Here is a 55,743-nt window from a genome sequence, read left to right as displayed (position 1 = left end):
AGTCCCGCAGCGCGCGCAGGTCGGCGGTCACCGTCTCGTGGCGCGGATTGAGCTCCAGCAGAACCTGATTCGCGGCGGTGGTGGCCTCACCGATCCGCTCGCCCTGACCTCGGACACCCTGGGCGAGCGCGGACAACGTGCTGTTGAGCTTGGCCGGGTCGATCTGCTCGAGCACGTCGACGACGTTCTGGAATACCGTGTTGGCCTCGACGGTGACATTGCGCGACTCGATCACCTGACCGGCCGAGAGCCGTTGCGAGCTGGGGTCGCTCGGATAGATCAGGTCGACGAACTTGGCGCCGAACACGGTGGTGGCCCGGATCTGCGCCTCGACGTTCGCCGGGATGTACTCCAGCTTGTCCTGGTCGATCTCCAGCTTCAACGCCACCGGCTGGCTGCCGCCCTGGATCTCGGCGACCCGGCCGACCTGCACGCCGCGCAACTTGACCTTGGCGTTGGTCTCCATCACCAGACCCGCCCGATCGGAGGTCAGCGTGACCGTCTCGGTCGACCTGAAGCTGCCGCGGAACAAGGCATACGTCAGCCAGATGGAGGCCGCGATGATGACCACGAGGATCAATGTCCACCACGCGGGATGCAGGCCTTCGTCGTGTTCGTCCACGCTCAGCCCGCCAGGTTGAAGTTGCCGGATTGACCGTAGACCGCCAGCGAGAGCATCACGAGCACGAACGCGGAGACGATCAGCGAGGTGCGCACCGCACGCCCGACGGCTTCACCCACGCCGGCCGGCCCGCCTCGTGCGGTGTAGCCGTAGTAGGTGTGCACGAGCATGATCACCACTGAGAGCGCGATGGTTTGGCCGAACGACCACAGCAGGTCGGTGGGGTTGAGGAACGTCCTGAAGTAGTGGTCGTAGACCCCCGTCGACTGACCGTAGAGCACGGTGGTGCCGAACCGCGCCGCCCAGAACGCGGCGATCACGCCGACGCAGTACAGCGGGATCACCACGAGGAATCCGGCGACCACTCGGGTGGAGGCGAGATAGGCGATGCTACGGATGCCCATCACCTCGAGCGCATCGATCTCCTCGTTGATCCGCATGGCGCCGAGTTGGGCGGTCGCGCCGGCGCCGATGGTTGCGGACAACGCCACCGCGGTGGTGGCCGGCGCGATGAGACGCACGTTGAAGAACGCCGACGCGAAACCGGTCAGCGCCTCGACACCGATCTCCGAAAAGTCGGTGTAGCCCTGCACCGCCACCAGCGCGCCCGTCGTCACGGTCAGGAAGCCGATGATCGCCACCGTGCCGCCGATGATGATGAGTGCGCCCGCCCCGAGGCCCATTTGAGCGATGATCCGGATCAACTCGACCTGGTAATGCATGATCGTGTAGCGGATGGAGCTCAAGGTGCGGCCGAAGAACTTGGTCTGCATCCCGATTCGGTTCCAGGGGTCGGCCACGCTGCGGAACCGGCTTTTCAGCCAGGGGAACTGGGAATGCGGCCTCGATACAGTCACAACGTCACCTTCACCGCGACGGCCGTGGCGACGATGTTTATCGCGAACAGCGCCATGAACGTGAAGACGACCGTCTCGTTGACCGCGTTGCCGACTCCCGCCGGGCCGCCGCCGACGGAAATGCCTTTGTAGCAAGCGATCATGCCGGCAGACAGCCCGAACAGCGCGGCCTTGAGCAACGCGATGACGACATCGGCCGTCCCGATGATCAGGGTTAGACCGGAAGCGAATGCACCGGGCGAGACGTTCTGGATGTAGACGGTGAAGAAGTACGCGCCGGCCAGCCCGACGAGGATCACCGTCGCGGACAGCGCAAGCGAAACCAAGGTTGCGGCCAGTACACGCGGAACAACAAGGGCTTGAATCGGATTCACGCCCATCACCCGCAGCGCGTCGAGTTCTTCGCGGATGGTGCGCGCGCCGAGGTCGGCGCACATGGCGGTGGCGCCGGCGCCCGCAACGACGAGCACAGTCACGATCGGACCGATCTGGCGCACGGTCCCGAGCGCGGCACCGGTGCCGGAGAAGTCCGCGGCACCGAACTCGACCAACAGGATGTTGAACGTGAAGGTCAGCAAGACCGTGTAGGGAATCGTCAGCATCAGTGTGGGAAGGATCGACACCCGAGCGACAAACCACGCCTGGGAGATGAACTCTCGCCAGGCGAAGGGCGGCCTGAACATCCACACGAACGTGTCGAGCGCCATCGAGAAGAACCCGCCGAAGGCGCGGACCGGCTTGGCAATTGCGTTGACTGCGACCATCAGTGGGCTCTCACCCGCGTGCTGTGCGCCGCCATCTGCACTGCCATAGCCCGCCGACCTTCCCTGACACCAACAACGCGCGCCCGTGATGGCTGTGGCGCAAGGTTACACAGGGCCGGACGCCCGGGAACCGTATATCAGGATTTTGCGGCCCGGCAACAACGGACGCCGGAGACGTGAGGTTCCCCACTCAGGAAGCGACTGGCTAACTTCCGCGCACGGCCTCTTCCAGTTCTGAAATGACGATCTTGCGCATACCGAGCATCGCCTTGGTTGCGGCGGTGGCCCGGACGGGATTCGGATCGTCGAGCAACTCGTAGAGCCGGTCGGGCACGATCTGCCAACTCAACCCGAAGCGGTCCTTCAGCCAACCGCACTGCGACTCTTGTCCGCCGTCGACGAGCCGGTTCCAGTAGTAGTCGACCTCCTGCTGGTCGGCACAGCGAACGAGGAACGAGACGGCTTCGGTGAAGGCGAACTGCGGCCCGCCGTTGATCCCGACGAAGCGGTTGCCGTCCAGCACGAAGGTGGCCGACACCACTTCTCCGGGCGCACCCGGTCCGGCTTCGGTGTAGCGGTTGAGCTTCTCCACCGATGAGTTCGGGAAGATCGAGGTGTAGAACGCAGCGGCTTCTTCGAGGTTGTCGTCGAACCAGAGAGAGGGAGTGATCGAAGGCATGCGGTGAAGACCGCCGCGGCGACCGAAATTCATCGCCTGCCGGCGACCGGCTCCTTGGTGCCCAGGGCGCGTAGCGCGAAGTCCAGGACGGCGGCCTTGGCTCGGCGCAAACCGTCGTGGTCGTCGTGGGTTTGGGTGATCATCACCCGACTGATGATCGCGTTGATCGCCACCGCATCTTGCTCGGGGTCGGCGAGCGGGAACGAGCCGTCGTCGCGGCCGCGCCGCAGGATCTCCACCAGTGATCGCTCGCGATCGGCGTGGGCCTTCTCCCGTGTCTCGCGGTAGCCCTTCGCGGCACGGATCTCGTCGGAGTCGATCACGGTGAAGTGCATCCGGGTCTCGTCGTCGTGGATCAGCGTGAACATGCCCTCGATCCACGCCTTGAGTTGTTCCTCGGGTGTGCCCGACCTGTCTTCGGCGACGCCGTCGAGCCGGCGGGACAATGCGTCGGTCTCCCGCCGCAGCATCGCGAGGAACAACTCGTCTTTCGATTCGAAGTGACGGTAGAAGGCCCGCGTCGAAACCCCCGCACGCTGCAAGATCGCGGCGACGGGAACCGGGCCGGCGTGCGGCTGCGACAGGCAGGCGTAGGCAGCCTCGATGATGCACTCACGGTCGTGGTCGGCAAGCTCGGGCTGCACGGAGCAAAGTATATTGACGCCCTCATCAATGATGCCGGGGAACTGCTGATTTTGTCGGCTGGGTAACGTGAGCCACCGGGGTGAGCCGGAGAGGACGTCCGTGAACGCGACTGATAGCGAACCGCAGACCGTGAAGTTCCGCGGAAGCGACGACATCACCCTGGTGGCCGACGAGTGGAACCGCGGTGTGGAGTCGGAGCGTTCCTCGGTGCTGCTCCTGCACGGCGGCGGGCAGAACCGGCATTCGTGGAAGCAGACCGGACAGATCCTGGCCGATCGTGGACTGCACGTGGTGGCGCTGGACAGCCGGGGACACGGCGACAGCGACCGGGCGCCGGATGCGAACTACACGGTCGACGCCCTGTGCTCGGACACGCTGCAGGTAGTGGAGCAGATCGGCCGACCGGTCGCCCTGATCGGCGCGAGCATGGGCGGAATGACCGGCATGCTGGTGGCCGCCGCGGCCGGCCCGGAAAAAGTGACCAAGCTGGTGCTCGTGGACGTGGTGCCGCGGTACGAGAAGGACGGCAGCGCCCGCATCCGCGAGTTCATGTCCAGCGGCGTGGACGGTTTCGAGTCTCTCGACGAGGCGGCTGAAGCGGTTGCTGCGTATCTGCCGCACCGGAAGCGGCCGCGCAACCCCGAGGGGTTGAAGAAGAACCTGCGATTCCGCGATGGGCGGTGGTTCTGGCACTGGGATCCGGCGTTTCTCACCGCACCGGCGGACAATCGGTTCGTCCGCGAGGAAAAGCTGGAGCAGGCGGTGATGGGCTTGACGATCCCGGTTCTGCTGATCCGCGGGAAGCTTTCCGATGTGGTCAGCAGCGACGGCGTGAGGGACTTCCTCGAGAAGGTGCCGCATGCGGAGTTCGCCGAACTCTCTGCCGCCGGCCATACCGCCGCCGGTGACGACAACGACGCGTTCTCCGAAGTCGTTGTGCAGTTCGTCAGCCGCTGACCGGGAGTCCGGTGAGCTGCGTCTGCTCGCCGAGAAACTAAGCCAGCAGCGGAACCGTCTCGTGACGGGTGTCGGTGAGGACCTCGAACATCGTGCGGCGGGTGGCCGTCAGTTCGGCACGCTCGAAAGCCTTGCCCGCCAGCTGTATCCGACAGGTGGCGATCGCCGAGTTGTAGCAGTACTTCGTCGTGCCGTCGGTGTCGGTGTAGGTCAGGCCGATGACATCGGCCGGCTCGGTGACGATCTCACCTTCGATCATCTGGTCGTCGACCCGACCGCCGAAGGCCCACGCGAACGGCCGGTAGTGCCCGTGCGTGTGCAGGCTGCCGCGAATAGTGCGCACCGCGAATTCGCTTCCGGCGTGGCGGAACACGAACAGCGTGACGCCGGGTAACAACACCGGGCCGAGTGCAGCTCTTGCGGTGACGATTTCGAGGGTCGTCTCCGGCGCGTCGTCGAACCCGCAGACCTGCCCGTACGCGTACGCCGGTGTATGCCGGCTGCCCCAGTTGTGGTTCACGCTGCCGGACCAGCCGTCGACCACGAGACGGACGTCGTCGAGTTCGAGCAGCCCGTCGAACCGGGCCAAGGGATGGCGCACCGTGGTCTTCGCGGTCGGCAACCGGGCCGCGTAGGCGCGTTCGGTGAGCAGCTTGACCGGATCCTCGTCGCCCGGCGTGATGCGCAGGTCCCACCGTGCCGAGCGCCCGCCGGACGAGCCGGTGATCAAGCTCGGGCCGCCGGTGACGACGCCCTGCGCCGAGCGGTCATCGAGGACCGTGGCGGCGATGCGGGCAGACCAGTCGTCGTAGCCGAACTCGGCCGAGGCGATCGGATACGGCTCCTTGAGCGCCCGGTTGCCGGCACCGGCCGGATCGAAGATCATCACCCACACGTCCGCGACCGGTTCACCTGCGCTCGGTAGCAGCAGGGTTTCCCGTAGCCACAGCGCCTGCGGCAGGTCGGGGTGGTTGGCGCGGATGTAGCGACTCTCGTAATACGGGGGCTCCGCAAGCGTCACCGCTTCAGCATCCAATACTTGAGCGGTGATGGGAGCGCAGATCGCGGCTTACATACTCGGGTTCGTGGCGGCGGCGGAGGCCGTCGCGCTGGCTGTGCTGTGGATCCGCTACACCCGCCAACGCGAGGAGCTCGACGACGCTCGCCGTCGCGTCGACACCAAGAACATGCTGCTCACCGGGGGCCGCGAGGCGGTCAAGCAGGTTTGGCAGACCGCCAATATCCTGCGCAAGGACGGCTTCGGCGCCGCGGTGCGCTCCTCGATCGAGGACCTTGCGGACTGGGCGGAGGTCGAACGGCCGGATCTGGCCCGGCTGGCGCCGAGCGGCAAGATGGTGATCCTGTTCTCCGACATCGAGGAGTCGACCGCGCTCAACGAACGCATCGGTGACCGCGCCTGGGTCAGGTTGCTGGGCCGCCACGACAAGATGGTGCGACGTCATGTGAACAAGCACTCGGGTCATGTCGTGAAGAGCCAGGGCGACGGGTTCATGGTCGCGTTCGCCCAGCCGGAGCAGGCGGTGCGCTGCAGCATGGACGTGCAGAAGTCACTTCGCAGGCAGCCCAACGGCATTCGGGTCCGGATGGGAATCCACATGGGTAAGTCGGTGCGTCGTGGCGACGACCTGTTCGGCCGGAACGTCGCGATGGCGGCCCGTGTGGCGAGTGAAGCCGGCGGCGGCGAGGTGTTGGTCAGCGAGGTGGTGCGCGACGCCCTCGCCGAGGTCGAGGACATCTCGTTCGACGACGGCCGCGACGCCGAACTCAAGGGCTTCAGCGGCTCGCACCGGCTCTACGCCGTCGCGGCCTAGCGTTCGGCGTTGCCGGCCTCGGCGGCCCGCTGGTGTAGCCTCGCCCGGATGTCTTCGGGCGTGTAGGAATTGCGGCGCCGCTGATCACGAGCCACCAGCACTCCGCCTGCCACCACACCGGCGACGCTCGCCAGCCCGACCCACTTCCATATGCCGCGCATAGCGGTCAGTCTGCCTAAGCTGCGGGGGTGAAACCAACCGCGGTGTCGCTCGAGCAGGCCCTCGACGCGACGCGGACCGGGGATCTCTGGCTTTTCCGGGGGCGGTCCGGGCCGGACCGGGCCATCCAGTCGCTGACCAACAGCCCGGTCAACCACGTCGGGATGACGCTCGCGATCGAGGATCTGCCGCCGTTGATCTGGCATGCCGAGTTGGGCGACAAGCTGACCGACATGTGGACGGGCCGCAACCAGCGCGGGGTGCAGCTCAACGACGCCCGCCAGGTCGTGGAGCGCTGGATCAGCAATTACCACCAGCGGTGCTGGCTGCGGCAACTGACACCGATCGCCAGCCGCGAGCAGGAGGACCGCGCGCTGAAGGTGGTCGCGCGGATGGACGGCACACCGTTTCCGAGCACGGCGCGGTTGACCGGCCGGTGGTTTCGCGGCCGGTTGGCCGTCGCGGATTTCACCCGCGGAATCCCCTTCCTGCACAGCAGGGTTCGCGATGCGACGCAACGCCGAAAGCAACAGAAGCTCCAAGTTGGGCTCGAGACCGCGTACTGCGCCGAGACCGTCGCCATCACTTACGAGGAGATGGGGTTGCTGAGTACGGAGAAGCACTACAACTGGTTCGACCCCGGTTCGTTCTGGAGCGGCGACACGCTGCCGCTGGCCCCCGGCTGTCAGCTCAGCGCCGAGATCGCGGTCGACCTGGACTGATCGACGTCAATACCGCTAGAGGCGCGCGAAGCAGGGGTTGGCGTCCTCTTTCGGGATGGAGGCGTCGTCGCTGGAAAACCTTCCGGTGACGCCGGAGTGGGTCACCTCGACACTGTCGGCGTGGATCCCGAGCGGATAGTTGTCGTTGAGTTTCTTGGTCAACTCGTTGAGCGCCGTCTGCACCGCATCCTTGGGCAGCGGACCGGTGACGTCGAGCACCTCCAGGTTCAGGTCGCCGTCGCCGACGACGGGCTTGGCGGTGACGCTGTTGTCACCGGCCTCCAGAATCACCGTGCCCGCCGCGGCGTCGGTGCGCACGCCGGTGATCATGCTGCCGACTCCCGGCAGGTTGGCGGCGACGGTGTCCTTGATGCCCGACGACTTCCAGGTCAACGTCGCGTCGAGCCTTCCGATGGTGCCCTTGGAGTCTGCGGTGTCCTGTAGGCGGACGTCGGCGAGCACGACCTCGGCGGTCATGCCGTCGGCGCTCTGCACGCGGTTCCCTTCGGTGGTGACCGAGATGTTGGTGTAGTGCCCGGTGATGTGCTGCCACAGAAACGGCGGGTTCACGCCGAACGAGATCGCGACGCCGTCCTCGGTGACGCATTCGGCGACGTCGGTCAGGATGGTGTCGGCGCGGTGCCGGGCGTACAGCTCGCCAACGGTGAGCCCGCCCACCAGAAGGGCGATCACGATGACGACGATCAGGATGATCGACGTCTTGTTGAAGCCCCTTGCCCGACTCGGCTTTTCGTCCGTTCCGGGCGTCGGCCCGAATTCCGGTGGCGGAGGCGGCGGAGGAGGCTCTCGGAAGATTTGCTCGGTCGGCCGCACATCGGCCGGTGAGGGGGGCTTCGGGTATCGCTGAGCCGGCCGAAGGTTCGGCGGTGGCGATGGTGCGTCGAACCGCTCGGTCGGCGGCTCGGGCGGCTGGTTCGGTGGCGGTTGCCTCGGTGGAGCCGGCCGTCTCGGTGGCGGTGGCGGTCTCTGGCCCGGGTTGGGCGGTGGCGCACCCCGACCTCGCCAGTCAGGCGGCCCTGGGCGTCGTGGCGGCTGCGTCACTTGCGCGATTCTGCCCTATGCCCGTCGGGGGCCCGGTCACTCGGCGCGAAAGACGGTCTGGTGGCGGGCGAGGTAGGCGGCCAGATTGTCCAGCGAGGAGTTCATGCCGGCCTCGTGGTCGGTCGCCGATATCCCCGGCGGCACGTCGTCGGCGCGCAGCTCGACCCGGGTACCGCCGTCGACCCTCCTCACCGTCCAGGTCATCGTCATGGTCCCGCCGAAAGACGGGTCGTCGGAAGCGAAGTCGACTGCTTGCACGACGCGGTGATCGGGCTCGATCGCGAGGAAGCGCCCCTCGACGACATCCGAATCGGCGTCGGTCTTGCCGCCGCCGGTGGGCGGATCGATGTAGGTCAGGATCATCCGATAAGAGCCACCCGGACGGGCCTCGAAGTGATCGAACCGGCCGGTCATCCCGGACGGCGGCAGCCATTCGGCGAGCGCGTCGGGGTCGACAAGCGCTTCGAAGACCCGGCTCAGCGGGGCTTTGACCACCCGGGACGCGGTATCGGTACGGGCCATGGCACCTTATTTTCGGCGCTTCGACGCTCGATTGGTGCGGTTGACCTTGACCGCCTCGTTGATCAACCTCTTGAATGCGTCCGGGTCCAATTCGTCGTCTTCGCGTAGGTCGATGGAGCGCCCGACGGGTGCCTGCAGACTCGCATTGAACAGCTTGTCCGGGTCGCTGATGGACGAACCCTTGGCGAAATTCACCTTCACCTTGCCCTTGTACATCTCGAGCGTGCAGATGAGGCCGTCAAGCGAGAACGTCGGAACGCCATCAGGGTTCGATGGTTTACGCCACTTGATCTCCTCGACGACGTCGGGTTCGGCTTGCTTGATCAGCGACCGGATCTCGTCGATCCGACCGATGCGCCAGTCCTCAGTCATGTCTCGAAGTTACTCAAACCATCGGTGGCGTATAGGTCGAGTCAGGCAACGTCACGTCATCGATATACGTCGCGACGATGCGCGATGTGGATGACTCGCACGACGATTCGGTCTTCGAAAATCTGGTAGATCACCCGGAATTCGCCCCGCCGCGCGGAGTATCGACCTTCCAACTGCCCCCGAAGCGGCTTTCCAACGCGGTGCGGACTTTCGGCGAGCGGCCCCCGGATGAATTCCCAACATGCGAGTGCCGCCGCCTCGGGAAGGAGGTGAGTCAACGCGTTCTTCGCGGCTCTCGTCAGCTCAATGCGGTAGGTCACCGCGGCAGCCGCCCGGCGGCGCGCATCTCCTCTGTCACCTCATCAAGCGAGTAGGTCTCACCGTTGTCTGCTTCCGCCTCGGCGTCGCGCAACTCGCGAACCAGCTCCTGGTCGCTGAGAATCGCCAGGGTTTCCATGATCGAGTCGTAATCGTCCGCACTGAGGATCACTGCTGCACGACGGCCTTGCCGAGTTACCTCGATTCGCTCATGAGTGCGCACCGCCTCATCCACAAGCTTGGAAAGGTTCGCCCGAACCTCCGCCAGCGGCAACGTAGACATGTACAGAATTCTAGCGCGAAGGATGACACGAGCACGTCGCCGTCGCCGGGCAGCACTCAAGTCATCGCGGCGCCTTCAGCCCGACGCGGTTGCCGTCCGGGTCGAGCACGATCGCGAAGCGCTGCCCCCAGGGCATGTCCGTGGGCGGCTTCACGATCGTCACCCCATCGGCAGCGAGCGCCTCGACCATCGCGTCTAGGCTTTTCGCAGACTGCAGCTCGAGGTCGATTTGCGGTCCGTCAGCTGATGGCTGAGGCGCGCTCTCGTCCCACCATGACGCGAACCCGGTCGAGTGCAGCACGACCGTGATGCCGGCGTCCGTCGAGACCTACGCCTCGGCCGGCCCTTCGCCATGCCGATTGCGGGTGGCCACGTTCACGACCCTCCTATGCACCCGCGGAACGCGTGATGATGGTTCTGCGCCGCCGCTCCGGTGACGCCCCACTCCTCACACACCCCATCGCCACTCTCCGAATGTTTAGACGTTGAAGCGGAACTCGACCGAATTCCGCGGCCGATCAACGTCGTGTGGCGCACGCAATGTACAGCTGACAGCTTGACGATGGATATATATGCGTCGCGAAGCTCTCAGTCCGACATTGCGAAACAGTCAAACGTTGAACCTGAACTCGACCACGTCGCCGTCGGCCATGACGTAGTCCTTACCCTCCATCCGCACCTTGCCCGCCGCCTTCGCCGCAGCCATCGACCCGGCCTCGACCAGGTCGTCGTAGGAGACGATCTCGGCCTTGATGAAGCCCTTCTCGAAGTCGGTGTGGATCACCCCGGCCGCCTTCGGCGCGGTGTCGCCCTGGTGAATCGTCCACGCACGCGACTCTTTCGGTCCCGCGGTCAAGAATGTCTGCAACTTCAGCGTGTGAAAACCCGCCCGCGCCAACGCATCCAGCCCACGCTCGGTCTGGCCGATCGACTCGAGCAGCTCGGCGGCCGACTCGTCGTCGAGCTCCTGCAGCTCGGCCTCGATCTTCGCGTCCAGGAACACCGCATCGGCGGGCGCCACCATCTCGCGCAACTCCGCCTTTCGTGCGTCGTCGGTCAACACCGCCTCGTCGGCGTTGAACACATACAGAAATGGCTTGGTCGTCAGCAGATTCAGTTCACGCAACGGCGCGGTGTCCACACCCGCGGCGAACAACGTCGTCCCACCGTTGAGGATCTCCTGCGCGGCTGCGGCCGCCTCGTGTGCCGGCCTGCGGTCCTTGTGCGTCCTGGCTTCCTTCTCCAGCCGCGGCAACGCCTTCTCCAGCGTCTGCAGGTCGGCGAGGATCAGTTCGGTCTCGATGACCTCGATGTCGGACTTCGGGTCGATGCGGCCGTCGACGTGTGCCACGTCGTCGTCGCTGAACACCCGCACCACTTGGCAGATCGCGTCACTTTCGCGGATGTTGGCCAGAAATTTGTTGCCCAGCCCGGCGCCTTCGGATGCGCCCTTGACGATCCCGGCGATATCAACGAAGGTGACCGGCGCATGAACGATCTTTTCCGACCCGAAAATTCTGGCCAGTTCGGCCAACCGCGGATCGGGCAGCGGCACGACGCCCTCGTTCGGCTCGATCGTGGCGAACGGGTAGTTGGCGGCCAGCACGTCGTTTCGCGTCAACGCGTTGAACAGCGTCGATTTTCCGACGTTCGGCAAGCCGACGATTCCCAGGTTCAAGCTCACAGGGTCCAGAGTCTAGGAGACTGTGACGGGCGCGCCCGAACCGCGCTGACAGCCACACATGGCGAAAGCCGGTACGGTCTACCTGTGTCAGCACAGCGCGCACGGTCGGCGGTGGCCGCCGACCATCGTTCCGCGCACCCCAATTTCCCCGGTGTCCCCGGGTGGGGTGCTGTGCTGGTCGCGTTCACCGCAACCGCCATCGGTTTCGCCTTCGACGCCGGATCGGGCAGCAGAGAACTCAGCTCGGTCTTCGCCGCGTGCTACATCCTCGGGTGCCTCGCGGCGGTGCTGGCAGTCCGGCAGGAAGCGGTGTTCACCGCGGTCATCCAGCCGCCGCTGATTCTGTTCGTCAGCGTGCCGGGGGCCTACTTCCTGTTCACCGGCGGGCAGTTCACCGGCGTCAAGGATCTGGCGATCAACTGCGGCTACCCGCTGATCGAGCGCTTCCCGCTGATGTTCTTCACCTCGGCGGCCGTGCTGGTGGTCGGCATGATCCGCTGGTACGTCGGCATGGCGACCCGCCGCACCTCCCCACAAGCCGCCGACGACCGCACCGAGTCGAAGCCTGGACGCGTGACGGAGTTGGCGACGGCGTTGATGAGCAAAGCGGCGGTCAAGGTGTCGGCCCTGTTGGCGCGCGAATCCCCGGACGACGCCGAACAGGTTGCGCCGCCCCGCCGTAAGCGGACCGAGAGTGCGAGCCGGCCCGCCCGCACCGCCAGAACGGCGTCGAATCGCAGCGGTCGGCCGGCCAGCCGGACTTCCACGCCACGACCGCGCCATGTCCGTCCGCCCGAGACCGAAATCATCGAGCCCGTCGCCGAGCGGCCCCGGCGTACCCGTTCGGGCAGGCACGCCGAGCCGCCGTCATCGGCCGAGCCTCGTCGCCGGCCGCGCCCGGCGAACCCGCGGCAGCCCGGCCCTCCCCCGTCGGAGCGCCGCGCCGGCTATGACCGCACCGGCCGCGATCGGACCGGGGAGCGCCCCGAGCGTCGCCGCCGCTTCGACGACTACCAACCTCGCGAACCACACCGTAGCAACGGCAACGGGACCCACCACCCGGTTTCCCGGGTGCGCTACCGGGGCGAAGAGACCGACGACCGCGCGGAGTACCGCACCCGCCGCCGGACGCCCCGCGACTGGGAGGCCGACTCCTGGGAGTACGACATCTGACGCTGCCGCTCGACGTTAGGCGCGCGCGGGACGGATCTCCCTGGGCAACGCGAACACCAGCGTCTCGTTGGCCGTCGTCACCGGCTGCACGACGTCGTAGCCGTACTCGGCCAGCCGCTCCAACACGCCGCGCACCAGGATCTCCGGCACCGACGCGCCGGAGGTGACCCCGACCGTCGTCACCCCATCGAGCCACGCGGGGTCGATGTCGTCGGCGTAGTCGACGAGGTGGGCTCTGTCGGAGCCGGCGCCCAGCGCAACCTCGACCAGCCGCACCGAGTTCGACGAGTTGCGCGATCCGACCACGATCACCAGCTCGCACTCCGGAGCCATCGCCTTGACCGCCACCTGGCGGTTCTGCGTGGCGTAACAGATGTCGTCGCTCGGCGGGTCCTGCAGGGTCGGGAACTTCTCGCGCAGCCGGCGCACGGTCTCCATGGTCTCGTCGACGCTCAGCGTGGTCTGCGACAGCCAGATCACCTTGCTCTCGTCGCGCACGGTGACGTTCTCGACGGAATCCGGCCCGTCGACGAGCTGCACGTGGTCGGGCGCCTCGCCGGCGGTGCCGACGACCTCCTCATGGCCCTCGTGGCCGATCAGCAGGATGTCGTAGTCGTCGCGGGCGAACCGCTTGGCTTCGTTGTGCACCTTGGTGACCAGCGGACAGGTGGCGTCAATGACCTTGAGGTCGCGCTCTTTGGCGGTCTGGTGCACGGTCGGCGCGACGCCGTGGGCGGAGAACACCACGATCGCGCCTTCGGGTACCTCGTCGGTCTCCTCGACGAACACCGCACCCGCCTTGGCCAGCGTCTCCACGACGTGCCGGTTGTGCACGATCTCATGGCGCACGTAAACCGGGGCGCCGTGCTTTTCCAGCGCCCGCTCGACGGTCTCGACGGCGCGGTCGACTCCCGCGCAGTAACCCCGCGGCTCGGCGAGCAGCACCCGCTTGCCGGAGACGCCACCGGTGACCGAGCTGGAGGCACCCGGAATCCCCATGTTGATAGTCGGCGGCATGGTTCCCAGGGTACGCAAAGAGTCGTTCGGTGGCCCTCCCGGACCAGCCGAGAAGCCGCCCGTAGGCTGGGGGCCATGGCAACCGCACCGTATGGGGTCCGTCTGCTGGTTGGCGCGGCGGTAACCGCCATCGAGGAAACCCGTAAGCTCCCCCAGACCATCCTGATGTACCCGATGACCGTCGTCAGCCAGCTCGCGCACCTGGTGATGAAGATGCAGCAGGACGTCGCCGACCTGGTCATCAAGGGTGACGAGACGCTCGAGTCGCTCTTTCCGCCCAAGGATGAACAGCCCGAGTGGGCGACCTTCGACGAGGACCTCGACGGCGGCACCGCCCCGACGCCCACCACCGACGGTGAGCGCCTGACCGAGGGCCGCTTCGCGCTGTTCAGCAACGGGGAACCGGGTACGTCGACGGCTGACCGGGAAACCCGCACGGCGTCACCCGACCCGGGCGAGGTCCCCGAGATCGTCACGGAACTGGACTACGAATCGCTCACGCTCGCGCAACTGCGGGCTCGCCTGGGCACCCTGCGGGTCAACGATCTCGAGGCGCTGCTGGCCTATGAAGAGGCCACCAAGGGCCGCGCACCGTTCCAAACTTTGCTCGCCAACAGGATCACCCGCGCGTCCGCCCGGTGACCGAAAGCGAGCCGGGCAAGTCCCCGGACAACCCGTGGCCGGTGCGCGCGGTTGCCACCCGCGTCGCCAAGTACATCGACCGGCTCGGCACCGTCTGGGTCGAGGGCCAGCTGACCGAACTCAAACTGCGCCAGACGACCGCATGGATGGTGCTGCGCGACCCCGCCGCCGACATGTCGCTATCGGTGAGCTGTCCGCGTGACCTGGTCGCGAATGCGCCGGTGCCGCTGACCGAGGGCACGCAGGTGCTGATGCACGGCAAGCCGCAGTTCTACACCCGCAACGGCTCGTTCAGCCTGCGCATCTACGAGATCCGCGCCGTCGGGCTCGGCGAGCTGCTGGCCCGCATCGAGCGGTTGCGCCGGTTGCTCGACGCCGAGGGGCTGTTCGACCCACGGCTGAAGCGGCCGCTGCCCTTTCTGCCGCGCACGGTCGGGCTGATCACCGGCCGGGCCAGCCACGCTGAGCGCGACGTCGTCACGGTTGCTCGAGATCGTTGGCCCGCAGTGCATTTCGCGATCCGCAACACCGCGGTGCAGGGCCCCAACACCGTGCCGCAGGTGGTCGAGGCGTTACGCGAACTGGACGTCGATCCCGAGGTGGACGTCATCGTGATCGCCCGCGGCGGCGGCAGCGTCGAGGACCTGCTGCCCTTCTACGACGAAACACTGTGCCGCGAGATCGCCAAGTGCACCACGCCGGTGGTCAGCGCCATCGGTCACGAACCCGACAACCCGCTGTGTGATCTGGTCGCCGATCTGCGGGCGGCCACCCCCACCGACGCCGCCAAGCGCATCGTCCCCGACGCCGCCGCCGAGCAGGCGTTGATCACCGACCTGTGTCGACGCGGTGGGCGGGCGCTGCGCAACTGGGTGCACCGCGAACAACGCACCATCGACCAGTTGCGCAGCAGACCGGTGCTGGCGCAGCCGCTGGCCGCGATCGATGCGCGCGCCGACGAGGTCCACCGCGCTCGCGCCACCGCCCGCCGCGACATCACCCGCCTGGTGGCCGCCGAAACCGACCGCATCGGACACCTGTCGGCGCGCCTGGGCACACTGGGGCCGGCGGCGACGCTGGCGCGGGGCTACGCGGTGGTGCAGACCATGCCCGCGGGCAGCGTGCTGCGGACGACGGCGGACGCACCGAAGGGCAGCCGACTGCGCGTCAGGGTGGCCGACGGGGCGATCGCGGCGGTCAGCGAGGGGCCGGAAGGGACGACTCAATGAAGCCCATTAGTGAACTCGGCTACGAAGAAGCCCGAGAAGAACTGGTCGCGGTCGTCCAGCAACTGGAGCAGGGCGGCTTGGACCTCGATGCATCGCTGAAGCTCTGGGAACGCGGTGAAGACCTCGCTAAACGCTGCGAAGAACACTTAGCTGGTGCGCGCAAGCGGATCGAGGATGCGCTAGCCGCCAAGGAATCCGAAGAAAGTTGATCCGGCAACGACCCCGGCGGAAAGGGGTCGAAACTGTAACACGTTTCAGTTATGCTGCCCGCCATGGGTGACTCAACGCTGACCACCGAATTGGGCCGGGTGCTCGTCACGGGCGGATCGGGATTCGTCGGCGCCAATCTGGTGACCGAACTGCTCGAGCGCGGCCACCAGGTCCGTTCCTTCGACCGCGCCCCCTCGCCGTTACCGGCGCACCCGCGACTCGAAGTGCTCGAAGGCGACATCTGCGACGTCGAGACGGTGGCGGCCGCCGTCGCCGGTGTCGACACCGTGTTCCACACCGCGGCCATCATCGACCTGACGGGTGGCGGCGCGGTGAGCCGGGAAAGTCGCGCGCGCAGCTTCGCGATCAACGTCACCGGAACCGAGAACCTCGTGCGGGCGGCGCAGGCCGCCGGCGTGAAGCGCTTCGTCTACACCGCGTCGAACAGCGTCGTCATGGGCGGCAAGCGGATCTCCGGCGGTGACGAAACCCTGCCCTACACACAGCGGTTCAACGATCTCTACACCGAGACCAAAGTCGTCGCGGAGAAGTTCGTACTGTCACAGAACGGCACCGGTGGGCTGTTGACGTGTTCGATCCGGCCGAGCGGCATCTGGGGCCGCGGCGACCAGACCATGTTCCGCAAGGTGTTCGAGAGCGTGCTCGCCGGCCACGTCAAGGTGCTGGTGGGCAGCAAGAACGTCAAACTCGACAACTCTTACGTACACAACCTGATTCACGGTTTCATCCTGGCCGCGCAGCATCTGGTGCCCGGCGGTACGGCGCCGGGGCAGGCGTACTTCATCAACGACGGCGAACCGATCAACATGTTCGAGTTCTCCCGGCCGGTGGTGGAGGCGTGCGGGCAGAAGTACCCGAAGCTGCGGGTGCCCGGCCGGCTGGTGTGGTTCGTCATGACGGTGTGGCAGTGGCTGCACTTCAAGTTCGGCGCGCCCAAGCCGATGATCGAACCGCTTGGCGTGGAACGGCTTTACCTCGACAACTACTTCTCCATCGCGAAGGCCGAACGCGATCTCGGCTACCGGCCGCTGTTCAGCACCGAGCAGGCGATGGCCGAGTGCCTGCCGTATTACGTCGACCTCTACCGGCAGATGGAGAACGCGTCGAAGGAACCCGCGGTCAGCATCACCGGGGCGCCGCCCGAGGGCTGAGTTCAGCGGTACAAGTGCACCGGCTGATGCGTGGCCTGCTCGATCCGTGAGGACGCGCGCTGCAACAAGTCCGCGCCGAGCGCGATCAGTCCTCTCGCCGCAGCGATCTCCTCACCGACCAGCGGCTGTACGGAATCCGCGGGGTTGCGGTAGGCGTCTCCCAGCGCAGTGACCGTTTCACCGTCATCACGGGTGGCCCGCACCGTCGCGTGGGTGTGCGTCTCGTCCTCGGCGAACTCGACGTCGATGTGCCAGATGTTGTCCATGACCTTGTCGTACATTGCCATCACCCTCCACTATCAGGGTCCTCCCTAGCCGGATGCTTTGCACGCGATTCGCACACGCTGCGGCAGGCGATTCGGCATGGTGGTGACGATGGTCGATTCGCGCTTCACAGCCAACGGCGACGTCCGCCTTCACTACCTCGACTCGGGCGGTGAGGGTCACGGCGCGCCGGTCATCTTCGTGCCGGGCATGACCGATCTCGCCGACGACTACGCCGACATACTCGCGCTGTTCGGCCGGCGGACGCTCGTCGTCGAGCTGCGGGGCCATGGGCGCAGCGGCGTACCCGAAAGTGGTTACGACTCAAGGACACTCGGGAGCGACGTGGGCGCGGTGATCGACACGGTCACCGACGGCCCGGTGCATCTGGTGACGTTCTCGCGCGGCACGGCATATGCGCTGACGTGGGCGCTGGCGCATCGCGACCGGGTGCGGTCGATCTCGATCGGCGACTACATCCCCGAGGAGATCACGCTTCCAGAGCACATCTTCGTCAGACTGTTGGACGGACGCTGGCGGGGTACTCCGGTGCGCGAGCGTCTCGACCGCGACGCGGGCGTCGCCACGTTCCGCTCCGCGTGTTCGCAGTCCTTCTGGGAACCGCTGGCGCAGTGGCAGCCGCCGCTGCTGGTGGTACGAAGTCCCAGCAGCCCGTTGATCGACGACGCCGCGTGGGACCGTTACCGATGTCTGTTTCCAGCGGCGCGGCTGCATGTCTTCCCCGACTCCCCGCACGACATCTTCCGGCCCGACCGCGGCCGCTTTCCCGCACTGGTGCGTGCGCACGTCGACGCGGTCGACGAAACCGTCAGGGCAACGTCGCCAGCTCAGTGACTTCTCCTGTGCCGCTGTTGATCAGCGCCGCATGATCCACCCGCGCGCGAAGCGGCAGGACGTCCATCACCGTCGCCGCCACGGTCGGCAGCTGCGCCAACGTCGCGCGCGGTGCAAGCGAACAGTGCGGCAGCCAGCTCCCCGGGCGATAGTGCTTGTGCAGATCGGCGCCCGTCGCCACAACGGCCTCGACCACCCGCTGCTGGCGGGTAGCCACGTCCGCGCTGACGCCTGCGACGAGCCATACCCGGCCCCGCCGGAACAGGCCTATCCCGTCGAAGTGCAATTCGACCGGTTCTCCACCGTCGAGGCCTGCGAGCGCATCGGCGACAGCGGCGTCGTCCCAGCGGCGCAGCACCGCATAGCTCACATGGGGCAAGTGCTTGCCGTGGGTGTGCGACCGCAGGCTCGGCACGCCGATGTCTTCCAGCCGGTCCCACAGCGCGCGGACCGCACGCTCGGATCGGCGGTCGAAAAGCAGGCAGACCGCCAGCGCCATGGCTCAGCGTACGGCGCCTACGGCGTCACGATGTTGAACCAGAACGGGAAGGTGTCCAGCAATCCCACGAACTCCTCGACCGATTGGCGATTGCCCTCGAGGGTCACCTTGTTCTGGTCGATGCCGTCGGTGAGCTTCAACTTGCCCAGCTGAATATCGTTCATGGTCGGCTTGGTGAGCTTGAGGCTGGCATTGGCGTTGGGTACCGGCGGCCCGTAGTTGAGGACAGCGTTTTCCACGATCAGCCCATACTGCTTGTTCAGGTCGGTGAAATCGACGTTCAGGGTGATGTTCTTTCCCGCGGCCTTCGGGCCATTCAGGCGCACCCCCAGATAGTCGAACATCATTTCCGGCGGCATGGCGTTGATGGTGTCCGGGCTGGCCGTATCGGTACCTCCGGCATCGGGCACGCCGTTGCGTAGCTCGTAGGCGCCCTGCAGGTACACCGACCGCCATGGTCCGGATTCGGCCTGATAGCCCATCTGTTCGTAGCTGTCGGCCAGGAGGTTCTTGCCGTGCACACTGTCCGGGTTGGCGAACACGACGTGCTTGAGCACCATCGCGGCCCAGCGGTAGTTGCCGTTGTCGAAGTCGTTCTTGGCCTTGTCCAGAATGGCTTCCTCGCCACCCATGTACTCGACATACTTCTTGGCCGCCTCCTGCGGTGGAAGATCGTCGAGATCGGAGGGATTGCCGTCATACCAGCCCATGTAGCGCTGGTACACGGCCCGCGAATTGTGTTTCAAGGTGCCGTAGTAGCCGCGGTCCGGCCAGTAATTGTTCAGCTCGGGCGGGAACTGGAGTTCTTCAGCGATCTCCGAACCGACATAACCCTGGTTCATCAACCGCACGGACTGATCGTGCATGTACTTGTACATGTCACGCTGGCGCTTCCAGTAGTCGATGATGTTGGCATTGCCCCACTTGGGCCAGTGGTGACTCTGGAACTTCACCTCGGTGTTGGGGCCGTACGTCCGGATCGTTTCATCGAGGAAGCTGGCCCACACGCGTGCATCTCGGACCTGCGCGCCGCGCAAGGTCAGCAGGTTGTGCATGGTGTTGGTGGTGTTCTCCGCCATCCACATGGCTTTGAATTGCGGGAAGAACGTGTTCATCTCTGTGGGCGCCTCGGTACCCGGCGTCATCTGGAACTCCATGTCGACACCATCGACGGTCATCTTCGTGCCGGTGGTGCTGATGATGTCGGTCGGGATGATCAGGCTGGGCACACCGGCCGAGACCGTCATCCCGAGACCACCGTTCACACCACCCTGGGCGTTGCGCGGCAGCAGTGCGCCGTACATGTAGACCGCCCGGCGGGACATCGCGTTGCCGGCAATGACGTTCTCGCTCACCGCATCCTCGACAAACGCCTGCGGCGCAATGATTTTGACCTTGCCCGAGTCGACATCAGCCTGGGAAACAATGCCCCGGACACCCCCGTAGTGGTCGACATGCGAGTGGCTGTGAACTACAGCCACGATGGGCCGGGGGCCGAGCTTCTCGTTGGCGAAGTCCAGGCCGGCCTTTGCGGTTTCCGGTGAGATCAATGTGTCGATCACGATCCAGCCGGTATCGCCGCGGACGAAGGTGATGTTCGACAGGTCGAAGCTGCGCACCTGGTAGATCCGGTCGGGCACCACCTCGAACAAGCCGTACTGCATGCACAGCTGAGCGTTGCGCCACAGGCTTGGATTGACGGTGTCGGGTGCCGGCTTGTCATCGGCGATGTACTTCTTGTACTCCTCCAGGTCCCAGACGACATTGCCGTCGGCGTCTTTGATCGTCAGCGTGTCGGGCTTGGCTATGAGGCCTCGCTTCGCATCCTCGAAGTCACTGCGGTCGTTGAAGGGCAGCGTCTCGACGAGTTTCTGGTTTGCTGCCTTGGTGGCCTCCGTGGCCCCTTTCGGTTTGTTGTCGGTCGTCAACGTCCCGGCGCCCGAGGCGGCGGTGTCTCCGGAATCGTTGCATGCCGCGATCAGACTCGAGGCCGCCACCGTCCCCACACCGATGATCCCCAAGCGGCTCAATGCCGTTCGTCTGGAGATGGCCCCACCCTCGGTATGTGACGCCTGCCCTTGCTGCGTGTCCTGTAGAGGTTCCATGAAACGGATTATTACGCCGCCACCACCCTTGGCACGGCTAAACGGAATTCGCGATACCGAATGCGTCGGAAGTGGTTCCGCAGCCGGGGAATGGGTACGAATCTCGCCAAGGCGCGGCATCCGAACACGCGCCGACTTAGTGTTGAGCTCACGAGAGGTCAACGGATCAGCCGAGTGCAAGGAGTCGACGTGCCTGAAGGCAAACCCAACATTCTCGTCATCTGGGGCGATGACATCGGCATCACCAACCTGAGTTGTTACAGCGACGGCCTGATGGGCTACCGCACACCGAACATCGACCGTCTTGCGAACGAGGGGATGCGGTTCACGGACTCGTACGGTGAGCAAAGTTGCACCGCGGGCCGCGCATCGTTCATCACCGGACAGAGCGTGTATCGGACGGGTCTGTCCAAGGTCGGTATGCCCGGCGTGGACATGGGCATGTCACCGGAGGACCCGACCATCGCGTCACTGCTCAAGCCGCTCGGTTACGCAACCGGGCAGTTCGGCAAGAACCACCTCGGTGACCTGAACAAGTACCTGCCCACAGCGCACGGCTTCGACGAGTTCTTCGGCAACCTGTATCACCTCAACGCCGAAGAGGAGCCCGAGCACCCCGACTACCCGACCGCCGAGGAAGCCCCGGAATTGCGGGCGAAGATGTTGCCGCGCGGCGTCATCCACTCCTGGGCCACCGACGAGGACACCGGCGAGAGCGACGAAAGATTCGGGCCGTGCGGCAAACAGCGGATCGAGGACACCGGGCCGCTGACCAAGAAGCGGATGGAAACCATCGACGACGAGACCACCGAAGCGTGCATCGACTTCATCAAGCGTCAGAAGGAGTCCGAGACCCCGTTCTTCGTGTGGATGAACACCACCCACATGCACTTCCGGACCCACACCAAGCCCGAATCGCTCGGGCAGGCGGGCCGCTGGCAGTCGCCTTACCACGACACCATGGTCGACCACGACCGCAATGTGGGTCAGCTGCTCGACGCCCTCGACGAACTGGGCCTCACTGAAGACACCATCGTCATCTACTCAACGGACAACGGCCCGCACGCCAACACGTGGCCTGACGGCGCCACCACTCCGTTCCGCAGTGAGAAGAACTCCAACTGGGAGGGCGCCTTCCGGGTTCCGGAGATCATTCGGTGGCCCGGCAAGATTGCCGCCGGCGCAATCTCCAACGAGATCATTCAGCACCACGACTGGCTGCCGACATTCCTGGCCGCCGCCGGCGAGCCGGACATCGTCGAGAAGCTCAAGAAGGGTCATGAAGCCGGCGGCACGAAGTACAAGGTGCACATCGACGGCTACAACCTCCTGCCGTACCTGACCGGAGAGGTCGACAAGAGCCCCCGCCGTGGCCTGATCTATTTCTCCGACGACTGCGATGTGCTGGGCATCCGGATCGAGAACTGGAAAGTCATCTTCATGGAGCAGCGCTGCCAGGGCACGCTCCAGATCTGGTTCGAGCCCTTCACGGTGTTGCGGGCGCCGAAGATGTACAACCTGCGCACCGACCCGTTCGAACGCGCCGACATCACCTCCAACACCTACTGGGATTGGTGGTTCGATCGCGACTACATCGCATTGATGTCGAATGTTGTTGTCACGCAGTTCCTGGAGACGTTCAAGGAGTTTCCGCCTCGCCGTGAGCCGGCCTCCTTCACGGTCACCAATGCGGTCGAGAAGCTCCACCATTTCCTCGAGTCGGTCGGCGGCTGAGATTGGGCGTGCTGGACAGCTGGCGCGACGGGCCCGCGAAGTCGGCGATCGTCGACTTCGTGGGTCGCGCGGTCTCCGACGTCGCGCCGGAGGAACGTGTCGCGGTGTTCGACAACGACGGCACGCTGTGGTGCGAGAAACCGGCCTACATCCAACTCGACTTCCTGGTCCGCCGGATGGCCGAGCAGGCCGCCGCCGACCCTGCATTGGCCGAGAACCAGCCCTATAAGGCGGCCGCTGCCGGCGATCTCGAATGGTTCGGGGATGCGGTCACCAAGCATTACAACGGCGACGATTCCCAGCTGAAAGTCCTTGCCGGCGGGATTCTCTCGGCCTTCGCGGGGCTGACGGTCGAGGAGCATGCCGAGCGGGTCAAGGGGTTCTACGCGACGGCCGAACACCCGACGCTGAAGCGGCCGTACACCGCGTGCGGCTACGCACCGATGATCGAATTGCTGCGCTATCTGGAGGACAACGGGTTCACCAACTACATCGCATCAGGCGGCGGTCGCGACTTCATGCGCCCGATCACCACGCAGATGTACGGCATACCGCCGGAACGCGTCATCGGCAGTTCGGTCGGCCTCGATTTCGCCGATGGCGACCTCCGCACCACGAATCGTCCGGAGTTCCTCGACGACGGACCGGTCAAGCCGGTGCGGATCTGGGGGCGAACCGGGCGACGACCGATCTTCGCCGCAGGCAATTCGAACGGTGACATCGAGATGCTCGAGTTCACCCGTGGGCTAAGCCTGCTGGTGCTGCACGACGACGTCGAGCGCGAATTCGACTACACCGCAGGCGCCGAGAAGGCGCTCGAGCGAGCGTCGAAGGAAGGCTGGTCGGTGGTCAGCATGCGCAACGACTGGGCGACCGTCTTCAGTGGCTGACCAACCCCCGTCGAAACTGCACACAGATCGCGTTTTCGGGCGAATCGACGATCTCTCCGCAGTCTCGGCGGAGCATGGGAGCATGAGCGACGACCTTGTCTGGATTCCGCCGCAGACCGCGGTCCTCGGGTCGGACGTTCACTACCCCGAGGAGGCACCCGCCCGGCCGGTGACCATCGAGGGCTTCTGGATGCAGACGCACCAGGTGACCAATGCGCAGTTCGCCGAATTCGTCGACGCCACAGGCTATCTCACCGTCGCTGAGCGGCCCGTCGATCCCGTCGACTTTCCCGACGCGCCTGCCGAGAACCTGCAACCCGGATCAATGGTGTTCCACCGGACTCAGGGCCCGGTGGATCTGCGGCATCTGAATCTGTGGTGGACGTGGACGCCCGGGGCCTCGTGGCGTCATCCCGTCGGTCCGCTGTCGTCGATCGACAAACGCGCCGAGCACCCCGTCGTCCATATCGCCTACGAAGACGCCGAAGCCTATGCGGCGTGGGCGGGCATGGCGCTGCCCACCGAGGCCGAATGGGAGACCGCCGCCCGCGGTGGCCTCAGCGGCGCCGAATTCACGTGGGGCGACGACCCCGAACAACCGGGCGAGCGCCGGGCGAATTATTGGCACGGCGATTTTCCGTGGCGACCCGAAAAGGGATACGGACGTACCACTCCCGTCAGAACGTTCCCGGCCAATGGCTACGGCCTGTACGACATGGCGGGCAACGTCTGGGAGTGGACGACGGACTGGTACACCGACACCCGGGTCGGCGACTCCTGTTGCGAGGCGGCCAGTCACGACCCGCAACAGCCGCAGTTCCAGGTGCCGCGACGAGTCGTCAAGGGCGGGTCGTTCCTGTGCGCCGACTCGTACTGCCGACGCTACCGACCCGCGGCACGTCGACCTCAGCCCGTCGACACCGGCATGAGCCACATCGGTTTTCGCTGCGTGAAACGCTAACCCCGACCGTCACCGCCACCCGAGATCCACTGCTCACCCCGATGCACCGCCTCCTCCACGGGCCCGAACACCCGGTCGGTCGCGGGCACGATGCCCTCGTCGCCCAAGACGCCGCCCAGCCCGCCCGCCTCCAGCACCTTCTTGGTGGCAGGGCTGGCACCGGCGATGATCAAACGTCCACCGTTGTCGTGGAGGTCCTGCGCCCAACGGCGAAGCGATTTGATCACCTTCGTCGACGGGACATCCGGCAAGGTCCTCATGGCGAGCACGACGACGGCCCGATGCGAATCCGCCACCTTCGGCCATTCCTCGTCGATGCGAGGCACCTCGGCGAACAGGCCCACACCCGAGTACTGCAACACCGTCACCGCGTCGTTTTCGACCTTCTCCGGTACCGGCGCAATCAGCCAGCCGCCGTCGTCGGCACGGACAAGTGCTTCCAGACCCGCTGCCTGCGAAGCTTTTACGCAATAGAGCACCAGTGAGGTGATCGCGCCGATCAGGATCGCGGTGTGCAAGGGAAGTTGGGTGGTCGCCAGGAAGGTCACCACCATGGCCACCGCCGACAGCGGCGCGGTGCGCAGAACCAGCTTGATGTCCGCCCACCGGCCGACCACGAGTTCCGCGCCGATCACCAGGATCAGCCCGCCGATCACCGGCATCGGGATGAGTTCGGCCAACGAACCCGCGACGACCACCAGAGCGGCCAGCCATACTCCGGCGAAGATGCCTGCCCACCGCGTCTGCGCACCCGCCGAAACCGCGACCCCGGTCCGCGACAGCGACCCGCCTGTCGGCAGGGCGCCGAAGAGCCCGCCGGCGAGGTTCGCCGCACCCTGCGCGACGAAGTCGCCGTTGGTGCTGGGACGCGAGCGGTCCGGATTCGGTACCGCTGCCGAAATGCCTGCCGCCTGCGCCAGCCCGACCAGTGCCACCGCCAGCCCGCCGGCAAGCAGTTCCGGCATCGCCGCGAAGTTCGGCATCAGAAAGGGCGGCAGCGCATTGGGGATGGAGGCGATGTCACCGACGGTCTCGACATCGACGTCGATCACGGTGACCGCGACCGTCACCACGACGAGCGCGATCAACGTCGCGAATGCTTCCAGTGGCTTGATGAAGTGAAACACCGCCCACACCGCGACGGTGCCAAGTGCGACGAGGCACGGGGCGAGCTGCCAGGACCCGATGTGCGCGAACGCGTCGACGAACTTGCCGAGCGTGTTGTGACTGTCGGGCCGATATCCGGTCGAGTCGTGGATGACCCCGGCGATGATCTGCAGCGCGATGCCGGTGGTGAAGCCCGTCATCACCGCGTTGGAGACGAAGTTCATCATCGCGCCGAACCGCAGCAGACCGAACAGCAGCATGATCGCACCGGCGACGATCACCAGTGCAGCGATGTTCGACGGGTTCGTGGGGTCGAGTCCTGCTGCGCTCAAAACACTTTGCGACGTCAACGCCAGCGCACTGGTCAGCGTGGTGACCATCAGTACGGTGCGGGCGAACATCGAACCGACGATCGTCGAGACGACACCGGAGTACAGACCCGCCACCGGGTTGAACCCGCCGATGCTGGCGTAGGCCATCCCCTCCGGGATGGAGAAAAGACCCGTCACCAACCCGGCGATCACATCGCGGAACCGGGGCCGACCGAGCGACACCTTCACGGCGTTCACGCTTCCCGATTCGACTCGCGCGCACACGCGGTTTCGACAACTCAATGCCTAAAACTTCGCGCGAGTGGAAATGTGTTAGTGACAGGGAAGCGCCACGGCAGCGCGGTCAGGAACCCTCGGCGACCTTCTTGATCGCCGCGAGCGTGGCGGGGATACCGGTGCGCGCGGCATCCCTGCGCTTCTCGATCTCGGCGTCGGCCTGATCGCCGAACAGTTCACGGAACCCGTTCAGGCCCTTGGGCAGAAACTTCCAGATCTCGGTCACTCGGGTGCCGTCATTCTCGGATTCAAACGTGTAGCCCCAGTACGCCCAGCCGTCATTGACCTCCCACGCGAACTCGCGCCCAGGGTCGGCGGCCACCACCTGCGAGCGCGTCTCCCATGTCCGCTCCGGTGTCTCGTTGCGTCCGGTGAACCACGCGCCGACCCACGGCCCGGCGCCGTCGTCCCACCGGCAGGTCCGGCAGATGGGACTCCACTCCCCCGTCCGCGTCACGTCGGACACCATGGCGTAGACCTCGTCGGGCGCTGCGGCAACGAAGATCGATTCGGACATCGTCAATTCGGTCACCTGCCGAGTGTGCCAAAGCGCTAGGTTGTAACACGTTCTACTTCGCCGTCGAAGGGCCAACCGTATGAGCAACGGGCACACCGCCAGGAAAGCGCTGGTGATCGGCGCGGCGTCGGGCATCGGCTGGGCGACGGCCAAGGCGCTGGCCGCTGAGGGCGACCGTGTCACGCTCGCCGACCGCAACATCGACGGAGCGAGGCAGCGGGCCGCCGAACTCGGCGATCCGCACACCGCGGCGCACGTCGACGTCACCGAAGAAACCTCGGTGCAGGCGTTGTTCGACGCGGCCGGTCCACTCGAAATCGTGGTCAACTGCGCGGGTTTCGGCAGCCTCGGGCTGATCACCGATCTGACGGTCACCGAATTCCGGTCGGTGGTCGACGTCTGCCTGAACGGCGCGTTCATCGTCGCTAAATATGCGGGTCAAAAGTTGCGGGAAGGCGGATCGCTGGTCTCGATCAGCTCGCTGAACGGGCGACAACCGGCGGTGGGCATGAGCGCGTACTGCTCGGCCAAGGCAGGCCTGTCGATGCTCACCCAGGTGGCCGCACTCGAGATGGGGCCTCGGGGCATCCGGGTCAACGCCGTGTCGCCCGGCTTCGTCGAGACGCCGCTCACGGAGGGCTCCACGCTCATCCCCGGCCTCGTCGAGGACTACGTCGACAACACCGCGCTCGGCCGCGCGGGACAACCGGAGGAGATCGCCGACGCGGTCGTCTTCCTGTGCAGCCCGAAGGCGTCCTGGTTGACCGGCGAGGTGCTCGACCTCAACGGGGGTGCGCACCTCAAGAAGTACCCCGACGTGCTTGGCCACGTCATGAGAATGGCGGAGACGCAATGAGTTTCAGTGGAAAGCAGGCGATCGTCACCGGCGCGGGCTCGGGCATCGGCGCCGCGTTGTGCCGAGCGCTGGTGGCCGCGGGTGCCGATGTGGTGTGCACCGACATCGACGGCGATGCCGCCGAGCGCACGGCGGCCGCCCTGGGACCGCGGGCCCGCGCGGCACGTCTCGACGTCACCGATGCGGGTGCCGTGCAGGCCGCCGTCGACGAGGTGGTGAACCGCGCGGGCCGACTGGACCTGCTGTTCAACAACGCCGGGATCGTCTGGGGCGGCGATACGGAACTGCTCACGCTGGAGCAGTGGAACGCGATCATCGACGTCAACGTCCGCGGCGTGGTGCACGGCGTCGCCGCCGCCTACCCGCTGATGGTGCGCCAAGGCCACGGTCACATCGTCAACACCGCGTCGATGGCCGGGCTGACCGCCGCCGGACAGGTCACCAGTTACGTGATGACCAAGCACGCCGTCGTCGGGCTGTCGCTGGCGCTGCGGTCGGAGGCCGCCGCCCGCGGCGTCGGGGTGCTCGTCGTCTGCCCGGCCGCCGTCGAAACCCCGATCCTCGACAAGGGCGCGATCGGCGGGTTCGTCGGTCGCGACTACTTCCTGCCCGCTCAGGGCGGCAAGCCCTACGACGCCGACCGGCTGGCCACCGACGTCCTGCGCGCGATCGAGAAGAACAAGCCGATCCTGGTCAAACCGCGCATCGCGCACGCCCAGTGGTTGTTCGCCCGGCTTGCGCCGAGGCTGATGAACCGGATTTCGATGCGGTTCATCGCCGACCAGCGCGCCAAACAAGCGCAAGCCAGGGCCGACACGCTGTAGACATAGCGGCGTGGATACCGAATTCACGCTCATGCAGAAGCGTTCGCTGGCCGTCGCCACCGTGGTCGCGATCGTGTTCGGCGCGTACTTCCTGCGCGGTTACTTCATTCTCGTGGTGGTCGCCGCCGTGGCCGCTTACCTGTTCTCGCCGCTCTACATTCGGCTCAACAGGCGGATCGGCACCGGGCTGTCTGCGACGGTGACGTTGCTAGCCGCGACCGCGGCGGTGATCGTGCCGTTGAGCCTGTTCGTGTTCCTCGCGGTGGTGCAGATCAGCACCATGGTGGAACGGGTGGCCGAATGGGTCGCCCGCACCGACCTGTCGACGCTGGGCGACCGTGCGCTGCAGTTCGTCAACGACCTGCTGGACCGGGTGCCCTACGTCGACACCACCGTCACCCCGCAGTCGCTGCAAGGTTCGATGACGAGGGTGGCTCAGGATGCCGGCCAGTGGCTGCTCGGCTTGCTTCAGGGCGCCGCGGGCGGCGTTTTCGGCGCCGTGACCGCGCTGATCCTGTTCGTATACGTGTTCATCTCACTGCTCGTCAACCGCGACCGGGTGGTGACGATCATCCGCCAGCTCAACCCGCTCGGCGAGGAGACCACCGACCTCTACATGGCGAAGATGGGCGCGATGGTCAAGGGCACCGTGATGGGCCAGTTCGTCATCGCGGTGTGCCAGGGCGTCGCGGGCGCGCTGTCGATCTATCTCGCCGGATTCCATCAGGGCTTCTTCCTGTTCGCGGTGCTGCTGTCCGCGCTATCGGTGATACCCCTGGGCAGCGGCATCGTCACCATCCCGTTCGGGATCGGAATGATCCTGTTCGGCAACATCTTCGGCGGCGTGTTCGTGATCCTGTTCCATCTCATCGTGGTGACCAACATCGACAACTTCCTGCGGCCGATCCTGGTACCTCGCGAAGCGCGGCTGGACCCGGCGCTGATGTTGCTCGCCGTGTTCTCGGGCATCAGCATGTTCGGCGCGTGGGGCATCGTGATCGGTCCAGTGCTGATGATCGTCATCGTCACGACGATCATCGTCTACCTGTCGGTGTACAAGGGTGTGCCCATCCAGCGGCCCGCCGAAGACGAGAAACCCAAGCGGCGCAACCCATTCTGGTGGTTGGGCCGTCGCATCAAGGAATCCCGCGAGCACAAGGCCGGCAGCGACACTGAAGACGCCGACGAGAAGGACGGCGAGAAGGCGCCAGCCGCCACCCGGGACGCCGACTGACTTGGCTCAAGCGAGAACTCGTCTGCAAAACGTCGCACGCTGTGACACGCGGAACGCATTTGACAGGTGCGCCACAACCGTTCGGGCCGGCGCGCCCAAAGCGCAAGCGCGCCCGAGCCTACGTCAGCCGCTCCGTGAGGAAGGCGATCACGCGCTTGAGCGCCGCGTCGGTGGGATGACCGTCCTGCTTGCGCAGTTCCCGCGTCAGCACCGAGTGCGCCATCTTGGTGAACCCGTGCTCGTTGCCCTTGCGTGAGTCGATCTCGATCACCTCGAACGCGTCGCCGAGCCGGTCCTTGAGAGTCTTGAACCGCGCGGCAGGCACCAGCGGGTCGTCGGTGAAACGCAAACCCAGCGCACACAATCCCTCGGTGGCGGCGCGCCGTTCGACGATCTTGAGCTCGGCCTCGGACAGTCCCGGGTCGCGGCGCTGCTTGGGGGTGAGCGGAAGCGGCAGCGACGGCTGGCTGAGCACCGGCGCCAGCACGCTGTCGTCGACCGCCGCGGCCAGCGCGAAACCACCGGTGAAGCACTGCCCGATGATGCCGACCCCCTTGCCCGGTGTCTTCTCGTCGAGGTCGCGGGCCAGCGCACGCAGGTAGTGGGCAACGGGCCGGTCGGCGTTGGTGGCCAGGCCCGCGAATTCCCTTGCCACACAACCGCGAAGCATCACCGGCACGGCGCCGGGCCGCATTGCGGGCGCACCCGGCGTGCCGAACAGCGACGGGATCGCGACGGTGAACCCGTTGTCCACCAGATGATTACCGAGCGCCAGCACACCGGGGTGAGCGCCGGGCATCTCCGGGATCAGCACGACGCCCGGGCCTTCGCCCCTGCGATAGACGTCGTGCGTGTAACCGGCCGCGGAGAACGGCGCCATGACCCATCCCGTGAGGTCTGCTTCCGGGGCGGTCATGGCGTCTCCATCCGTTACTTGGCGGGCAGCGGCGATGCGGTCTGCGTCGCCGCCGCCAGTGTACGGTACTCATCGGTACCCGCGGCGCCTGTCAGCGCGATCTGGGCGGGCCCGGTCGGACCGGCCAGCCGCGTCGTCCACACCGGTTCGGCGGGCTCGCCATCACCGTCGCCGCCCTCGTAGACCACCCACGTCACGCCGTCGACGTCCTGCACCCCGGTCGGCACCACGTCGGAATTGATCGAGCCGACCAGCTTGGCTTCGTCGGCGTTGCTCTGCGTCAGGCTCAGGTACATCCCGCTCGGCGCCAGAAACCCGACCGTGGAGCTGACCGCGCGCGCCGGCTGGCCCGACGCGGGATCGGTACGCCCGCCGTCGATGCCCTTCCGGCTACCGGAGTTGGACTGCCAGCCCTCGGGCAGTTCGGGCATTCGGATGGGAATCTTCAGCGCATCGGCGTCGGCCTGCAGCGCGGCGCGGGCGTCGTAGGACGGCGCGGGCCCCTGCCCCGGCCCGGCCGCCTGAAACGAGCACATGCCCAGCAGACCGGCCAGAACGATGCAGGCCAGCACCAGCGGCGCCATCGACCAGAACATGTCGCGGCCGTCCTGCAGCAGCCGCGACTTGGCGGGCCTGGGGTGCGGCGCCGGTTGGGCGGCGACCGCGGTGCGGGGTTCGGGCTGTTCTTCCATTGCCGCCAGTATCCCAGCTCCCACAGGCCGACCGGCTAATGGGACAATCTGCGCATGAGTCCGGCCCGCGGGGAAGCCCCCGATCGAAATCTCGCCCTCGAACTCGTCCGAGTCACCGAAGCCGGTGCGATGGCCGCCGGCCGCTGGGTAGGCCGCGGCGACAAGGAGGGTGGCGACGGTGCCGCCGTGGACGCCATGCGCGAACTGGTCAACTCGGTGTCGATGCGCGGGGTCGTGGTGATCGGCGAGGGTGAGAAGGACAACGCGCCGATGCTCTACAACGGCGAGGAGGTCGGCAACGGCGACGGGCCGGAGTGCGACTTCGCCGTCGACCCGATCGACGGCACCACGCTGATGAGCAAGGGCCTGTCCAACGCGATCTCGGTGCTCGCGGTGTCCGAACGCGGCACCATGTTCGACCCGTCGGCGGTGTTCTACATGAGCAAGATCGCCGTCGGCCCGGAGGCTGTCGACGCGATCGACATCACCGCGCCGATCGGGGAGAACATCCGCAAGGTGGCCAAGGCCAAGAACGTCTCGGTCTCCGACCTGACCGTCTGCATCCTCGACCGGCCGCGCCATCAGCAACTGATCGCCGACGTGCGCGAAGCCGGCGCGAGGTGCCGCCTGATCACCGACGGCGATGTCGCGGGGGCGATCTCGGCGTGCCGCCCGAACACCAGCACCGACATGCTGGCCGGCATCGGCGGCACACCGGAAGGAATCATCGCCGCGGCCGCCATCCGCTGCATGGGCGGCGAGATCCAGGGACAGTTGGCGCCCAGGGACGACGAGGAGCGTCAGAAGGCTCTAGACCGCGGCCACGACCTGGATCGCGTGCTTACCACCGAGGACCTGGTCTCCGGCGACAACGTGTTCTTCTGCGCGACCGGTGTCACCGACGGCGACCTGCTCAAGGGCGTTCACTTCTACAGCGGTGGCTGCACCACCCAGTCGATCGTGATGCGGTCGAAGTCGGGCACCGTGCGGATGATCGAGGCGTACCACCGGTTGTCCAAGCTCAGCGAATACTCTGCGATCGACTTCACCGGCGACAGCAACGCCGTCTACCCGCTGCCGTAACACCCAGACACGAAGGGACCACATGAGCATCGACTCGTCTCAGGACGTCGAGTACCGCATCGAGCACGACACCATGGGCGAGGTCCGGGTGCCGGCCAATGCGCTGTGGCGCGCGCAGACGCAGCGCGCCGTGGAGAACTTCCCGATCTCCGGCCGCGGTCTCGAGCGCACCCAGATCCGGGCTCTCGGGCTGCTGAAGGGCGCCTGTGCACAGGTGAACAAGGACCTCGGCCTGCTGGCAGCCGACAAGGCCGACGCGATCATCGCCGCGGCCGGTGAGATCGCCGACGGCAGGCACGACGACCAGTTCCCCATCGACGTCTTCCAGACCGGTTCGGGCACCAGCTCGAACATGAACACCAACGAGGTGATCGCGGGCATCGCGGCGCGCAACGGCGTGACCGTGCATCCCAACGACGACGTGAACATGTCGCAGTCGTCGAACGACACCTTCCCCACCGCGACACACATCGCCGCGACGGAAGCCGCTGTGCGCCATCTGATCCCGGCGCTCGAGGTGCTGCACGAGTCGCTGGATGCCAAGGCCCGGCAGTGGCGCACCGTCGTCAAGTCCGGTCGCACGCATCTGATGGATGCCGTCCCGGTGACGCTGGGCCAGGAGTTCAGCGGCTACGCGCGCCAGATCGAGGCGGGCATAGAGAGGGTGCGGGCCACGCTGCCGCGGCTGGGTGAACTGGCCATCGGCGGCACCGCGGTCGGCACCGGGCTGAACGCGCCAGACGATTTCGACGAGCGCGTCGTCGCCGTGCTCAGCGAGCAGACCGGGCTGGCCGAATTGCGGGTCGCAGCCAATCATTTCGAGGCGCAGGCCGCCCGCGACGGGCTGGTGGAAGCGTCCGGCGCGCTGCGCACAATCGCCGTGTCGCTGACTAAGATCGCCAATGACATCCGGTGGATGGGCTCGGGACCGCTGACCGGGCTCGGCGAGATCCAGCTGCCGGATCTGCAACCGGGCAGCTCGATCATGCCCGGCAAGGTGAATCCGGTGATTCCCGAGGCGGTCACGCAGGTGGCCGCGCAGGTGATCGGCAATGACGCCGCGATCGCGTTCGGAGGCGCGTCCGGCGCTTTCGAACTCAACGTCTACATCCCGATGATGGCTCGCAACATCCTCGAGTCGTTCAAGATCCTGACCAACTCCTCGAAGCTGTTCGCCGAACGCTGCATCGACGGCCTGGTGGCCAACGAGGACCGGTTGCGCGAGCTGGCGGAGTCGTCGCCCTCGATCGTGACGCCGCTGAACTCGACCATCGGTTACGAGGAGGCCGCAGCGGTCGCCAAGCAGGCGCTCAAGGAGAAGAAGACCATCCGCCAGACCGTCATCGACCGAGGGTTGATCGGCGAAAAGTTGTCCGAGGAAGAACTGGACAAGCGTCTCGACGTCTTGGCGATGGCCAAGGTGAAAGACGACGACCGCTAGGGCGTCCACCCGGCGTCATGGGTGAACCCCGACACCAACGGGTATGCCGAGGGACGTCGTGATCGGCCAGTCGACACATCTGCGCGCCGTCGCCGCCTTCCTGGAGTCGGTGGAGGCCGGCCCGTCGGCGCTGCTGATCGAGGGTGAGGCCGGCATCGGCAAGACCACGTTGTGGTCAGCTGCCATCGAGCAGGCGCGGCAGCGCGGTTTCCGGGTCCTCTCGACGCGAGCGACGGCCGCCGAATCAGTGCTCGCCTACACCGCTCTGGCGGACCTGCTCGACGACGCAGACGCCGCTGCCTGGGCCGACTTGCCGACCCCTCAACGCCTCGCGCTCGATCAGGTGCTGCTGCGGGCGGACAACGATGCGGTGACCGACCAGCGGGCGGTGGCCGCGGCGTTCCTGTCGGTGCTCGAGCGACTCGCCGAGGAGCGGCCCGTCCTGATGGCCATCGACGACCTGCAGTGGCTCGACCCGTCGAGCGTGCACGTGCTCGCTTTCGCGGCGCGCCGGCTCACCGGGCGCACGGGACTGCTGGCCAGTATCCGGACTGACCCCGGCGATGGCGCGGGCACCGCCTGGCTGCAGCTGCCGCGGCCCGAGGCGGTCCATCGAATCAGGTTGAGCCCGTTGAGTGTTCAAGACCTCCATGCCGCCGTCTCGACGCGGCTGCGACGGCCGTTCTCCCGCCCCACGGTCGGGCGGATTCACCAGGTATCGGGCGGAAACCCGTTCTACGCAATCGAATTGGCCCGCTCGATCGATGAACGCTCTTCGGGTATCGGTCCGTCGCTGCCCCAAACGTTGACCGATGTGGTACGTGCCCGGCTGGCCGGTCTCGACGCCGATGTGCACGACGCGTTGCTCGCCGCCGCGTGCCTGGCAATGCCCACGGTGGAACTGGTGTCGGAAGCGACGACGGGCGACGACGACCGGCTCGTCGATCTGTTGGAGATCGCCGAGAGCAAGGGCATCGTCGCGATCGACGGCAACCGGATCCGGTTTGCCCATCCACTGCTGGCGACGGGCGTCTACACCCAGGCCTCACCCGGTCGGCGCCGGTCGATGCACCGCCGCCTCGCCGAGATCGTCGAGGAGCCTGAGCTGCGGGCCCGGCATCTGGCGCTGGCCGCCACCCGCGGCGACGAGATCACGTTGCGGGCGCTGGACGCGGCGGCGGATTCGGCCCGGGTGCGCGGAGCGCCCGCGGCGGCGGCTGAACTGATGGACCTGGCGATAGGACTCGGCGGCGACACCCCCCAACGGCGGCTGCGCTCGGCGCTGCACCACTTCGACGCCGGGAATTCCGAACGGGCGGCTGCGGTCCTCGAAGAGGCGATCGAGCACCTGCCGTCAGGCGCGCTGCGTGCGGAGGCGTTGAGCCGCCTGGCCGTCGTGCGGCTCTACGGGGAGGGCTTCATCGAAGGCACGCGCCTGCTGTGCGACGCGCTCGACGAAGACCACGACAACCGCGCGCTGCGGGTACAGACGTTGATCACGTTGGCCTACACGCTGTTTCACGGCAACGACTTGAAGAAGGGCGTTGCAACCGCGGAGGAGGCGGTCGCGTGCGCCGAGCGTGTCGACAACCCGCACTTGCTCGGCATGGCGCTCGGGATGCTGGCCATGATGCGGTTCGCCGCGGGCGAGGGCTACGACGACGAGTTGCTCCGGCGGGCATTGGAGCTGGAGGACCCGGAGGCGTATACGCCGCTGGTGTTCCGGCCCACCGTGCAGCACGCGCTGTTGCTGGAATGGACCGGCCGGCTCGACGAGGCGCGCGAGGAGCTGGACAAGATCCGCGCCCGCTGCCTGGAGAAGGGCGAAGAAGGCGAGCACGTGTTCGTCTCGCAGCATGTGGTGACGAATGCGATCTGGCGGGGCGACTTCGTCTGGGCCAACCTGGTCGCCGAGGATGCGCTGGAGAAGGCGCGGCAGATCGGTGGCAACACCCCGCAGTTCCTCACCCAAAGCCTGCGCGCACAGCTGACCGCGTTCGCAGGCCAGGAGGACGCCGCGCGCCAAGCGATCGACGACGCCCTCGAATGTGCCAGGCGCACCGGGGCATTCCGGCTGGCGGAGCGCGTGCTGGCCGCCCTGGGCTTCCTCGAGGTGTCGCTGGGCAACCACCAGGCCGCGGTGGCCGCGCTGCAGCCGATGCTGGCCCAGTTCGATCCGGAGCAGACTCCGACCGAACTGCCCAATGCCTCCTTTCTGCCCGACGCCGTCGAGGCGCTTGTCCAACTGGGCCGCCTCGCCGAGGCCGAGCCGCTCATCGCAGCGCTGGAGAACAACGGCCGCCGGCTCCACCGCCAGTGGATGCTCGCGGTGGGCGCACGGTCGCGCGCCATGCTGTTGGCCGCCCGCGGCGATCTCGACGGCGCCCATGACGCGGCGGGGCAGGCGATGACCGCACACGAGGATCTGCCGATGCCCTTCGAGCGCGGGCGGACGCTGCTGACCCTGGGCCGGCTCGAGCGTCGCCAGCGCAAGAAGGAGTCGGCGTCGGCGCACCTGCAGGAAGCAGTGGACATATTCGAGCGCCTGAACATCCCGCTGTGGGCGGCCCGAGCCCGCGCCGAGCTTCCCCTCGCGAGCGGGGGGCGACACGGCACCGCCGAGTTGACGCCGTCCGAGCGGCGGGTCGCCGAACTCGCCGCATCGGGGATGAAGAACCGCGACGTCGCGGCCGCGCTGTTCATCAGCCCCAAGACCGTCGAAGCCAACCTCGCCCGCATCTACCGCAAACTCGGCATCAGGTCGCGGGCGGAGCTGGGCCGGCACCTCGGCAGGCCGCACGCGCCCGAAACATCGACCGGGGCATAGGGAAATTCCCTATTCCCCTGTGGCGGCGAAAGATTTACCGTCAAATGGCTGCCCCGTCACCCGATCGACAGGAGGACCGGTGCGTCTCGACGAAGCTTCCGCGACCCTGACCGACAAGAACACCGCTCTCGTCACGACGGCCACCAGCCAGCCCGCTCTGCGCACCGGGTTCGCGGTGCTGGGCCTGGTGTCGCTGCTCGACCTGCCGCGTGGCGACCGCGCCGATCGGGTGGTGGCGCTGGGCGGGGCGGCGGCCGCCGGCTGGTACCTGGCCCGCAGCAGCCGCCACCGCCAGGGACTCGGGCGCGCTACCGATCGCTGAACGACTGGTAGCGCAACACCATCACGGCAGCGCGCCGGGGCTGATCTCCTCCAGCATCTCGGTCACCAGCGCGGCGATCGGCGAGCGTTCGCTGCGCAGCAGCGTGATGTGGGCGAACAGCGGATGGCCCTTGAGCTTTTCGATCACCGCCGCGACGCCGTCGTGCCGGCCGACGCGCAGATTGTCGCGCTGGGCGACGTCGTGGGTGAGCACGACGCGCGACCCGGCGCCCAGTCGCGACAGCACGGTCAGCAACACGTTGCGCTCCAGCGACTGGGCCTCGTCGACGATCACGAACGAGTCGTGCAACGACCGGCCCCGGATGTGCGTCAGCGGCAAGACCTCGAGCATGCCGCGCGCCAGCACCTCCTCGAGCACCGCGGGGCTGGCCAACCCCTCGAGCGTGTCGAAGACCGCCTGCGCCCACGGGCCCATCTTCTCGCTCTCACTGCCGGGCAGGTAGCCGAGGTCCTGCCCGCCGACCGCGTACAGCGGACGGAACACCACGACCTTGCGCTGGGTGCGACGCTCCAGCACGGCCTCCAGCCCTGCGCACAGCGCCAGCGCGGATTTGCCGGTACCCGCCTTGCCGCCGAGCGAGACGATGCCGACGGACTCGTCGAGCAGCAGGTCCAACGCCACGCGCTGTTCGGCGGAGCGGCCACGCAGCCCGAACGCCTCCCGGTCTCCGCGCACCAACTGCACCCGCTTCTCCGGCGTCACCCGGCCCAGCGCGTGCGAGGTGCCGCCGAGCAATCGAATTCCGGTGTGGCAGGGTAGGTTTCGAGCGGCCTCCAGATCTGTCTCGCCATCGGCGAACAAGGCATCGATGTCGTCGGTGCCGACCTCCACCTCGGCCATTCCCGTCCAGCCGGACGTGATGACGTCCTGGGCGTGGTATTCGTCGGCCGTCAAACCGACCGCACCGGCCTTCACCCGTAGCGGGATGTCCTTGCTCACCAACGTGACATGTTTACCTTCGGCCGCGAGGTTGGCCGCGACGGTCAGGATCCGCGCATCGTTGCTTTCGGTGCGAAACCCCGCAGGTAGCACCGTCGGATCGCTGTGGTTGAGCTCTACGTGGAGTGAACCGCCTTGTGCACCAACAGGAATCGGCTGATCGAGCCGGCCGTATTCGAGCCGCAGATCGTCGAACATCCGCAGTGCCTGACGCGCGAACCAGCCGAGCTCATGATGGTGACGCTTGGCTTCGAGTTCGCTGATCACCACCAGCGGAACCACGACCTCATGCTCGGCAAAGCGCGTGCAGGCCCAGGGATCTGACAGCAGCACCGAGGTGTCGAGCACATAGGTCCGAACGGCCGATTCAGTCACGTGGCGCTCCTCGCGTCTCACTGGCTTCATGCGGCCCCGCACGAACCTTCGGCGGACACTGCGGCACTGAGACCGGGGCCGGTCCCTTCGTGATCGAAACGATCGGTACCGCCCGGACAGCAAAGCAAGTCGCTAGCCATCAACAAGCGACGCTACTCCCGTTGCGGCACACGCGCCGTGCAGGCGCGCCGTAGTGTTCGCCGCTGCTCGCGGGTGCGATGACCGGCCGGTTACGCGGAGGCGAACTCTCGCAGCTTCGGCTCCTCGGCGAGACCCCAGGCGGCGATCCGGTCGGCGGTCACCTGGCGCAACTGCTCGGGACCGAAGATGCCGGCCTCGGCGACGCGCTGCAGCTTGTCTGCATAGGCGTCGATGTCGCCGCCGACGACATCGAGTTCGGCGGCGCGATTGGCGATCGCGGCGACGGTCTCGTCGCGGTTCGTGGTCAGCAGATGGGCGACGAGGTTGGCGAAGAACTCCTCATGCCGTTCCTCGTCCTTGGCGATGCGCCCGATGAGGCGCTTGAGCACCGGTTCGGTGATCTTGGCCTCGAGGTTTCGGCAGAAGACGGCGTGGGCCCGTTCGAAAAACGCCATGAACACCAGCCGCTCGACCTGGCTGTAGGTGTCGGCGCGGTAACCCTTCATCACGTGCTCGACACGCACGTCCTCGTTGGCGGCCGGGTCGATCTCGCGGGTCACGACGAGGTAGTTGCGCAGCGCAATAGCGTGCAGGTGCTCCTCGGCGGTCCACCGGCCGATCCAGCGGCCCCACTTCTCCTCGAGGATGAAGCTGAACACGAACTCGCGGTGAAAGCTCGCGAGGTTGTCCTTGGTGATGAGCAGGATCTCCAGCGCATCGGTGACGTCTTTGGGCAGCGTCACCTGTGACGGGTCCCAGTCCTTACCGCCGAGAAACGCGAAGTTCTCGCCCTGGTCGAACGGTACGTAGTCGTGCGCGTACCAGAGATCCTCGGAGTCGATGTGACGACGCAGCTCCTGCTGCACGACCGGCTCGAGTTCGAGGATCAGCGCATTCGGTACAGGTTTCTGTGCCATAAAAGTAACTGTAACCCGAGTTCACACATTCTCTAAAATCGGCTCGCCACCTTACAGCTGCAACCCCGGGTACAGCGGGTTGGCGGCCAGCAGCTCGGCCGACGCGGCGTGCACACGCTCGGCGGTGCCGTCGGCGAGGGTGTATTTGGCCTTGCTGGTGCCCTGGGGCTCAGTGTTCGACAGCACGTCGACGATCAGCTCGGCCACCCGGTCGAAATCGTCCGCGCCGAACCCGCGCGTGGTCAGCGCCGGCGTGCCCAGCCGGATGCCGCTGGTGTACCAGGCGCCGTTCGGATCCGCGGGCACGGAGTTCCGGTTGGTGACGATGCCCGCGTCGAGCAGCGCGGACTCGGCCTGCCGGCCGGTCAGGCCGAACGAGGTGACGTCGAGCAGCACGAGGTGGTTGTCGGTGCCGCCGGTGACCAGTCCCGCGTCGCGTTTGAGGAAGCCGTCGGCCAGTGCCTGCGCGTTGTCGGCGACGCGCTGCGCATACGCCTGGAACGCGGGCTGGCGGGCCTCGGCAAGCGCGACGGCCTTGGCCGCCATCACGTGCGACAGCGGTCCGCCCAGCACCATCGGGCACCCCTTGTCGACGGCGTCGGAGAACTCCGGCTGGGCCAGCACCATCCCGCCGCGCGGCCCGCGCAGCGACTTGTGGGTGGTCGTGGTGGTGACGTGCGCGTGCGGCACCGGATCCTCGTCGCCGGTGAAGACCTTGCCCGCGACCAGGCCCGCGAAGTGCGCCATGTCGACCATCAACGTCGCGCCCACCTCGTCGGCGATCTCGCGCATCTTGGCGAAGTTGACGCGCCGCGGGTAGGCCGAGTACCCCGCCACGATGATCAGCGGCTTGAACTCGCGGGCGGCTTCGGCCACCGCGGTGTAGTCGAGAAAACCGGTGCCCGGATCGGTGCCGTAGCTGCGCTGGTGGAACATCTTGCCGGAGATGTTCGGCCGGAAGCCGTGGGTGAGGTGGCCGCCGGCGTCCAGTGACATTCCCAACAACCGCTGGTTGCCGAGCTTGTTGCGCAACGTCTCCCAGTCCTTTTCGGACAGCTCGTTGACGTGCTTGGCGCCGAGTTCGGCGAGGCTGGGTGCTTCGACACGAGTCGCGAGGATCGCCCAGAACGCAACGAGGTTGGCGTCGATACCGGAGTGCGGTTGCACGTATGCGTACGGGGCTGAAAACAGTTCGCGGGCGTGTTCGGCGGCGAGACTCTCGACGGTGTCGACGTTCTGGCAGCCCGCATAGAACCGGTGCCCGATGGTGCCCTCTGCGTACTTGTCGGAGAACCAGGTGCCCATGGTCAGCAACACCGCCGGCGAGGCGTAGTTCTCGCTGGCGATCAGTTTGAGCGAATCCCGTTGATCGGCAAGCTCTTTGCGTGTCGCCGCCGCGATACGCGGCTCAACGGATTCGATGACCTGCAGCGCGGCCCGGTAGGCGGCACTCGCGGTCTCGGCGTACTCCGCGCCGGGAGCGGCAGCGTGTGAGGTCACGGGGTCTGCAGTCATGGGGCTAGCCTACTTTCCGCTGCTCCGGCGGCCCGCCTCAGGCAGCCCGCAGTGCCGACGGGATCAGCGGCTCATCGAGCAGCGTCCCGAACCGTTGGGTCAAGCTGACGTCGTCGGGCCGGGCGTCCAGCCAACTCCGCAGCAGCCGGTAGCCCTCGACGTAGGTGCTGGTGTAGGCGCGCCACAACGGCGAGGACAAGAACCGCAACATCTGGCGGGCGCGCTCGTCGTTGACCAACAGCCACCGCTTGAGGAACTCGACGACCTCGTCGACGTCGCGGTGCTCGTCGTGCAGCATCAGCGCGGCGTCCTGCCGCACCTCTGCGAGCGCGGACGCCGCCTCCGACACCGCCTGAGCGCGCTCCCCGTCGAACCGCAGCCCCAGGTCGGCGTAGATCTCGCCGGCCCATACGCCCCAGTCCGGGCCGATCGCCGCGTAGAGCGCGAGGTCGGCCAGGCCCTCGGCCATCAGGCACTGTGGGGTGTTGACCAGGAAGATCGTCTGCTCCGCCTGGCCCCTGACCTCGACCAGACCGGCCTCCTTACGGCAGTGCTCGGTGTGGTGGCCGGGATAGGACTCGTGAGCGACCAGCCGCGGCAGGTTCGACATCTGCTGTCTGAGGTCGGCATTGACAGCCACAGTCGACTTGTAGTCCCCGTGGTAGTAGTTGAAGCCCGACCACGGCTTGTCGGTGACGACCTCATAGGTGACGGTCTCGGCGTCGGGCAGCGGATACTCGGCGCGCACGCGGTCGCGCAGCGCGCTGGAGAACGCGTGAATGCACTCCTCGAGACGGGCGGGCGGGATCTCTTCGCCCGCCCGGTAGGCCTGCATCCGGTCGGCGAGCGAACCGGTCCCGCCCAGCACCTCGTCGAGTCGGCGATGGGCCTGCCGGTATTGCTCGGGATCGCCCTTGCTGATGCGCACATCGAAGTACGCCTGCACCTCGTCGACGAAGCCGACATCCTCGCCGGCGAACTTGCGGCCGGCGCAGGCGAGAGCGCGCAGATGGGCGCCGACGTAGTCGGCCCGCTGCTGGTCGAGGCCCGCGGGCAGCTCCGCCAGCAGCCGCTCGGCCTGCCGGGCCAAGTCGGCGGGATCGGGCGGCGGCTCGGCGGCCACTGCGCGCCGCAGCGCCGGATCGCCGGTGAACGAGTCGACGTAGCCCTCCTGCACCCGGTCGAAGCGCAAACCGAGCAGCAGATACTCGCGGACCGGCGAAACTGAGGTGCTGGCGATCATGGCCTCAACGGTAAATGCAAGACTGAGCGCATGGCGCGGCTGAGTGAACCCAGCCCATATGTGGAGTTCGACCGGAGTCAGTGGCGAAATCTACGTATGTCGACTCCGCTGAAGCTCAGTGAAGACGAGCTGCAGAAGCTGCGCGGCATCGGCGAAAAGATCGACCTGCTGGAAGTCGAGGAGGTTTATCTGCCGCTGGCCCGGCTGATTCACCTCCAGGTCGCCGCGCGCCAACGGTTGTTCGCCACGACCGCCGAATTCCTCGGTGAGCCTCAGCAGAATCCGGACCGGCCGGTGCCGTTCGTCATCGGCGTCGCGGGCAGCGTCGCCGTCGGCAAATCCACGACCGCCCGTGTGCTGCAGGCACTTCTGGCCCGTTGGGAACACCATCCGCGGGTCGATCTGGTCACCACCGACGGGTTCCTCTATCCGAATTCCGAGTTGGTGCGCCGGAACCTCATGGGCCGCAAAGGTTTTCCCGAGAGCTACGACCGTCGTGCGCTGATGCGGTTCGTCACGACGGTCAAGTCAGGTTCCGAATACGCGTGTGCGCCGGTGTATTCGCATCTGCTCTACGACATCGTGCCGGGGGAAAAACAGATCGTCCGTCATCCCGACATCCTGATCCTCGAGGGCCTCAACGTGTTACAGACTGGGCCGACGCTGATGGTGTCTGACCTGTTCGACTTCTCGGTCTATGTCGATGCTCGCATCGACGACATCGAACAGTGGTACATCGACCGGTTTCTGGGTCTGCGGTCGACATCGTTCGCCGATCCCGCTTCCCACTTTCACCACTACGCCACGCTCACCGACGAGCAGGCGGTGTTCGCCGCCCGCGACATCTGGCATTCCATCAACCGGCCGAATCTGATCGAGAACATCCTGCCGACCCGCCCGCGCGCGACATTGGTGTTGCGCAAGGACGCCGACCACTCGATCAACCGGTTGCGGCTGCGCAAGTTGTGACCGCAAGGCCCGTCCAGCAGATCCGAACGGGCCCTGGCGGCAAGGTCTTAGGTGTTGATGCGACGTATGCCCTGGTATTGCAACTCGGCCATGATCAACGTGTAGACGCCGGTAGCCAACGTCAGCACCACGCCGACCGTTGTCAACGGGAAGACATCGGCGAGCACGAACACCACGGCTGCGACGGCATACGCGACGTTTCCAACGGCGATCACGATGCCGGTCGCTTTAACCGACGGCCTGGCGGCGAAGGCGAAGACACCGATCGCGAAGGCGAGGAAGAACGCGCTCACGGCGTATTCGAATGCGATCGAAGTACCCGAGATTTTCGCCAGCCAGCCCGCGAGCGGAATACCGGCCAGACCCATGAGCCCGCTGGCGGTGGCGTCGGCCCGCAGGGCGAAGCGGAGGAACGAGTCGTTGCTCTCGCGGAGCCTCGGTGTGCTGAGTGCGGTCATCGGTGCGATTCCTTTCTGGTGGGTGATGGGCGACCGTTCCGGAGCCGACGCCGCAACCTCTGACGACGGCGGCTCCGGACCAGTCATGAGGGGGTCACGTCAGGCGACGCACCCCGCGGTACTGGGCGTACGCGAAGGCGAGAGTGACGGCGGTGAATGCGACGGTGCCGGCGACGCCGAGGTCAGTCAGCGGCAGCCAGCCGGCGACCAGCACCACGCCGATCGCCACCGCGAACACGATGTTGCCGACGAGCACGCCGAGGCCGACGCGCCGGACATCGGGCACTCCGGCCGCCAGAAAAAGCGCGGCACCGTAGCCGACGAGCGCGGCACCGGCGATCCACTCGCTGGTGGCCGAGAGACCGGACACTCGGGACAGCGGGTCGGCGGCCATGGCGATGACCAGTCCGATGCCCGCGCACAGCGTCGCGTCGGCCCGTAGCGCGAAACGCAGCAGGGCATCGGCGCCGACGTCATCGCGGGAGTCCCCCAGGGGTCGGGTGGTTGTCGTGGTCATGGCATCGACGATGCGCGGATACCGCTGCCAGATCGACGCAGAACGCTGCCAGTTACTGCCAACCGCAGGTCGGCGGTCAGTCTTGGGCGGCGACCAGGTTGCCGCGCAGATCGGCGGCGATAAGCCGCGCGGCGGCGTTCTGCCAGTTGTGCAGCGACCGCTGCGGCACTTCGGTGACGAACCACTGCCAGGCTCGGCGCGCCACCGGGTCGAGCCCCGCGGGCGTGGCGTTCTGGGCGTAGGCCCGCACCCCGACGACGTACGGGAAGTACAGCGAGTTGTAGTACCGCCACTGCTCGGTGGTGCCGAACTCGCCGCCATCGCGCGGTTTGAGCCGGGCGATGCGGTCGGCCAGCAGCGCCTTGAGCTCGTTGGCACGCTCCAGCGGTTGATCCGGCGCGCCGCGGGCCGCCAGGCGCTCGTCGATGATCGGCAGGGCGGTCAACGGGCTGGCGACGAGCTTGGACAGGTCGCCGTAATGGCCGAGCGCGCGCCGGGTGAGCCGGGCGAAGGTGTCGTCGTCGATGCCGTCGAGCGGGTTGGTCGACCGCAGCGGCAGCGCCGCCTCGGTGCGGCGCAGGGCGGCGCGATCGGCGCGCAGGGCGGGTGACCGGGAGAACGCCAACCGGTCCAGCACACCGGCGAGCGGATCGGCGAGCACGTTGATCGCGATCGAGATGCCCAGGCTGGTGAACAGCAGCACCGTCAGCGCGGTGTCGTGCCCCGTGACGGCCAGCCCGATCAGCGCCTGGCCACCGAACAGCACCGCCACCACGGCGGTTGCGGCGAAGGAGCGCAGCATGTCGGCACGCAACGCCTGACCCTCGTCGAACGCGTCGCCGATGGCGACCGCGATTCCCAGCAGTGCGACGTCGAACCCGGTGGACGCCAACGCCACCCAGCTCGGCACCAGGCCCAGCGGGATGACGAGGATCGCGTTGCCCAACGCGAAGAACAGCGTCGCGATGACGACGAAACCCAACACCGGGCCGGGCTGCCACCGGCGTAGCACCGCGTTGATCATCGCGCCCAACACCGAAACTGAGATCGCGGCGAACATCACCCAGTGCCCGAGGCGCACCGGGCCGTCGACGCTGCCGGCCATCGCGGCCCCGGTGAGCGCCACCGCGGCGACGCCCGCGACGAACGCGATCTCGCCCGCGCGGCTGCGCCACGTGTCGCGGGGCCGCGACAACTCCAGGAGAACCGCGAACCACGCGACGCCGGGCACGGCGACAAGGTAGATCTCGATGCGGCTGAGCGCGTCGGAGCCGCTCGTCGTTCGCACGGCGTCCAGCGCGACGACCGCCGCGAAACTGGTCAGGCCGATCGCGGCAAGGACCAGCTCGGGTTTGCGTGGGTCTCGCGCCAGGAGGTACAGGCCCAACCACCAGCTGAGCGCGAAGACCACCGCCGACAGCGCAGCCATGATCACATCCCGTAGCGGCGATGGCGCGCGGTGTAGTCCCGCAACGCGCGCAGGAAGTCGACCCGCCGGAACGCCGGCCAGTACGCCTCGGTGAACCACATCTCCGAATAGGCGCTCTGCCACAACAGAAAGCCCGACAGCCGCTGCTCCCCCGATGTGCGGATGACGAGGTCGGGATCGGGCTGGCCCGAGGTGTAGAGGTTCTCCGAGATCGCGTCGATGGTGACTGCTTCGATCAGCTGATCCCCGGAGACGCCGTTGGCCAGCTCCTTGCCGAGCAGTTGCCGGACGGCGTCGACGATCTCCTGGCGGCCGCCGTAGCCGACGGCGAGGTTGACATGGAAAGAACCCGGTCCCGCATCGGTCGACTCGACGGCGTCACGCAGCCGGCGGGCGGGCTCCTCGCCGATCAGCTCGAGGTCACCGACGGTGCGCACGCTCCAATGGTTCGCGGGCGCGCAGATCTCCTCGACGACGTCGGTGATGATCTCGATCAGCGGGGACAGTTCGTCGGGGGCGCGCTGCAGGTTCTCGGTGGACAGCAGATACACGGTGGCCATCTCGACGCCCGCGTCCTGGCACCAGCGCAGCATTTCGGCGATCTTGCGGGCGCCCATCCGGTAACCGACGCTGACGTCATCGTGGCCAAGGTCACGTGCCCATCTACGGTTGCCGTCGCAGAGCACGGCAATATGGCGCGGCAGTTGGGATTTGGCCCGCGCCAGCTCTTGGCGCAACCGCAGCTCATACAGCCGGTAGGCCGGCTCTTTGAGGCGCGGCGGAATGAGCTCCACGAGGATCCAGACTACTGTGAGGTTCACAAACCCCCATGGCATTAGTGGAGGTGACATGACCCGATCCATCGACGCCACCGATTCCGACCGGTCCGCAAGGCCGCACGGCCCTGCCGAGGACCTTCCGGAAGCCGTCGTCGACGGTGTCGCCAATTTCATCGGCAAACCGCGCGCCCGCGGCTGGATTCACGTTTACGCGGCGGTGGTCGCGGCGATCTGCGGCGCCACGCTGGTGTCGGTGTCGTGGTCGGTGCAGTCGACCCGCGCCGGGATCGCGACGTTGATCTACACGCTCACGATTGTGGCGATGTTCACCGTCAGCGGTGCCTACCACCGGGTGAACTGGAAGAACGCGACAGCGCGCAAGTGGATGAAGCGCCTCGACCACTCGATGATCTTCGTGTTCATCGCGGGTAGCTACACGCCGTTCGCTCTGTTGGCGCTGCCGTCGGGCGACGGCATGGTGTTGTTCTGGATCGTCTGGGGCGGCGCGATCGCGGGCGTGCTGCTCAAGTGTTTCTGGCCGTCGGCGCCGCGATGGGTGGGCGTGCCGCTGTACATCCTGCTCGGTTGGGTGGCCGCCTGGTTCGTCGGCCCGATCACCCACGGCGCGGGCGTCGCCGCGCTGGTGCTGCTGATCGTCGGCGGTGCGCTCTACAGCATCGGCGGCGTGCTGTACGCGCTCAAGTGGCCCGACCCGTGGCCGTCGGTGTTCGGCCACCACGAGTTCTTCCACGCGTGCACCGCGGTCGCGGCGATCTGCCACTACATCGCGATGTGGTTCGCCGTCTTCTGAAGCGCGATCTCAGAGTTGAGTGACGTTCTCCGGAGTCCAATAGGCCTTCATCGACGCGATCTTGCCGTCCTCGTTGAAGGTCATGACGCTGATGATGTCGATGCGCATCTTGTTCTCGCCCAGATCGATGGTCAGCGCCCAGTGAAACGCCGCCTCGTTGCCGAGCGCGCGCAGCGTGAGGACGTCGGTCTGGGCGCCCGCCGTAGGAAGCGCATCGTAGAAGCGACGGATCGCATCGCGGCCGATGTGCACCTCGCCGCCGCCGACCGGGTCCTCCACTGTGGCGTCGTCGGCGTAGAGCTCGGTGACGGCGTCAGCGTTACCTTGGGCGGCCAGCTCGAGATAGCGCTCGACGGTCTTTGCGTTGTCCTCAGGAGTCGACATGCGCCGAACGCTACACGGGCACACCAAGTGCGGCGGCGAGATCCTCGACGGTCGTGACCGGCAGGTCGCAGGCCCGGCCGCGGCAGACGTAGGCGGCGTCGGCGCCGTCCACCCGGTCGCGGCCGATCAGCAGCTCCGACGAGTCCACCGGCCCGCCGACGACGACAGCTCCTCCCGGGGCCAATCGGCGCGCGGCCGCCAACAGCTCCGAGTCTCCTGGCTCGCACGCGACCGCGATCTGAAGCGGCCCGCGCACCGCCGCTTCGGCGACGGCGAGCCAGTGCCCGCCCGAGCGCGGCAGCCGGGTCAGAATCGGCGTGGCGGCCGCCAGGGTGGCCTCGGCAGCCGCGGCGTAACGGCCGGCCCGTCCGGCGGGAGCGAGGTGGGCGGCCACGAGCAGCGCCTCGGCGATCAGCGACCCGCCCGACGGCGTCGCGCCATCGAGCGGATCCGCGGGCCGCACCATCAACGCCTCGGCGTCGTCGGCGGTGTCGAACCACCGGCCGGGGCGGTCGCGGTCGGAGAAGTGCTCGAGCGCGATGTCGAGCAATGTCGTTGCCGACTCCAGCCAGCGGGCATCAGCGGTCATCTGGTGCAGGGTCAGCAACCCGGTGGCCAGCGCCGCATGGTCCTCGAGGATCGCCGCGCTGTCGCCGACCTGACCGCCTAGGCTCGCGCGCCGCAACCTACCGTCGACCATGTGCAGATTCCAGACGGCATGCGCGCATTGCGTTGCGGCGTCGAGGAATTCAGGGCGGTCGAGCGCGACTCCCGCTTCGGCGAGAGCGGTGATCGCCAGACCGTTCCACGCGGTGACGACCTTGTCGTCACGACCGGGTTGCGGTCGGGTGAGCCTCGCCGCGAGTAGGACCGCGCGCACTCTGGCGAACCGTTCGGGGTCGTCGGGGTCGCGGGGTAACTGCAGCACCGAGGCGCCGTGTTCGAAGGTGCCCGCCTCGGTCACCTCGAAAAGTTCTGCAGCCCAACGTCCGTCGTCGTCACCCAGCACTTCGGCCAGCTGCGCCGGGGTGAACACGTAGGTCAGGCCTTCGACCCCGGCGGCGTCGGCGTCCAGTGAGGAGGCGAACATGCCGTCGGCACCGAGCTCATCGATCATGAACGCTGCCGTCTCCGCAGCCACTTTGCGCGCCAATGGATTCGCCGTGCGCCGCGCCCAATGGGCGTAGGCACGCAGCAGCAGTGCGTTGTCGTACAACATCTTCTCGAAATGCGGCACCACCCAGGACGCGTCGACACTGTAGCGGGCGAACCCGCCCGCCAGCTGGTCGTAGATGCCGCCGCGGGCCATCGCGGTACAGGTGCGCTCCACGGTCTCCATCGGCATGACGTCGCCGGTGCGTTCGTGGTTGCGCAGCAGCGCCTCGAGCAACGCAGACGGCGGGAACTTGGGTGCGCCAGCCGGATTGGCGGCGAATCCGCCGCGTGCGACGTCCTCGTCCTGCAGCACAGCGGCAACGGCGTGGTCACACAACGCCGGCTGCATCGGCGGCCCGCCACCCGGTAGGCCCGACGCCATCGACCGCAGCTCGTCGGTGATCTTGTCCGATGCCTCCTCCACCTCGCCGCGACGGTTGCGCCAGGTGTCGGTCACCGCGGCCAGCAGTTGCAGGAAGGTGCGCTTGGGGTAGTACGTCCCGCAGAAGAACGGCCTGCCGTCGGGGGTGAGGAAGCAGGTCATCGGCCAACCACCCTGTCCAGTCAGTGCGACCGTCGCGTTCATGTACACCGCATCGAGGTCGGGGCGCTCCTCGCGGTCGACTTTGATGCACACGAAGCCAGAATTCGCGGCGGCAGCCACTTCGGCGTCGGCGAACGACTCGTGCGCCATCACGTGGCACCAGTGGCACGCGGCGTAACCGATCGACAGCAGGATCGGCACGTCGCGACTCGCCGCCTCGGCCAGCGCCTCGGGCGTCCACTGCTGCCAGTGCACCGGGTTGTCGGCGTGCTGGCGCAGATACGGGCTGGTGGCCCGCGCGAGGCTGTTCGTGATCGTTCAACGCCTTCCGGTGACGGCTCCTCGATCGTGGGCTCGACCCTGTCAGCGCCTGATTGAGCCCTTATCCGGTTGATTGCCCGCATCAGGTGCGAGTAATCCACCGCTTAGTGTCCATCGGACACTCAGCCGCCGGGCTCGCGCTTGGGTTCGTCGGGCGGGTTGTCGGATTCGTTCGGCGCTCCGGACTCAGTCGGCGGCTCAACGGTCGCCTCCGCGTCAGCGCTGTCGAACGACTTCGGCACCTTTCGCAGGTGCCGGTTCATCGACCGGACCAGCAGGAACGTTCCGATCAGCAGCAGCACCACGACCAGCAGGCCCAGCGGACTCGCCTTGCCGAAATCCGGACCGGTCTCCCGCGGCTGGTCCTGCGTCAGCAGGATGACATTGAGCATGAGGTTCATCGATCCTCGATCCCGGCGAAAAGGTCATCCTCCGGCAGCGAGACCGGCACCCGGGAGCGGGCCAGCTCGAACTCCTCGGTCGGCCAGAGCCGCTGCTGCCATTCGATCGGCGCGCGGAAGAAGTCGCCGTTGGGATCGATCTGGGTGGCGTGGGCGCGCAGCGCGTCGTCACGCAGCGCGAAGTACTTGGCGCACTCGATCCGGGTGGTCACCCGCTTGGCGAAGATGTCGTGGTCGGGATCCCAGTGCTTGAGCCACTTCTCGAACGGGCCCACCTCACCGTGCTTGGCGAACTCGTCCTGCAGCAGTTGCATTCGTTGCCGCAGGAAACCATGGGTGTAGTAGAGCTTCTGGACATTCCACGGCTCACCGGCGTCGGGGAACAGGCGATAATCACCCGCGGCCTCGTAGGCGGCCATCGAGACCTGATGGCACCTGATGTGATCCGGGTGCGGATAGCCGCCGTTCTCGTCGTAGGTGGTCATGACGTGCGGGCGGAATTCGCGGACGACGCGCACCAGCGCCTCGGCCGGTTGCTCGAGCGGCACCACGCCCAGGCAGCCGTCGGGCAGCGGCGGCGGTGGATCGCCTTCGGGCAGTCCCGAGTCGACAAAACCGAGCCAGTGATGCTCCACCCCGAGGATCTCCGCGGCCTTCGCCATTTCATCGCGCCGGATCTCGGCCATCCGGCCGTGCACCTCGGGCAGGTCCATGGCCGGGTTGAGGATGTCGCCGCGCTCGCCCCCGGTCAGCGTGACCACGAGCACGCGGACACCCTCGTCCGCGTATCGGGCCATCATGGCGGCGCCCTTGCTGGACTCGTCGTCCGGATGGGCGTGCACGGCCATCAACCGCAGTTCGCTCAACCTGCTCTGCCTTACTAGTCGCGATCCGTCGTCTCCGGGGGATAACAACCCATCGGGACAGCCCTATAGTTCCAGTTCTGTAGAACTATCCGACGGGGAGCCTAGAAAACCAGATGATCGAGCGTCCCGCCGAGCGCTACGGGCGCCAGCGGCTGTCCCGCCGTCACCGCCGATGGGTCGCCGTCGGGTTCACGGTGCTCGCGCTGGCGGCCGGTGTCGCGGTGGCGATCGTGGCGTTCGGTCGGTTCGGCAGCGACGACGTCACGGGTGAGCTGAGCGCGTACCGCCTCGTCGACGAGGAGACCGTTTCGGTGACGATCAGCGTCACCCGCGAGGACCCGTCTCAGCCGGTGGTGTGCATCGTCCGCGCCCGGTCGATCGACGGCGCCGAGACCGGCCGACGTGAGGTGCTGGTGCCCCCGTCGGAGCAAACGACCGTGCAGGTGACTGCGCCCGTGAAGGCCACCCGGCAACCCGTCATCGGCGATATTTACGGCTGCGGCACCGATGTGCCGCCGTATCTGGTGAGCCCTTGAGATCACGATGATTCATGGGGCACAACAAACGGCGAACTGCGAATACGTGACGAACCGCTGTCGTCGCGGTGCTATCATGGTTCGAGTACACGGTTCCCGCTGGGGCCGTGTATTGCTGCATTTGGTGCGCTGATCAAGCCTCTTGATTAGTACCTGACGAACGCGGCAATACACGTCAAGCTCCCGGCGCCGCACCCACAAGACTTCTTACGCGAGAAGTGCGCGAGAGCAACGACGACAGGAGCGCGACGACATGACCGACACGCAGGTCACCTGGCTGACGCAGGAGGCATACGACCGGTTGAAGGCGGAGCTCGACCAGCTGATCGCCAACCGGCCGATCATCGCCGCCGAAATCAACGACCGCCGTGAAGAGGGCGACCTGCGCGAGAACGGCGGTTACCACGCCGCTCGTGAGGAACAGGGTCAGCAGGAAGCGCGAATCCGGCAGCTGCAGGAGCTGCTCAACAACGCCAAGGTCGGCGAGGCGCCCAAGCAGTCCGGCGTCGCGCTGCCCGGTTCGGTGGTCAAGGTGCAGTACGGCGACGACGAGAACGACACCGAGACGTTCCTGATCGCCACCCGCCAGGAGGGCATCAGCGACGGCAAACTCGAGGTGTACTCGCCGAAGTCGCCGCTGGGCGAGGCGCTCATCGACGCGAAGGTCGGTGACGTGCGCACATACACGGTGCCCAGCGGCAGCACGGTCAAGGTGAAGCTGCTCGAGGCCGAGCCTTACCACGCCTGACACAGGCGCCGAGGAGGGTGCGGTTTAGCATCCGCTCATGGCGCAGATCGCCGAGGACCTGTTCCTCCTGCTGATCGACAACGCGTCCGCGCAGCCGGTTCTGGACCGTCACCGCCGCGAGCGGGTGTTGTCTGCCGCGGTTCTGCTCGATCTGGCGCTCGCCTGCCGGATCCGGCCGTCGGTCGACGGTGAGGCGGTCGAACGCGGCCACCTGATCGCGCTTGCGGTGGCGGGTGCAATGGACCCGGTCGCCGAACCGGCGTTCGAACTGTTGCAGCGCCGTCCGCTGCGCCCGAAAACGGCGGTGAAGCGGCTGGCCAAGCACACCGAGAGCCACATCGCCGGCCAGTTGGAGCGCACCGGTCAGATTCGGCGTGTTCCGTTGCCGGACAAGCGATTCGGCCATGAGTTCGCGTGGCCGCTGATCAACCGTGACCGCGCCGGGCTGGCCCGTTCGGCACTGTTGTCGGCACTGTTCGACCGCAGGCCACCGACTCCGACGACGGCGGCGATCATCTCGCTGCTGCATGCGGTCGACGGACTGGGCGCGCTGCTGAGCCTCAACGACCGCGGATGGCGGTGGGTACACGCGCGGGCGGGCGAGATCTCGCTGGGCAGCTGGGTCGACGAGTATCCGACCGGGCTGCCCGAGGTGAACCTGGCGATCACCGCGTCGGCATTGCGCCCGGCGCTGACGTAGTCTGCGCGGCTAACTGAGCGCCTGCTCCACATCGGCGAGCAGATCCGCGACGTCCTCGATGCCGACCGACAGCCGCACCAGGTCGTCGGGCACCTCCAACTGCGAACCGGCCGTGGAGGCGTGGGTCATCGCACCGGGATGCTCGATCAACGACTCGACACCGCCCAACGACTCGGCGAGGATGAAAACCTCTGTCCGCGAACAGAATTTACGCGCCGCGTCCGCTCCCCCGCGCAGCCGCACCGAAATCATGCCGCCGAACCCGCTCATCTGCCTGGCCGCTACCTCGTGTCCCGGATGCCCGGGCAACCCCGGGTAGAGCACGGTCTCGATCGCGGGATGACCGTCGAGGAACTCGGCGAGCACCGCCGCGTTGTCGCTGTGCCGCTGCATGCGCAGCACCAGCGTCTTCAAACCGCGCAAGGTCAGGTAGGCGTCGAACGGGCCCGGGACCGCGCCCGCACCGTTCTGCAGGAAGGCGAACGCCGAGTCGAGTTCCTCGTTGTTGGTCAGCAACGCACCGCCCACCACGTCGGAATGCCCGCCGATGTACTTGGTGGTGGAATGCAGCACGATGTCGGCCCCCAGCAGCAGCGGCTGTTGCAGCGCTGGCGAGGCGAAGGTGTTGTCCACCAACACTTTCACGTTCGATGTCGCCGCGAGTTGGGCGATCCCGGCGATGTCGGCGATCGACAACAACGGGTTGGTGGGCGTCTCCACCAAGATCAGCCGGGTGCTGGGGGTGACCGCCGCGCGCACCGCATCGAGGTCGGCGAGCGACACGGCCGTGTAGTCGATGCCCCACTTGGTGAACACCTTGTCGATCAGCCGGAAGGTTCCGCCGTAGGCGTCGTCGGGCATCACGACGTGATCGCCCGGCCGCAGAATCGCGCGCAGCGCGCAGTCGGTGGCGGCCATACCGGACGCGAACGCCCGCCCGTAGGTGGCCGCTTCGACCGCGGCCAGCGAGGTCTCCAACGCCGCTCGGGTCGGATTGCCGGTCCGGGCGTACTCGTACCCGTCGCGCAACCCGCCCACGCCGTCCTGCGCGAATGTCGAACTGGCATAGATCGGCGCGTTGACCGCCCCGGTGGTCAGGTCGGGCCGGACGGCGTGGATGGCCTTGGTGGACAGGCCATGCCTTCTGTTCTCGGTCATCATCGCTCAGCCTAGCGATGCCGGTGCTGCGCGCGGACCGGTGTAGACATGGACCATGAGCTCCCCTACCCGTCTCGACGATCTGCTCGAGTTGGATTCATATCTGTCGCCCGAGGACGTCGAGTTGCGCCAAACGGTGCGCCGGTTCGGCGAACAGCGGCTGCGGCCGTACATCGCAGAGTGGTTCGAGACCGGTCAGGTACCGGTCCGCGAGCTGGCCTCGGGTTTCGGTGAGCTCGGGCTGTTGGGTATGCACCTGAAGGGTTACGGCTGCGGCGGCTCGACGGCGACGGCGTACGGCCTGGTCTGCCAGGAGCTCGAGGCCGTGGACAGTGGTCTGCGCAGCCTGGTTTCGGTGCAGGGCTCGCTGGCGATGTTCGCGATCCACCGCTGGGGCAGCGAGGAGCAGCGCAACCAGTGGCTGCCGGCGATGGCGGCCGGCGAGGCGATCGGATGTTTCGGGTTGACCGAGCCCGATTTCGGGTCGAACCCGGCGGGGATGCGCACGACCGCGAAGCGGGATGGCACGGACTGGATCCTCAACGGGTCGAAGATGTGGATCACCAACGGCTCGGTCGCCGACGTGGCGGTCGTGTGGGCTAGAGCAGATGAGGGGATCATCGGATTTCTGGTGCCCGCGGGCACGCCCGGTTTCTCTGCTACCGACATGACACACAAGTTGTCGCTGCGAGCCTCGGTCACCTCGGAACTGCACTTGGACGACGTCCGGTTGCCCGCCGACGCGAAACTGCCCGATGCGCGCGGGTTGTCGGGCCCGCTGAGCTGCCTTTCTGAGGCGCGATTCGGCATCGTGTTCGGTAGCGTCGGCGCGGCCAGGGACTGTCTACAGACGGCGCTGGACTACGTCGGCAGCCGCGAGGTATTCGACAAACCGCTGGCGGCCTACCAGCTGACCCAGGCCAAGATCGCCGACATGGCAGTCGAACTCGGCAAGGCGCAGTTGCTGGCGCTTCACCTGGGCCGGCTGAAGGACGAGGGCAGAATCCGACCCGAGCAGGTGAGCTTCGGCAAGCTCAACAACGTCCGCGAAGCGATCCAGATCGCCCGGCAGTGCCGAACACTGTTGGGCGCCAACGGGATCACCTTGGAGTACCCGGTCATCCGGCATGCCAACAACCTGGAGTCGGTGTTGACCTACGAGGGCACCTCGGAGGTGCACCAGATGGTCATCGGAGAGGCGCTGACCGGTGTCAGCGCCTTCCGATGAGCCGCCCTGAACCTATTGCGGGTTGGTCTGCGGCGGCGGCCCCGGCGGCAGGGGCTGCGGGTTGAGCTCGGCGACCTGACCACGGCTGAGCTTGCGCCACGCATGCACCAGAAAGAGCTCGGCCAGGGGGACGGCAACAAGCAGTCCGATGCCGCACAGCAGCGCGCCCACGAACGTGATGACCGCAACCATCAAATACGTGAGAAGCGCGGGTACGAAATTGTCCTTCACCGTTGCGAAACTCGTCTTGATGCCGTCGATCGGTGAGAGGTTGCGATCGACGATGGCGACGATGGCGAAGACCGTGAAGAGTCCCACGACCAGACCACCGATGATCACAATCTGGCCGATCGCCGTCAGAATGCCGATGATCAACGTCGCGAGAATGACGCTGACGACGTTGCGCGGCTTGAAGAACGACCCGATCGTGACCCGTCGCCCGTCCGCGATGTCGAGCACACCTGCCAGGTACGCCGAATGGATCGCGCCGATGACCACCAACCCCACCAGCGAGCCGACGATGAGGACCAGGATGCTCGTCCCTCCGAGCGACGAACTCGTCTCGTACTCGAATCCGTACTCGGAGGACTCATAGGTGGTCACCGAGTCCGGTGCCGTGGCGAACATGAGGCCGACGACGATGGCGGAGAGCACCCCGATGATCAGTGCGTAGATCAGCATCGGGACGATCAGCGCTGCAGCGTTCTCCTTGAACTTGCCGAACGCCCAGTTGAAACTGTCGCCCACGTTGACCTGCTGCCCTGCACTGGATCCCGGACCCCAGGCCGGTGGATAGCCGCTCGTCGGTGGGGGGTATCCGGGCCCGGTCGGCGGTGGCGGGTATCCACCCGCGGGCGGCGGCGGGTAGCCGCCCTGCTGCGGAGGCGGCGGATAACCGCCGGGCGAGGGTGGCGGCGGGTAACCCCCGGGCG

61 protein-coding genes (1 of these 61 only partly in view) are annotated in these 55,743 nt (G+C 66.7%); 25 read left to right on the top strand and 36 right to left on the bottom strand.

Features of this window, described 5'->3' with window-relative positions; genetic code table 11:
* The 5 genes from AU188_RS08790 to AU188_RS08770 form a co-directional block, all read right to left on the bottom strand.
* Nucleotides 1-622 carry the start of an MCE family protein gene (locus tag AU188_RS08790; protein WP_059163342.1) on the bottom strand. Its footprint begins 839 nt before the window's first position, so only the first 622 of its 1,461 coding nucleotides appear in the window; it begins with the start codon at nt 620-622; its stop codon lies beyond the left edge, outside the window.
* A 2-nt stretch (nt 623-624) separates the two neighbouring features.
* Entirely contained in the window at nt 625-1,479 is an 855-nt protein-coding gene (locus tag AU188_RS08785; protein WP_059097940.1) for an ABC transporter permease, read from the bottom strand.
* Complete coding sequence (locus AU188_RS08780) at nt 1,476-2,243, bottom strand: MlaE family ABC transporter permease (RefSeq protein ID WP_059163341.1); 768 nt, start codon at nt 2,241-2,243, stop codon at nt 1,476-1,478. Before AU188_RS08780 ends, AU188_RS08785 begins: the two co-directional genes overlap by 4 nt.
* A gap of 205 nt (nt 2,244-2,448) precedes the next feature.
* The gene (locus AU188_RS08775; protein ID WP_059163380.1) at nt 2,449-2,922 is read right to left on the bottom strand and encodes a VOC family protein; all 474 of its coding nucleotides are present in this window, start codon (nt 2,920-2,922) and stop codon (nt 2,449-2,451) included.
* A gap of 29 nt (nt 2,923-2,951) precedes the next feature.
* Nucleotides 2,952-3,566 (bottom strand): TetR/AcrR family transcriptional regulator, encoded by a 615-nt coding sequence (locus tag AU188_RS08770; RefSeq protein ID WP_286137363.1) that lies wholly within the window; start codon nt 3,564-3,566, stop codon nt 2,952-2,954.
* Nucleotides 3,567-3,666: 100 nt separating this feature from the next.
* Between AU188_RS08770 and AU188_RS08765 the strand changes: the two genes are divergently transcribed.
* Nucleotides 3,667-4,524 (top strand): alpha/beta fold hydrolase, encoded by an 858-nt coding sequence (locus tag AU188_RS08765; protein WP_059163340.1) that lies wholly within the window; start codon nt 3,667-3,669, stop codon nt 4,522-4,524.
* Nucleotides 4,525-4,561: 37 nt separating this feature from the next.
* On the opposite strand, the gene AU188_RS08760 is transcribed toward AU188_RS08765, so the two are convergent.
* Nucleotides 4,562-5,545 carry a hypothetical protein gene (locus tag AU188_RS08760; protein ID WP_059163339.1) on the bottom strand — a complete coding sequence of 328 codons (984 nt, stop codon included), beginning with the start codon at nt 5,543-5,545 and terminating at the stop codon, nt 4,562-4,564.
* Between the two features lie 28 nt (nt 5,546-5,573).
* Between AU188_RS08760 and AU188_RS08755 the strand changes: the two genes are divergently transcribed.
* A complete protein-coding gene (locus AU188_RS08755; protein ID WP_059163338.1) occupies nt 5,574-6,356 on the top strand; it encodes an adenylate/guanylate cyclase domain-containing protein in 783 nt (260 codons plus the stop codon).
* Here the strand turns inward: AU188_RS08755 and AU188_RS25260 are convergent.
* A complete protein-coding gene (locus tag AU188_RS25260; protein ID WP_156425484.1) occupies nt 6,353-6,517 on the bottom strand; it encodes a hypothetical protein in 165 nt (54 codons plus the stop codon). The genes AU188_RS08755 and AU188_RS25260 overlap by 4 nt on opposite strands.
* Before the next feature lie 42 nt (nt 6,518-6,559).
* Here AU188_RS25260 and AU188_RS08750 point away from each other — a divergent pair, with 42 nt between their 5' ends.
* Complete coding sequence (locus AU188_RS08750) at nt 6,560-7,237, top strand: hypothetical protein (protein ID WP_059163378.1); 678 nt, start codon at nt 6,560-6,562, stop codon at nt 7,235-7,237.
* Nucleotides 7,238-7,252: 15 nt separating this feature from the next.
* On the opposite strand, the gene AU188_RS08745 is transcribed toward AU188_RS08750, so the two are convergent.
* The 7 genes from AU188_RS08745 to ychF all read right to left on the bottom strand — a co-directional run bounded on the left by AU188_RS08745 (nt 7,253) and on the right by ychF (nt 11,478).
* Complete coding sequence (locus AU188_RS08745; protein ID WP_082686551.1) at nt 7,253-8,071, bottom strand: LmeA family phospholipid-binding protein; 819 nt, start codon at nt 8,069-8,071, stop codon at nt 7,253-7,255.
* 264 nt (nt 8,072-8,335) lie between these two features.
* On the bottom strand, nt 8,336-8,821 hold the full coding sequence (locus AU188_RS08740; protein WP_059163336.1) for an SRPBCC family protein: 486 nt from the start codon (nt 8,819-8,821) through the stop codon (nt 8,336-8,338).
* Nucleotides 8,822-8,827: 6 nt separating this feature from the next.
* Nucleotides 8,828-9,193, bottom strand: a complete 366-nt coding sequence (locus tag AU188_RS08735; RefSeq protein ID WP_059163335.1) for a DUF1801 domain-containing protein — start codon at nt 9,191-9,193, stop codon at nt 8,828-8,830.
* Nucleotides 9,194-9,249: 56 nt separating this feature from the next.
* Complete coding sequence (locus AU188_RS08730) at nt 9,250-9,513, bottom strand: type II toxin-antitoxin system RelE family toxin (RefSeq protein ID WP_059163334.1); 264 nt, start codon at nt 9,511-9,513, stop codon at nt 9,250-9,252.
* On the bottom strand, nt 9,510-9,794 hold the full coding sequence (locus tag AU188_RS08725) for a type II toxin-antitoxin system Phd/YefM family antitoxin (protein ID WP_082686550.1): 285 nt from the start codon (nt 9,792-9,794) through the stop codon (nt 9,510-9,512). The genes AU188_RS08730 and AU188_RS08725 overlap by 4 nt, the downstream gene beginning before the upstream one ends.
* Nucleotides 9,795-9,855: 61 nt before the next feature.
* A complete protein-coding gene (locus tag AU188_RS24910; protein ID WP_172799441.1) occupies nt 9,856-10,095 on the bottom strand; it encodes a VOC family protein in 240 nt (79 codons plus the stop codon).
* 309 nt (nt 10,096-10,404) lie between these two features.
* Nucleotides 10,405-11,478: a redox-regulated ATPase YchF gene (gene ychF / locus AU188_RS08720; RefSeq protein WP_059163333.1), complete on the bottom strand. Its 1,074-nt coding sequence runs from the start codon at nt 11,476-11,478 to the stop codon at nt 10,405-10,407.
* A gap of 84 nt (nt 11,479-11,562) precedes the next feature.
* Between ychF and AU188_RS08715 the strand changes: the two genes are divergently transcribed.
* The gene (locus tag AU188_RS08715) at nt 11,563-12,651 is read left to right on the top strand and encodes a DUF6542 domain-containing protein (RefSeq protein ID WP_059163332.1); all 1,089 of its coding nucleotides are present in this window, start codon (nt 11,563-11,565) and stop codon (nt 12,649-12,651) included.
* Nucleotides 12,652-12,666: 15 nt separating this feature from the next.
* Here AU188_RS08715 and AU188_RS08710 read toward each other — a convergent pair whose 3' ends face one another.
* On the bottom strand, nt 12,667-13,668 hold the full coding sequence (locus tag AU188_RS08710; RefSeq protein WP_059163331.1) for a 4-hydroxy-3-methylbut-2-enyl diphosphate reductase: 1,002 nt from the start codon (nt 13,666-13,668) through the stop codon (nt 12,667-12,669).
* A gap of 75 nt (nt 13,669-13,743) precedes the next feature.
* Here AU188_RS08710 and AU188_RS08705 point away from each other — a divergent pair, with 75 nt between their 5' ends.
* From AU188_RS08705 to AU188_RS08695, 4 genes are all read left to right on the top strand, one after another.
* Nucleotides 13,744-14,310 (top strand): lipid droplet-associated protein, encoded by a 567-nt coding sequence (locus AU188_RS08705; protein ID WP_059163330.1) that lies wholly within the window; start codon nt 13,744-13,746, stop codon nt 14,308-14,310.
* Complete coding sequence (xseA, locus tag AU188_RS08700) at nt 14,307-15,539, top strand: exodeoxyribonuclease VII large subunit (protein ID WP_059163329.1); 1,233 nt, start codon at nt 14,307-14,309, stop codon at nt 15,537-15,539. The genes AU188_RS08705 and xseA overlap by 4 nt, the downstream gene beginning before the upstream one ends.
* Nucleotides 15,536-15,748, top strand: coding sequence for an exodeoxyribonuclease VII small subunit (locus AU188_RS24905; protein ID WP_082686548.1), 213 nt, complete (start codon nt 15,536-15,538; stop codon nt 15,746-15,748). Before xseA ends, AU188_RS24905 begins: the two co-directional genes overlap by 4 nt.
* 63 nt (nt 15,749-15,811) lie before the next feature.
* Entirely contained in the window at nt 15,812-16,921 is a 1,110-nt protein-coding gene (locus AU188_RS08695) for a 3-beta-hydroxysteroid dehydrogenase (RefSeq protein WP_059163376.1), read from the top strand.
* 2 nt (nt 16,922-16,923) lie between these two features.
* Here the strand turns inward: AU188_RS08695 and AU188_RS08690 are convergent, their stop codons facing one another.
* Nucleotides 16,924-17,202 carry a DUF1876 domain-containing protein gene (locus AU188_RS08690; RefSeq protein WP_059098407.1) on the bottom strand — a complete coding sequence of 93 codons (279 nt, stop codon included), beginning with the start codon at nt 17,200-17,202 and terminating at the stop codon, nt 16,924-16,926.
* 94 nt (nt 17,203-17,296) lie between these two features.
* Between AU188_RS08690 and AU188_RS08685 the strand changes: the two genes are divergently transcribed.
* Nucleotides 17,297-18,040: an alpha/beta fold hydrolase gene (locus AU188_RS08685; protein ID WP_059163375.1), complete on the top strand. Its 744-nt coding sequence runs from the start codon at nt 17,297-17,299 to the stop codon at nt 18,038-18,040.
* Here the strand turns inward: AU188_RS08685 and AU188_RS08680 are convergent.
* Together AU188_RS08680 and AU188_RS08675 are read right to left on the bottom strand one after the other, a co-directional pair.
* Nucleotides 18,015-18,539 (bottom strand): 2'-5' RNA ligase family protein, encoded by a 525-nt coding sequence (locus tag AU188_RS08680; protein WP_059163328.1) that lies wholly within the window; start codon nt 18,537-18,539, stop codon nt 18,015-18,017. The two genes, AU188_RS08685 and AU188_RS08680, sit on opposite strands and share 26 nt — an antisense overlap.
* Before the next feature lie 17 nt (nt 18,540-18,556).
* Nucleotides 18,557-20,536, bottom strand: a complete 1,980-nt coding sequence (locus AU188_RS08675) for an alkyl/aryl-sulfatase (protein WP_286137361.1) — start codon at nt 20,534-20,536, stop codon at nt 18,557-18,559.
* A 297-nt stretch (nt 20,537-20,833) separates the two neighbouring features.
* Here AU188_RS08675 and AU188_RS08670 point away from each other — a divergent pair, with 297 nt between their 5' ends.
* From AU188_RS08670 to AU188_RS08660, 3 genes are all read left to right on the top strand, one after another.
* Complete coding sequence (locus AU188_RS08670; RefSeq protein ID WP_059163327.1) at nt 20,834-22,378, top strand: arylsulfatase; 1,545 nt, start codon at nt 20,834-20,836, stop codon at nt 22,376-22,378.
* Nucleotides 22,379-22,386: 8 nt separating this feature from the next.
* On the top strand, nt 22,387-23,268 hold the full coding sequence (locus AU188_RS08665) for an HAD family hydrolase (protein ID WP_059163373.1): 882 nt from the start codon (nt 22,387-22,389) through the stop codon (nt 23,266-23,268).
* A gap of 82 nt (nt 23,269-23,350) precedes the next feature.
* Entirely contained in the window at nt 23,351-24,229 is an 879-nt protein-coding gene (locus AU188_RS08660; RefSeq protein WP_059163326.1) for a formylglycine-generating enzyme family protein, read from the top strand.
* Here the strand turns inward: AU188_RS08660 and AU188_RS08655 are convergent.
* On the bottom strand, nt 24,226-25,905 hold the full coding sequence (locus AU188_RS08655) for a SulP family inorganic anion transporter (protein ID WP_286137360.1): 1,680 nt from the start codon (nt 25,903-25,905) through the stop codon (nt 24,226-24,228). The two genes, AU188_RS08660 and AU188_RS08655, sit on opposite strands and share 4 nt — an antisense overlap.
* 106 nt (nt 25,906-26,011) lie before the next feature.
* The gene (locus AU188_RS08650; RefSeq protein WP_172799443.1) at nt 26,012-26,461 is read right to left on the bottom strand and encodes an SRPBCC family protein; all 450 of its coding nucleotides are present in this window, start codon (nt 26,459-26,461) and stop codon (nt 26,012-26,014) included.
* 79 nt (nt 26,462-26,540) lie between these two features.
* On the opposite strand from AU188_RS08650, the gene AU188_RS08645 reads away from it, so the two are divergent.
* Genes AU188_RS08645 through AU188_RS08635 form a run of 3 tightly spaced genes read left to right on the top strand, consistent with a single transcriptional unit; the run spans nt 26,541 to nt 29,375 of the window.
* A complete protein-coding gene (locus tag AU188_RS08645; protein ID WP_059163324.1) occupies nt 26,541-27,317 on the top strand; it encodes an SDR family NAD(P)-dependent oxidoreductase in 777 nt (258 codons plus the stop codon).
* Nucleotides 27,314-28,141, top strand: a complete 828-nt coding sequence (locus AU188_RS08640) for an SDR family oxidoreductase (RefSeq protein ID WP_059163323.1) — start codon at nt 27,314-27,316, stop codon at nt 28,139-28,141. The genes AU188_RS08645 and AU188_RS08640 overlap by 4 nt, the downstream gene beginning before the upstream one ends.
* 10 nt (nt 28,142-28,151) lie before the next feature.
* Nucleotides 28,152-29,375 (top strand): AI-2E family transporter, encoded by a 1,224-nt coding sequence (locus AU188_RS08635; RefSeq protein ID WP_059163322.1) that lies wholly within the window; start codon nt 28,152-28,154, stop codon nt 29,373-29,375.
* 118 nt (nt 29,376-29,493) lie between these two features.
* Here the strand turns inward: AU188_RS08635 and AU188_RS08630 are convergent, their stop codons facing one another.
* Complete coding sequence (locus AU188_RS08630) at nt 29,494-30,291, bottom strand: dienelactone hydrolase family protein (RefSeq protein ID WP_059163321.1); 798 nt, start codon at nt 30,289-30,291, stop codon at nt 29,494-29,496.
* A 14-nt stretch (nt 30,292-30,305) separates the two neighbouring features.
* On the bottom strand, nt 30,306-30,983 hold the full coding sequence (locus AU188_RS08625; protein ID WP_059163320.1) for a DUF4245 domain-containing protein: 678 nt from the start codon (nt 30,981-30,983) through the stop codon (nt 30,306-30,308).
* Between the two features lie 54 nt (nt 30,984-31,037).
* Here AU188_RS08625 and glpX point away from each other — a divergent pair, with 54 nt between their 5' ends.
* The 4 genes from glpX to AU188_RS08605 all read left to right on the top strand — a co-directional run bounded on the left by glpX (nt 31,038) and on the right by AU188_RS08605 (nt 36,656).
* Entirely contained in the window at nt 31,038-32,066 is a 1,029-nt protein-coding gene (gene glpX / locus AU188_RS08620) for a class II fructose-bisphosphatase (protein ID WP_059097963.1), read from the top strand.
* A 22-nt stretch (nt 32,067-32,088) separates the two neighbouring features.
* The gene (locus AU188_RS08615) at nt 32,089-33,507 is read left to right on the top strand and encodes a class II fumarate hydratase (RefSeq protein ID WP_059163319.1); all 1,419 of its coding nucleotides are present in this window, start codon (nt 32,089-32,091) and stop codon (nt 33,505-33,507) included.
* A gap of 43 nt (nt 33,508-33,550) precedes the next feature.
* Nucleotides 33,551-36,334, top strand: coding sequence for a helix-turn-helix transcriptional regulator (locus AU188_RS08610; RefSeq protein ID WP_059163318.1), 2,784 nt, complete (start codon nt 33,551-33,553; stop codon nt 36,332-36,334).
* Between the two features lie 79 nt (nt 36,335-36,413).
* Nucleotides 36,414-36,656 (top strand): hypothetical protein, encoded by a 243-nt coding sequence (locus AU188_RS08605; protein ID WP_059163317.1) that lies wholly within the window; start codon nt 36,414-36,416, stop codon nt 36,654-36,656.
* Between the two features lie 21 nt (nt 36,657-36,677).
* Here AU188_RS08605 and phoH2 read toward each other — a convergent pair whose 3' ends face one another.
* From phoH2 to AU188_RS08585, 4 genes are all read right to left on the bottom strand, one after another.
* Complete coding sequence (phoH2, locus tag AU188_RS08600) at nt 36,678-38,021, bottom strand: RNA 5'-3' helicase PhoH2 (RefSeq protein WP_172799439.1); 1,344 nt, start codon at nt 38,019-38,021, stop codon at nt 36,678-36,680.
* 200 nt (nt 38,022-38,221) lie between these two features.
* Nucleotides 38,222-39,049: an acyl-ACP desaturase gene (locus AU188_RS08595; RefSeq protein WP_059163316.1), complete on the bottom strand. Its 828-nt coding sequence runs from the start codon at nt 39,047-39,049 to the stop codon at nt 38,222-38,224.
* A 51-nt stretch (nt 39,050-39,100) separates the two neighbouring features.
* Nucleotides 39,101-40,564, bottom strand: a complete 1,464-nt coding sequence (locus AU188_RS08590; protein WP_059163315.1) for a glycine hydroxymethyltransferase — start codon at nt 40,562-40,564, stop codon at nt 39,101-39,103.
* A 37-nt stretch (nt 40,565-40,601) separates the two neighbouring features.
* A complete protein-coding gene (locus tag AU188_RS08585) occupies nt 40,602-41,807 on the bottom strand; it encodes a hypothetical protein (protein WP_059163314.1) in 1,206 nt (401 codons plus the stop codon).
* A 30-nt stretch (nt 41,808-41,837) separates the two neighbouring features.
* On the opposite strand from AU188_RS08585, the gene coaA reads away from it, so the two are divergent.
* Nucleotides 41,838-42,776, top strand: a complete 939-nt coding sequence (gene coaA / locus AU188_RS08580) for a type I pantothenate kinase (RefSeq protein WP_059163313.1) — start codon at nt 41,838-41,840, stop codon at nt 42,774-42,776.
* 47 nt (nt 42,777-42,823) lie between these two features.
* Here the strand turns inward: coaA and AU188_RS08575 are convergent, their stop codons facing one another.
* From AU188_RS08575 to AU188_RS08560, 4 genes are all read right to left on the bottom strand, one after another.
* Nucleotides 42,824-43,234 carry a hypothetical protein gene (locus tag AU188_RS08575; protein WP_059163370.1) on the bottom strand — a complete coding sequence of 137 codons (411 nt, stop codon included), beginning with the start codon at nt 43,232-43,234 and terminating at the stop codon, nt 42,824-42,826.
* A gap of 94 nt (nt 43,235-43,328) precedes the next feature.
* Complete coding sequence (locus tag AU188_RS08570; RefSeq protein WP_059163312.1) at nt 43,329-43,751, bottom strand: hypothetical protein; 423 nt, start codon at nt 43,749-43,751, stop codon at nt 43,329-43,331.
* A 76-nt stretch (nt 43,752-43,827) separates the two neighbouring features.
* Nucleotides 43,828-45,180, bottom strand: a complete 1,353-nt coding sequence (locus AU188_RS08565; protein WP_059163369.1) for a hypothetical protein — start codon at nt 45,178-45,180, stop codon at nt 43,828-43,830.
* Nucleotides 45,181-45,182: 2 nt separating this feature from the next.
* Nucleotides 45,183-45,974, bottom strand: coding sequence for a (2Z,6E)-farnesyl diphosphate synthase (locus AU188_RS08560; protein ID WP_059163368.1), 792 nt, complete (start codon nt 45,972-45,974; stop codon nt 45,183-45,185).
* A 55-nt stretch (nt 45,975-46,029) separates the two neighbouring features.
* Here AU188_RS08560 and trhA point away from each other — a divergent pair, with 55 nt between their 5' ends.
* Nucleotides 46,030-46,770: a PAQR family membrane homeostasis protein TrhA gene (gene trhA / locus AU188_RS08555; protein ID WP_059163311.1), complete on the top strand. Its 741-nt coding sequence runs from the start codon at nt 46,030-46,032 to the stop codon at nt 46,768-46,770.
* Between the two features lie 9 nt (nt 46,771-46,779).
* Here the strand turns inward: trhA and AU188_RS08550 are convergent, their stop codons facing one another.
* The 4 genes from AU188_RS08550 to mca all read right to left on the bottom strand — a co-directional run bounded on the left by AU188_RS08550 (nt 46,780) and on the right by mca (nt 50,441).
* Nucleotides 46,780-47,154, bottom strand: a complete 375-nt coding sequence (locus tag AU188_RS08550) for a nuclear transport factor 2 family protein (protein WP_059163310.1) — start codon at nt 47,152-47,154, stop codon at nt 46,780-46,782.
* Between the two features lie 10 nt (nt 47,155-47,164).
* Nucleotides 47,165-49,168 carry a thioredoxin domain-containing protein gene (locus AU188_RS08545; protein ID WP_059163309.1) on the bottom strand — a complete coding sequence of 668 codons (2,004 nt, stop codon included), beginning with the start codon at nt 49,166-49,168 and terminating at the stop codon, nt 47,165-47,167.
* 128 nt (nt 49,169-49,296) lie between these two features.
* Entirely contained in the window at nt 49,297-49,575 is a 279-nt protein-coding gene (locus AU188_RS08540) for a hypothetical protein (protein WP_059163308.1), read from the bottom strand.
* Complete coding sequence (gene mca, locus AU188_RS08535) at nt 49,572-50,441, bottom strand: mycothiol conjugate amidase Mca (RefSeq protein WP_059097977.1); 870 nt, start codon at nt 50,439-50,441, stop codon at nt 49,572-49,574. Before mca ends, AU188_RS08540 begins: the two co-directional genes overlap by 4 nt.
* A 113-nt stretch (nt 50,442-50,554) precedes the next feature.
* Here mca and AU188_RS08530 point away from each other — a divergent pair, with 113 nt between their 5' ends.
* The 3 genes from AU188_RS08530 to AU188_RS08520 all read left to right on the top strand — a co-directional run bounded on the left by AU188_RS08530 (nt 50,555) and on the right by AU188_RS08520 (nt 52,425).
* Nucleotides 50,555-50,977 (top strand): DUF4307 domain-containing protein, encoded by a 423-nt coding sequence (locus AU188_RS08530; RefSeq protein ID WP_059163307.1) that lies wholly within the window; start codon nt 50,555-50,557, stop codon nt 50,975-50,977.
* A 253-nt stretch (nt 50,978-51,230) separates the two neighbouring features.
* Nucleotides 51,231-51,725, top strand: a complete 495-nt coding sequence (gene greA, locus AU188_RS08525; protein ID WP_059163306.1) for a transcription elongation factor GreA — start codon at nt 51,231-51,233, stop codon at nt 51,723-51,725.
* A 37-nt stretch (nt 51,726-51,762) separates the two neighbouring features.
* Nucleotides 51,763-52,425, top strand: coding sequence for a GOLPH3/VPS74 family protein (locus AU188_RS08520; RefSeq protein WP_059163305.1), 663 nt, complete (start codon nt 51,763-51,765; stop codon nt 52,423-52,425).
* Between the two features lie 9 nt (nt 52,426-52,434).
* On the opposite strand, the gene AU188_RS08515 is transcribed toward AU188_RS08520, so the two are convergent.
* Nucleotides 52,435-53,583 carry a cystathionine gamma-synthase gene (locus tag AU188_RS08515; protein ID WP_059163367.1) on the bottom strand — a complete coding sequence of 383 codons (1,149 nt, stop codon included), beginning with the start codon at nt 53,581-53,583 and terminating at the stop codon, nt 52,435-52,437.
* A 55-nt stretch (nt 53,584-53,638) separates the two neighbouring features.
* On the opposite strand from AU188_RS08515, the gene AU188_RS08510 reads away from it, so the two are divergent.
* Complete coding sequence (locus AU188_RS08510; protein WP_059163304.1) at nt 53,639-54,811, top strand: acyl-CoA dehydrogenase family protein; 1,173 nt, start codon at nt 53,639-53,641, stop codon at nt 54,809-54,811.
* Nucleotides 54,812-54,823: 12 nt separating this feature from the next.
* Here AU188_RS08510 and AU188_RS25500 read toward each other — a convergent pair.
* On the bottom strand, nt 54,824-55,743 hold a 920-nt coding region (locus AU188_RS25500; RefSeq protein WP_059163366.1), incomplete at its 5' end, for a DUF2189 domain-containing protein.

It is taken from the genome of Mycobacterium sp. IS-3022 (genome assembly GCF_001500065.1).
Lineage (GTDB): Bacteria > Actinomycetota > Actinomycetes > Mycobacteriales > Mycobacteriaceae > Mycobacterium.
Note: the sequence above shows the minus strand (reverse complement) of the source record. Positions and strands in the feature narration are given on the sequence as shown.

Bases quoted from the DNA above. Each gene is read 5' to 3' on its own strand.
- AU188_RS08590 (WP_059163315.1), bottom strand. From the start codon at position 40,564: ATGACTGCAGACCCCGTGACCTCACACGCTGCCGCTCCCGGCGCGGAG.
- AU188_RS08680 (WP_059163328.1), bottom strand. From the start codon at position 18,539: ATGGCGCTGGCGGTCTGCCTGCTTTTCGACCGCCGATCCGAGCGTGCG.
- AU188_RS08735 (WP_059163335.1), bottom strand. From the start codon at position 9,193: ATGACTGAGGACTGGCGCATCGGTCGGATCGACGAGATCCGGTCGCTG.
- AU188_RS08610 (WP_059163318.1), top strand. From the start codon at position 33,551: ATGCCGAGGGACGTCGTGATCGGCCAGTCGACACATCTGCGCGCCGTC.
- AU188_RS08550 (WP_059163310.1), bottom strand. From the start codon at position 47,154: ATGTCGACTCCTGAGGACAACGCAAAGACCGTCGAGCGCTATCTCGAG.
- AU188_RS08705 (WP_059163330.1), top strand. From the start codon at position 13,744: ATGGCAACCGCACCGTATGGGGTCCGTCTGCTGGTTGGCGCGGCGGTA.
- AU188_RS08625 (WP_059163320.1), bottom strand. From the start codon at position 30,983: ATGGAAGAACAGCCCGAACCCCGCACCGCGGTCGCCGCCCAACCGGCG.
- coaA (WP_059163313.1), top strand. From the start codon at position 41,838: ATGGCGCGGCTGAGTGAACCCAGCCCATATGTGGAGTTCGACCGGAGT.
- AU188_RS08615 (WP_059163319.1), top strand. From the start codon at position 32,089: ATGAGCATCGACTCGTCTCAGGACGTCGAGTACCGCATCGAGCACGAC.
- AU188_RS08775 (WP_059163380.1), bottom strand. From the start codon at position 2,922: ATGCCTTCGATCACTCCCTCTCTCTGGTTCGACGACAACCTCGAAGAA.
- AU188_RS08595 (WP_059163316.1), bottom strand. From the start codon at position 39,049: ATGGCACAGAAACCTGTACCGAATGCGCTGATCCTCGAACTCGAGCCG.
- AU188_RS08740 (WP_059163336.1), bottom strand. From the start codon at position 8,821: ATGGCCCGTACCGATACCGCGTCCCGGGTGGTCAAAGCCCCGCTGAGC.
- AU188_RS08630 (WP_059163321.1), bottom strand. From the start codon at position 30,291: ATGACCGCCCCGGAAGCAGACCTCACGGGATGGGTCATGGCGCCGTTC.
- phoH2 (WP_172799439.1), bottom strand. From the start codon at position 38,021: ATGAAGCCAGTGAGACGCGAGGAGCGCCACGTGACTGAATCGGCCGTT.
- AU188_RS25260 (WP_156425484.1), bottom strand. From the start codon at position 6,517: ATGCGCGGCATATGGAAGTGGGTCGGGCTGGCGAGCGTCGCCGGTGTG.
- AU188_RS08780 (WP_059163341.1), bottom strand. From the start codon at position 2,243: ATGGTCGCAGTCAACGCAATTGCCAAGCCGGTCCGCGCCTTCGGCGGG.
- AU188_RS08755 (WP_059163338.1), top strand. From the start codon at position 5,574: ATGGGAGCGCAGATCGCGGCTTACATACTCGGGTTCGTGGCGGCGGCG.
- AU188_RS08565 (WP_059163369.1), bottom strand. From the start codon at position 45,180: ATGGCTGCGCTGTCGGCGGTGGTCTTCGCGCTCAGCTGGTGGTTGGGC.
- AU188_RS08695 (WP_059163376.1), top strand. From the start codon at position 15,812: ATGGGTGACTCAACGCTGACCACCGAATTGGGCCGGGTGCTCGTCACG.
- AU188_RS24905 (WP_082686548.1), top strand. From the start codon at position 15,536: ATGAAGCCCATTAGTGAACTCGGCTACGAAGAAGCCCGAGAAGAACTG.
- AU188_RS08660 (WP_059163326.1), top strand. From the start codon at position 23,351: ATGAGCGACGACCTTGTCTGGATTCCGCCGCAGACCGCGGTCCTCGGG.
- AU188_RS08515 (WP_059163367.1), bottom strand. From the start codon at position 53,583: ATGACCGAGAACAGAAGGCATGGCCTGTCCACCAAGGCCATCCACGCC.
- AU188_RS08570 (WP_059163312.1), bottom strand. From the start codon at position 43,751: ATGACCACGACAACCACCCGACCCCTGGGGGACTCCCGCGATGACGTC.
- greA (WP_059163306.1), top strand. From the start codon at position 51,231: ATGACCGACACGCAGGTCACCTGGCTGACGCAGGAGGCATACGACCGG.
- AU188_RS08645 (WP_059163324.1), top strand. From the start codon at position 26,541: ATGAGCAACGGGCACACCGCCAGGAAAGCGCTGGTGATCGGCGCGGCG.
- trhA (WP_059163311.1), top strand. From the start codon at position 46,030: ATGACCCGATCCATCGACGCCACCGATTCCGACCGGTCCGCAAGGCCG.
- AU188_RS08650 (WP_172799443.1), bottom strand. From the start codon at position 26,461: ATGTCCGAATCGATCTTCGTTGCCGCAGCGCCCGACGAGGTCTACGCC.
- AU188_RS08520 (WP_059163305.1), top strand. From the start codon at position 51,763: ATGGCGCAGATCGCCGAGGACCTGTTCCTCCTGCTGATCGACAACGCG.
- AU188_RS08685 (WP_059163375.1), top strand. From the start codon at position 17,297: ATGGTCGATTCGCGCTTCACAGCCAACGGCGACGTCCGCCTTCACTAC.
- AU188_RS08540 (WP_059163308.1), bottom strand. From the start codon at position 49,575: ATGAACCTCATGCTCAATGTCATCCTGCTGACGCAGGACCAGCCGCGG.
- AU188_RS08585 (WP_059163314.1), bottom strand. From the start codon at position 41,807: ATGATCGCCAGCACCTCAGTTTCGCCGGTCCGCGAGTATCTGCTGCTC.
- AU188_RS08690 (WP_059098407.1), bottom strand. From the start codon at position 17,202: ATGTACGACAAGGTCATGGACAACATCTGGCACATCGACGTCGAGTTC.
- AU188_RS08530 (WP_059163307.1), top strand. From the start codon at position 50,555: ATGATCGAGCGTCCCGCCGAGCGCTACGGGCGCCAGCGGCTGTCCCGC.
- AU188_RS08510 (WP_059163304.1), top strand. From the start codon at position 53,639: ATGAGCTCCCCTACCCGTCTCGACGATCTGCTCGAGTTGGATTCATAT.
- AU188_RS08710 (WP_059163331.1), bottom strand. From the start codon at position 13,668: ATGCCGCCGACTATCAACATGGGGATTCCGGGTGCCTCCAGCTCGGTC.
- glpX (WP_059097963.1), top strand. From the start codon at position 31,038: ATGAGTCCGGCCCGCGGGGAAGCCCCCGATCGAAATCTCGCCCTCGAA.
- AU188_RS08725 (WP_082686550.1), bottom strand. From the start codon at position 9,794: ATGTCTACGTTGCCGCTGGCGGAGGTTCGGGCGAACCTTTCCAAGCTT.
- AU188_RS08640 (WP_059163323.1), top strand. From the start codon at position 27,314: ATGAGTTTCAGTGGAAAGCAGGCGATCGTCACCGGCGCGGGCTCGGGC.
- AU188_RS08575 (WP_059163370.1), bottom strand. From the start codon at position 43,234: ATGACCGCACTCAGCACACCGAGGCTCCGCGAGAGCAACGACTCGTTC.